The sequence below is a fragment of the Streptomyces sp. NPDC015346 genome (assembly GCF_043078785.1).
Lineage (GTDB): Bacteria > Actinomycetota > Actinomycetes > Streptomycetales > Streptomycetaceae > Streptomyces.
The window spans coordinates 738,088-792,154 of sequence record NZ_JBIBTW010000003.1; the positions used below are offsets into that span (position 1 = coordinate 738,088).

Here is a 54,067-nt window from a genome sequence, read left to right on the forward strand (position 1 = left end):
CCCTGTGCGCTCAATGAACGGGGCGGCGCCATCACGCCCGCGTTGTTGACGAGCACGTCCAGCCGGGGATGGTCGGTCCGCAACCGGTCGGCGAAGGCGCGCACGGAGTCGAGGTCCGCCAGGTCGAGGGGGCGTACCTCAAGACGCGCGCCCGGCTGCTCGGCGCTGATCCGCGCGGCCGCCCGGCGCCCCTTCTCCTCGTCACGTACCGCCAGAACGACGTGCCCGCCGGCGCGCGCGAGCGCCCGCGTGGTCGCGAGTCCCAGGCCGCTGTTGGCCCCCGTGACGACGAAGACCCGCCCGCTCTGGTCCTGGATCCGCTCGGCGGTCCAGCGCTCCGGAACCCGTCGCTCCCGCTCTTGCTCCTGATGCCGTGTCATGCGGCACAGGTTGCCCCGCATGGCACTTGGTGTCAAGGTGCTACCAAGTGTCATGCGGGGCATGGCGCGTTACGATGACCGGGTGACCACACCTCGACCGGACCTCACCATGGCCCAGCGCAAGCGTCAGCTCGTCTCCGACGAACTGACGCAGTCGGCGCTGCAGTTGCTCGCCCGGAAGGGCTTCGACACGGTCACCGTCGACGAGATCGTGAACGCCGCGGGCGTGTCCAAGCGGACGTTCTTCCGGTACTTCGCCTCCAAGGAGGACGTGGTCGTCCAGTTCCTGGCCGACATGGGCACCGGCATCCACGCCGAGCTGGCGGCCCGCCCCGCCGGAGAACGCCCCTCCGTGGCACTGCTGCACGCCGTCTCCGTCCCCCTCGCCGCGTGCGGCGACCACTCCGAGCGCGCCCTGCCCGTCGTCCAGCTGATCCTGCGCACTCCAGCCCTCCACGCGCGCTTCCTGGAGCGCCAGGCACAGTGGCGGGACGACCTGGCGGCGGAACTGGCCCGCCGTCTGGGGCGCGACCCCGTCGCCGACCTGTACCCCACCTTGGCGGCCGGGACGGCGCTGACCGCCTTCAACACCGTCCTGCGACGGTGGAGCGACAGCGACGGCGCCCAGAACCCGGCCGAACTGACGGACCAGGCCTTCACCATCGTCGCCCCGGCGCTGGACGCCGTATAGCGAAACCCGAGCCCTACCCGCCGCCACGCCTCCCTGCCTCTCCGGCGCTATTCCGCGACGGACGTACGGGCGTACAGCACCGAGCGGCCGGCCAGTCAGCAACAGCGTCCGGGAGCGACCGAGTACGGCGGCCGGCGCCTTCCTCCCGCTCGCGGCGGCCCGGGGCTCCCACAGGGAGCCCGTGCCGCGCGCCGGATACGCCAGTTGCGGAGGGTCCGGCGGCGTCACCCGCGTGAAGGGACCGGGAGCCACCGCCATGCCACCCCGAGGATTCACCCATGTCTGAATCAGTGGCCCGGCAGCCCACCCTGCGGCGATCATCTCCGACATGAACCCACAGACGATCACCGCGGCCGCATCGGGTACCTGGACCCTCGGCGACCTTTCAGTCCACCGGATCGGTCTCGGCGCGATGCGCCTGACGCAGAGCGGCGAGGCGTTCGCGGCCGACGCGGCCCCGAGGGACCGGGGCCGGGCGATCGGCGTGCTGCGCCGCGCCGTCGAGCTCGGCGTCAACCACATCGACACCGCCGCGTTCTACTTCTCCTCCCTCCGCTCGGCCAACGAGCTCATCAACCGGGCGCTGGGCGGCCCCTATCCGGACGATCTCGTCATCAGCACCAAGGTCGGACCGGGCCGTGACCCCTCGGGCGAGTGGCTGCCGCACGCCGGGCCGCGGGAGCTGCGCGGCCAGGTGGAGGAGAATCTCCGCCAGCTCGGCCGCGACCACCTCGACGTGGTGAACCTGCGCGTCCTCGGTACCGCCTCGATCGCCGAGCGCTTCGGCGCCCTCGCCCGGCTCCGCGACGCCGGGCTCATCCGCCACCTGGGCCTCTCCAACGTCACCCCCGACCACCTCGCGGAGGCCCAGGCCATCGCTCCTGTGGTCTGCGTCCAGAACCCGTACGGCATCGGCGTACGGCCCGAGCAGGACGCGTTCGTCCGTACCTGCGGCGAGCAGGGAGTGGCGTTCGTGCCGTTCTACGCCATCGCCGGCGCCGGTCGTGAGAGCGGCGCCACCGGAGTCGAGGACGAGGAGATACGGGCCGTCGCACAGGCACACGGGGCGAGCCCGGCGCAGGTGCGCCTCGCGTGGACGCTGCACCAGGGACCGCACGTCCTGGCGATCCCCGGCACCGGCGACCCGGACCACCTCGCCGCCAACGTGGCCGCCGGCGCGCTCCGCCTCTCGGAGGCCGAACTGGCGCTCCTGGACCGCCTGCACCACCGCCGTACGTGACTCCGGACGGCGAAAAGCCGGCCGCGCCCCCGACCACCCTGTCGTAGCCGAACACACGAACTCCGGACAAGATCGGACGAGGGAGTGTAGATCGGGGGACGCCCGGGAAAGACTGCAGCGGGCGCTCGAGGAGGGCGCCACGGCAGCTCGACCCTGGGCTGCTCGATGGATTGACGCAGAGGGACAAGCATGGCCAGAGGCACAGTGAAGTGGTTCAACTCCGAAAAGGGCTTCGGATTCATCGCCCAGGACGGAGGCGGCCCGGACGTCTTCGCCCACTACTCCAACATCTCCGGCAACGGATACCGGGAGCTGACGGAGGGCGAGACGGTCACCTTCGACATCACCCAGGGTCAGAAGGGCCCCCAGGCGGAGAACATCATCCGCGCCTGAGCCCGGCCACACATCTCGTCGAGACGGCGCCCGCACGACGCGGGCGCCGTCGGCGCATGCGGCCCCACGGGGACGCGACGCCGGTCCGGTCCCCGGACGTCGAACCGGCTCCAATCCCCTGGCAGTCGGGGACCCCGGGCGATACGATCATCGGGATGACGACTCATTCTGTTCACAGATTGGGGGTCCCGTCCGCGCAAGGTGAGTGCTGATGCTCACCGAGACCGCGAACGGAGATTCCCGCCTTTCCTTCTGGCAGCGCGTGCGCGAGTACGCCGTGCCGCCGTCCATGATCGAGGCCGCGACCGCCCGCCGTCGTGTCGGGGACTGGGCCGGTGCGTGCACCGCCGCAGGGTTCGACGTCGATCTCGACCTCCGCCGCCTGGGGCGTACCCATGGCCGGGAACTGGCGGCCCGGATCCGGACCGACCTCCGCCACCTGGCGCCCGACCTGCTGCGCTGGCACATGCCGAGGATCGCTCCCCATGGGCTCCTGCGCCCAGGACTGACCCTCTCTCTGGCTCGGTACGACGCCATGGGACCCGACGGGGCTGCTCCGAAACACCTCGTCGCGCGGACCGCACCGGCGTGGGCGGACGCGGGACAGCGAATCAGCCTCGCGCTGTGGGACGGATCCGCGTCCGAGCCCGGGAGCGACGCGTGCCGGCACCCTCGTCCCCGCCCCCACCGGAGGTTCCGCCTCGACCTGCACCGCCATCTGTGGGACGCCCGGAGGACGGACGAGCTGCGGATCCGGTCCGGGGCCGATCGCTCGCCCGCCGACGGGGCCCGCGCGCCGGAACCCGACCTGCTGACGTCGGTGCCGTCGAGGCACCGCTGCGCCGTCGACCGGTGGGCCGCCGAGGCGGGGATCCTGCTGCACGCCGACGGACGATCCACCTCCACCTCCACCTCCACCTTCACCGTGCGGGTGGGGGCCCGGCATCGGCTGGTCCTGGACCTGCTCGGGGACGTCGTGGCCCGCGCGTCCACGGACGGCGACGTCTCCGCGCTGCCGGTGCTGCCCGACGCGGCCACCTGGGTGCTTCCCGACCTGGAACTGCTCCGTGCCGGTGCGATCGAGGCCGACCGGCTGCACCCGCTGGTCGCCTCGGCCCTGGTGCCGGAGCATCAGCCGGAGTACGGTCCGGCCGGCCCGTCCCGCACCCCGGACCGGGCAGGATCGGTGCGCATCGTGGAGTGCCGGGGGGCCCGGCACCGGATCGGCCTGGTCGACGGGGTGCTGGCGCCCCTGGACCACGACCCGGCCGAGATCCGGCGGGAGGAACTGCTGGTCGCGCTGACCGGTACTCCGCTTCCCTGCCTGCGGGCGATCGACGAGGCGCACCGTCGACCGGACTGCCTCACCGGCGTCCGTGAACGCCTGGACCACGGCGACACCGCCGGTGCGCTGGCCGTCGTCGAGGCGCTCCTGGGCCCCGAGGCGCTCCTGCGCCCCGGCCCGCTGCGGGACGAACTGGAGACGGCCGCGGCGCGGCGCATCGTCCACGGGCTCTACCGGGCGGGCCTGATCGAACCCGGACCCGGCCGCATGGTCCCGGGGGACCGTCTCCGTACCCGTGACCACCGCGCGCACCCGCGGCAGGCGACCGATCGCTGACCGGCCACCGGTCTCGCCTTCCCCGTACGTCACCCACCTCACTCGCCACCGACCCAAAGGTGATCACTCATGCCCACACGCGTCCCGTCCGCCGCTCCCCCCACCCCTACCGTCCCGGTCCACGACTCCCAGCTCGACGTCGCCGGCGCGCTGCTGACCCTGCTGCGCGACGCCACCACCGAACCGCGCCCCGACACCCAACTGGAGGCGCTCACCCTGGCCGTGGCCGCCGACCTGCCCGTGGTCCTGTGGGGAGAGCCCGGGATCGGCAAGACCGCGGCCCTCACGCAGCTCGCCGAGTCCCTTGACCTCCCGCTGACGACCGTGATCGCCAGCGTGCACGAACCCTCCGACTTCTCCGGACTCCCCGTCATCGGTGACGATCCCGCGGAACAGGGCGTGCCGATGGCCCCGCCGGACTGGGCGGTGCGCCTCGTACGAGCCGGCCGAGGGCTGCTGTTCCTGGACGAGCTGTCCACCGCGCCGCCGGCCGTCCAGGCCGCCCTCCTCCGCCTCGTCCTCGAACGGCGCATCGGCGCCCTCCGACTGCCTCCCGGCGTACGGATCGTGGCCGCCGCCAATCCGCGGTCCTCGGCCGCCGACGGCTGGGAGCTGAGCCCGCCTCTGGCCAACCGCTTCGTCCATCTCCGGTGGACCCATGACCACGAGGTGGTGGTACGGGGCCTCGGCGGGACCTGGCCCCGGGCGACGCTGCCACGGCTCGACCCGGAGAAGCTGCCGGAGGCCGTGGCCTTCGCCCGCCGCGCCGTGTGCGCCCTGCTCTCCGCCCGCCCCGCGCTCGTCCACCGGATCCCCACCGACGAGGCGCGCCGGGGCGGTCCCTGGCCGTCTCCCCGGAGCTGGGACATGGCCCTCTGCCTGATCGCCTTCGCGACCGCGGCCGGCTCGTCAAGGGACGTACTGTCCCTGCTGGTCAGGGGAACGGTGGGGGACGGTCCGGGTCTTGAGCTGCTGGCCGGCCTGGACCGGATGGACCTCCCGGACCCCGAACTGCTGCTCGCCGACCCCGCGGCAGCCGTCCTGCCCCAGCGAGGCGATCTGCGCCAAGCCGTACTCGACGGTGTGGTCGAGGCGGTCCGTGGGCGCCCGGAGAAGACGCGTTGGGACGCGGCCTGGGCGCTGCTGGTGAGGGCGGCGGAGAGCGGAGCCCCGGACCTGGTGGTCGTACCCGCCACCACCCTCGCCGGGCTGCGCCAGGAGGACTGGGACGTTCCGGCGTCGATCGAGCGGCTCGCCGCAGTCGTGAACCTCTCCCGGCGAGCGGACCGCGCGGCGGACCGCGCGGCGGACCGCGCGGCGGACCGCGCCGCGGACCGAGCCGCGGACCGAGCCGCGGGCCGCGCGGCGGGCAGGGGCACGGTCGCCACGAAGGCCGGCCGATGAGGTCGGACGTCCAGGGGTCGCCGGCCGCGCCTCCGACGCTGGACCTCGGCAAGCTCTTCGCCGCCCGTCTGCAGGCCGCCCGCGCCCGGCCCTACCTGGCGACGGCTCTCTTCGCCCTGGCGACCGTCGAGTCGAGGCGGGTGCCGACGATGGCCGTCGACCGGCACTGGCGCTGCTACGTCTCACCGGCGTTCGTGGACCGGACGCCGGTGGAGGAGCTGGCCGGGGTGTGGGTGCACGAGGTGTCGCACCTGCTGCGCGACCACCACGGACGCAGCGACCGGGTCGCACGGGAGCGCGGTCTCACGGGCCCGGGGGAGCGGCTGCGGATGAACATCGCCGCGGACTGCGAGATCAACGACGACGTGTTCGGCGACGGTCTTGTCCGGCCCGAAGGCGCTGTCACCCCGGAGTCCTTGGGGCTGCCCGAGGGGGAGCTGATGGAGGACTACCTCCGCCAGTTCCGGCTCGGACCGCGTACGCAGGGCGTCGTATGGCTCGACTGCGGCAGTGGCGCCGACGGACTGGAACGGGAGTGGGAGCTGGGACCTGACGGCGCGCACGGACTCAGCGAGCAGGAACGGGACGCCGTCCGGTTCCGGGTGGCGCAGGGCATCAAGGGCCGTCCGGGGCACGCCCCGCGGGGGTGGCGGCGCTGGGCGGAGGAGGCCTTCCACCCACCCCAGGCGTGGCGGGAGTTGCTGGGAGCGGCGATCCGCTCCGCGGCCTCCGGCGCCGGTGCGGGCGACGACTACACCTACGGCCGGCCGTCACGGCGCTCCGCTGGAGTGCCCGGCGCCGTTCTGCCGAGTCTGCGGCGCACACCGCCTCGGGTCTCCGTGGTCATCGACACCTCCGGCTCGGTCAGTGACACGGAGCTGGGCAGCGCGCTCCTCGAGGTCGCCGCCATCTCCCGGGCTGTGGGCGGCCGCCGCGACCTCGTCACCGTACTGCCGTGCGACGCGGCGGCCCATGTGGTGCACCCGCTGTGCCGGGCCGAGGGAATACCGCTGGTGGGCGGTGGGGGTACGGATCTCCGCAAGGGCTTCGCCAAGGCGCTCCGGGCACGGCCCCGTCCCGATGTCATCGTGGTCCTGACCGACGGCCAGACACGCTGGCCGGCCACGCGACCACCGTGCCGGACGGTGGTGGGCCTGTTCCCTCGGCACGACGCAGTCCGGTCGTGGGACGAGGAGGATCCCGATGACGTTCCCCGACCGCCGGCGTGGGCGCGCGTGGTCGCCATCGGGTCCGGGCATGGGGGGCGGATCTGACGTCACCCGTCCACGGTGTCCACGGCGTCCAGGGCGTCGTCGGGCTGCGCCGCGTTCTCGGGTTCCCAGCGGAGGAGGTCCCCCGGCTGGCAGTCGAGCGCCTCGCAGAGGGCGGCGAGGGTCGCGAAACGCACCGCCTTGGCGCGGCCGTTCTTGAGCACCGCCAGGTTCGCCGGCGTGATCCCGACGCGTTCCGCGAGCTCGCCCACGGACATCTTCCGCCTGGCCAGCATCACGTCGATGTCGACCGCGATCGGCATCAGATCACCTCGTCCAGTTCGGCCTTCATCTGGGCCGCCTCGACGTCGCGCGCGACGGCCTGGGCGAGCAGCATCCGCAGGACGAGCACGATGAGCGCGACCCCCAGGATCGCCAGGACGCCCCCGCCCATCAGCAGGACGATGCCGGGCGGGACGGCTTCGCCCGGCGCCAGGAGGACCCCGAGCGTGAACAGCAGGAGGGCGGCCGCCACGAGGGCGCCGATCACGATGTGCACGTACCGGAAGGCGCCGTGCGAGAACACCGTTCCGCGGCGCACCATCGTCACCAGCCGCCACACGGAGACCAGGGTCACCTGGACGGTGAGGAGGCCCAGGACCGTGATCACGAGGATCGGAGTACGCAGATGCGCGAGATCCCCGTCGAGGTCCTCCAAGTCGTTGGCGAGGAGCGCCACCATCACCGTCTGCACGAACACCGACCCGGCGAGCAGCACCACGAGCACGGCGCGCAGCGCGAGCACTGTCATTTTCCCCATCGTCTCTCCCTCGATCGACTCACGATGGGAATCTATCGATATTCGATAGGTGAGGCAAGCGAGTGAGCGGCAACGGCGGTCCGCGCTCCGTCAGGAAAGGCTGGCTCCCTGCGAACGGAGTTCCCGCTGGACCGCGTTGGCCGGGATGTCCTGGGGGAGCTTCCCCTGGGCCGCCGCGAGAGCCGCGCAGACGCCCGCCGCCTGGCCCGTGGCCATCGAGATCGGCATGACGCGGTACGAGGAGTGGGCCACGTGGTCGCCGGAGATGCAGCGGCCCGCGACCAGCACCCGGTCCACGTCGCGCGGGAAGAGGCAGCGCAGGGGGATGTCGTACGACTCGCCGCGGGGGAGTCGCCTCAGCGTGGTGCCGCGGCCGCTCGGGTTGTGGATGTCCACCGGGTACGCGCCCCGGGCGACGGCGTCCTCGAACTTACGGGCGGTCAACACGTCGTCGCCCGTCAGCTGGTACTCGCCCACGATCCGGCGCGTCTCGCGGACACCGACCTGCACACCGCTCTGGACGACGTACGACTCGGTGAACCCGGGCACGCGCTCCCGCAGGAAGCGGGCGATCTGCGCCATCTGACGGTGAGCGGCGAACTCGGCGCGGGTGAGGTCCCAGACGCTCGTGCCCAGCACTTCCGTCACCCGCGTGGAGTTGACCGCGATCTCGCCCGGGTTCGGAGTGGCGAAGAAGAGGATGTCCTCCCGGGGCAGATCCAGTTCCCCGGCATCGGTGGCGGCGCGGACCAGGTCCCACAGCCCGTGCACGCCCTTCCACTGGTCCGGGTGGGCGCGGGCGTAGGCGGTGAACTGGTCGTGGTCGAAGCCGACCATGCGGAACATCAGCGTCATGGGCTGGGTCCAGCCGTCCTCCGGCCGGCCGAGGTCGTACGCGGCTCCGGCCGCCGCGGCGACGTCACCGTCCCCGGTGCAGTCGACGATCACGTCCGCGTCGATGACGACCGGCCCGGACTTGGTCTCGAACACCGCCCGCGCCCGGTCGGGAAGCATCTGGACGTCGGAGGCGAACGCGTGCAGCAGCGTGCGGACCTCGTGTGTCTCCAGCAGGTCGTAGAGCACCAGCTTGAACAGCTCCGCGTCGAAGGGCACCGTGTAACCGGTCTCGAGCGACGGCCGGATCGCCGCCCGTGCCCGCACCAGCTGCTCCAGCAACACCCACAGCACCCCGGCGACGACCGGTTCGCCCTCCCCGTGGTCCGGTGGCAGCAGCCGTGCGGCATCGCCGACGGCGGCCTGCTTGACCTCGTTGTGAAAACTCATCAGCGGCATCACCAGCGCCGCGGTGGCGTTTCCGCCGAGGAATCCGTACCGCTCGACCAGCACCACCTGGGCACCCGCGTTCGCGGCCCCCAACGCCGCCCCGATGCCGGCCGGCCCGCCACCGATCACCAGGACCTGCGTGGTGCCGGCGTGCAGTGCCTGACGCGGGGGCAGCTCCACGCTGTGGGGCACACGAGGCGGCATCAGATAGGTCACGGTTCCTCCGTGGAAGTCAGGGGCTCGTGTGACGCGCGCGGTTCATCCGGCCCGTGCGGCTCATGTCGTCAGCCGGTTCCGGACACGGCCGCCGGAGCGGTGCTGTGGTCGAGCGGCCGCGGAGCGGTGTAGTCGAGGAAGGTGAGCAGCCGATCGGCGGTCTCGGCCGCCCGCAGCTTCATCGATGCCGTACGGGTGGCGATATGAGCCACCCGCGTGGGCCGCTCGTCCCACAGGCGGTCCACTTCGGCCAGGAGCGGGCCGGTGGCCTCCCTGACCACCCCCCGCAGCGCGGGCGCGCCGATCTGCTGCGCGAAGTCGAAGACCTTCCCGGCGTACGGCAGGGGCAGCAGAGGGATCCCGGCGAGCGCGGCGAAGATCAGGAAGTGCAGTCTCATGCCGATGGCGAGGTCGAGCTGCTTCACGATGTCGAGCACCTGCTGCGGACGGTACGCGCCGTGCAGCACGTGGCTGCGATCGGCGTTGATCATGTGGGACACCACCGCGTGCGCGTGCCGGATGTCGTCGCGTTCCATCGGGACGAAGACGACATGGGCGTCCAGCCGGTGGGCGAGGAAGTCGCCCACGTTCGCGAGGAGGTGGTGGTAGCCCTCCTCGTCGAGGTGCTCGGCCGCGCGGCCGGGCTCGCGCACACTCATGCCCACGAGCCGGACGCCTGCCGGGACGGCTTCGGCGCGGAGCAGCTCGAGGCCGGTGTCCCCGGGTTCGAGGAGCAGCGCCGGGTCGGCGGTGACGGAGACGGGCCGGGCGAGACCGGCCTCCTCCAGGACCAGCTGGGACTCCTCGTCGCGGACCGTCACCTCGGCCGCGTCGGAGAGTGTCGTACGGATCCAGGCGCAGTCGGCCTCGTCGGTGAGGGGACCGGCGCCGACGGCGTAGACGAAGACGGGAACACCGAGATCCTGCGCGGTCCTGGCCAGCCGGAGGTAGCGGCGTGCCTCGGTGTTGTAGAGGATCCCGCCGCCGCCGAGCACGAGTGCGCTGAGCCGGCGCAGATGCTCGGAGATCCGGTCCCTGCACACGCCCTCCCAGCCGACCACCTCGACGTCCGGATGGGCCTGGCGGCTGTAGGCGGGGTTACGGGAGAACAGCAGCACCCGGACGTCGGGACGCCCGAGCCTGAGGCTGTCCAGCAGGGCGGTGAGGATCGCCTCGTCGCCCACATTGCAGCCGCCGTACGAGCCCAGCACGCCGACGGTCACGTCGCTTCGGTCGCCCATGATCGACCCCCTGGCCCTTCCCACGCCTCACCGTGCCCGCACCATTCGCGCGCCTCTCCACCAGTTGACCCCATGCGGGGTGTTTACGCCTCTCAAGGGAAAGTTTCCGGGCTGTCACCGACAGGGCCGGCCTCACCGGACCGCGTCCAGGAGGATCCGCGCCAGCTCGCGCGGCCGGGAGAACATCGGCCAGTGGCCGCTCTCCATCGCCACCTGCCGCCAGTGGCCCCCGGCCACCAGCTCGGCCACGGCGGCGCTCGGCTCGGCACGGTTGAGCAGGCACAGGACGTACGTCGCCGGAATCTCCGCGAGCGGGCGCGTCAGCACGGCCGGGTCGGTGAGCGAGGCGCCGGGATGCGGCGTCGAGTCGCGCATGATCCGTGCGATCTGCGCCTCGGTCAGCCCCTGCCCGTCGTAACCGGCGCGGCCGGGCGGTGGCCAGAAACCGCCGTTCTCGGCGATCGCCGCCGCGACCGCCCTACCTTCATCGGGCCAGGCCGCCAGGCACGAGGCCCCGTCGGCCGGGACGGGGCCGTCGATGAACACGGCACGGGCCGGTCGCTCGCCGGTCCTCGCCGCGGCCTGGGCGACCGGGCCGGCCGCATAGCTGTGCCCGACCAGGACGGGGTCGCGAAGGCCGAGCCGGTCGACCTCGCCGACGATGTCCTGGACATGGGTCCGCTGCCGAGCCGGCATGCCCCGCTTCTCGGCGAGTCCGGTGAGCGTCAGCGGATGAGCACCGTGGCCGGCGGCACGCAGCTCAGGCACCACCTCCTCCCAGGCCCATGAACCGAGCCAGGCACCCGCGACCAGCACGAAGTCGACCATGTCCGCACCGTACGGGCAGGAGCCGACAGCCGCGGTGACCACGGCGCCGGGCCGATCGTTGATCACCGCACCGGATCCCCGTCGGCGAGTGAGGACATCCTGTGAGTGGATACGTGACTGGCAAAGTGAGCGGCGATGCGAGGGGCGAGCAGCGCGGCGATCGCACCGACGAGCCGTCCGGCGGCCGGTGGGCGTACATCGGCTCGTTCACCTCGGGCGGCGGCCGCGGCATCACCGTCGCGGCCGTGGACCCGACGAGCGGGGCGCTGACGCCGCACACGGCCGTCGATCCCTTCCCGAACCCGTCGTGCCTCGCCCTCGCCCGGGACACCGGCGTGCTCTACGCGGTGAGCGACACGGAAGAGGGCGCGGCCGCCGCGTTCCGGCCCGGCGCCGACGGGAGCCTGACCGCTCTCGGCCCACTCGTCGAGGTGGACGCCGCCGGACCCGCGTACCTGAGCCTGGCGGGGAACAGACTGCTCACCGCGAACTACGGCTCGGGCAGCGTCAGCAGCCTGGAGGTGGCGGACGACGGCAGCCTGTCGGAGGCGCCCGCGCGCGTCTTCGCACACCAGGGATCCGGCCCCGATGCCGAGAGGCAGGAGGGGCCGCACGCCCACCAGGTGCTGCCCGATCCCAGCGGCCGGTGGGTGATCAGCGTGGACCTGGGCACCGATTCGGTACGGGTCTGTGCGCCGGACCCGGCCACCGGCGAGCTGCGGAGCCACGCCGAGACCACGCTGCGCGCCGGATCCGGGCCTCGCCATCTCGCCTTCCACCCGGACGGTGAGACGGTCTACGTCCTGCACGAGCTCGAACCACAGATGACGGTCTGCCACTGGGATCCGGCAGCCGGACGCCTCGACCCGCTCGCGGAGGTCGCGATCGACACCGACGGTGTGCCGGAGGACGTACGGGTCTACCCCTCGGTCGTCCGCGTCGCGCCCGACGGACGCTTCGTGTGGGCCGCCGTGCGGGGCAGCGACACGATCCTCACGTACTCCCTCGCCGACGGTGCCGACAAGCCACGGCTCACGGACGGCGTGTCGTGCGGTGGCAGCTGGCCGCGCGATCTCGTGACCGACCCCACGGGGCGCCGTCTGTACGTGGTCAACGAGTGGTCGGGGGACGTCACCTGGTTCGACGTCGACCCGCAGACCGGCGGGCTGCGCCCCGCGGGCGCCCTGCCGGTCCCGGCCGCCGCCTGCGTGGTCTTCTCCTGACTGACTGACTGACTGACCGACTGACCGACTGACGAGGCAGGGGCGGCGGCGGTGGCGTGTTCCGCCGCCCGTCGTCCGCCCGTCAGCTCAGCGACAGCGACCAGTCGAAGTCCGCGGGCCGTCCGCCGTCCCCGTCGCCGCTCAGCGCCGTGAGGAAGGCCGACGCGTCGAAGAGCTCGCCCGCCGACGCGGCTCCGGCGAACGCGGCTCCCGCCTCCACCTTTCCGTCGCCGATCCGTCCGTCGCCGATCCTGCCGTCGAGGATCCGGGACACCGCCTCCATGGCCAGGGGCGCGCTGATCGCGTAGATGTCCCGGCCCCGGGCCACGGCCCGCCGCTCCCGGTCGCCGGAGCGCACGACGACCTCCACCAGGAAGGTCTGGTCGGAGCGCCCGTGCTCGTCGACCGCCGCCGGGGGCGGCGTGTCCGCGGACACCAGATCGTCGACCGCGTCGGCCGTCATGAACGTCCGGATCTCTTCCGTACGCACATGACGCGGTACGGTCACGCTCTCCGCCATCGTGAACTCGCCGATCACGGGCCGGTCGCCGACCGGCTCGGGGAACGGCCAGCGGGACACGGGCTGTTCGCCGGTGAGGAACCGCAGCCGTCCCTTCGTGTAGAGACGGCGGCGGCCGTCCCGGCGCTCCCGGGAGACGCGGCCCGCCGCACGCGTGCCGGCCGTCGGATGCCAGCTGCTCAGCGCGTAGGCCACGAGCACCTCGTCGACCGCCTGCTGGTCGCCCACGGCCGCGGCGACAAGCAGATCGCTCAGGCCGCCGTAGAACGCCATCGCCGGCACGATGACGGTCCCCGCCTCGCGGGCGCGGTCGGTGAAACGGGCGAAGGTGTCCTCGATGGCCTCCAGCTCGGCGGCCACGTCCACGTACGGGATCCGGGCGCGCAGCGCCGCCTCGATCACCGGACCGGCCGTCGAGGCGAACGGGCCGGCGCAGTTGACGACCGCGGCCGCCCCCGACAGCGCGCGGTCGAGCGACGCGGGGTCGTCGATCGTCGCCGGCCGTACGTCGAGCCCGTGGTGTTCCTCGGAGAGCGCCCGAAGCCGGTCGGCATCGCGCCCCGAGAGGACCGGTGTCCACCCCCGGGCCCGCGACTCCGCCACCACGAAGCGCCCGGTGTGCCCGTAGGCGCCGTAGATCACGACCTCACGGTCCGGCCGCCGCGCCGGACCCTTTCGCGACGATGATTCGTTCATGCCGCCATCCTGTCGGCGGGGGGTGCGCGGCCGTGAGTGGCGGCAGTGCCATGGCTCGTACACTTTCGGACATGATCAGCGTCGCACTGGCGGTCACCGAAGGCGTCCCCCACTTCGAACTGGCGGCGGCCTCCGAGGTCTTCGGCGTCGACCGGTCCTACCTCGTCGACCCCTGGTACGACTTCACCGTCTGCGGCCCGGCCTCCGCACGGGTCGGCGACCGGTTCCGGCTCGAACCCGACCAGGGCCTCGACGGGATCGTCCACGCGGACACCGTGATCGTCCCCGCCTGCGCCGATCCCGACGAGGAACCGCCCGCCGACCTCGTCGAGGCCGTGCGCGCCGCGCATGAGGCGGGGGCCCGGGTGGCCTCGCTCTGCACGGGGGCGTTCGTGCTGGCCGCCGCGGGCCTGCTGGACGGGCGACGGGCCACGACGCACTGGTGGCACGCGGAGGCGCTGGCCGCCCGGTACCCCCGGGTGCGGGTCGACCCCGACGTCCTCTACGTCGACGACGGCAGCGTCCTGACCTCCGCGGGCAAGGCGGCGGCGATGGACCTGTGCCTCCACCTGGTCCGGCTCGACCACGGTTCGGCGGTCGCCAACGCGATCGCCCGCCGCCTCGTCGTACCGCCGCACCGGGCGGGCGGCCAGGCCCAGTTCGTCACCACTCCCGTACCGGAGCCGCGCGGCAACTCCCTCGACGCGCTGTTCGCCTGGGCGTTGGCGCGGCTCGACCGGCCATTGACGGTGGAGGACCTGGCCCGCCGGGCGAACATGAGCTCGCGCAACCTGGCGCGCCACTTCCACGCCGTCACCGGCACCACCCCGCTGCGCTGGCTCTCGACCCAGCGGATCCGACGGGCCCAGGAACTCCTGGAGACCACCGACGACGGCATGGAGGCGATCGCGATCGCCACCGGCATGGGCACCGCGGCCACCCTGCGCCGCCACTTCCACCGCACGCTCGGTGTCCCGCCGGACTCCTATCGCCGTACCTTCCGCAGGGCGCGCCAGGAGCGTCCCGCGGAGTACGTGTGACACGGAACCGGCCTACGCTGAGCCGTATGCGGCTGCTGCTGACCTCCGACACGCATGTGCCCGCCCGGGCGAAGAGCCTGCCCGACGCCCTCCTGGCCGGCATCGACGAGGCCGATGTCGTGATCCACGCCGGAGACTGGACCGACGAGGCGACGCTCGACCTGTTCCAGTCCAGGTCGCGCCGGCTGATCGGCGTCTTCGGCAACAACGACGGCCCGCCCCTGCGCCGACGGCTCCCCGAGGTCGCACGCGCGGAACTGGCCGGGCTGCGGTTCGGCGTCGTGCACGAGACCGGAGCGGCCGGCGGGCGTGAACGCCGGTGCGCCGCACGCTTCCCGGACCTCGACGTCCTCGTCTTCGGCCACAGCCACATCCCCTGGGACTCCGTCGCGCCCGGCGGCCTCAGGCTGCTCAATCCCGGCTCTCCGACGGACCGTAGGCGGCAGCCCTTCCGCACGTTCCTCACCCTGGACGTCTCGGACGGGGCGCTTCACGACGTGACCTTGCACAAGCTCCCGCCGAAGGGCTGATCCGACGCGACCGCTCCGCCCGACGCCGTGGACGCACGCACCGGTCAGGCCAGCAGGTTCACGGCGTGCTGGAACAGGCCCGGGAAACGGGCCGCGGCCGGGGCGATCAAGGGCGCCAGCGGGGGCTGATTACGGGCCCACAGCAGGGACCTCGTCAGCAGACGGTAGCTGCGGGACAGGCGGCACCACGCGCGTTCGTACGCCTGCGGGCGGCCCTCGCGCACACAGCGCACCAGCTCGGCGGCCGCCGTCAGGGCGAGGGTGAGACCCTCGCCCGTCAGCGCGTCGACGTACCCGGCGGCGTCCCCCACGAACAGAACGCGGCCGGCCACCCGGGAACGCGCCTGCTGGCGCAGCGGCCCCGCGCCACGGACCGGGGTCCCGTCCGCCGTACCGAGCCGGGACACCAGAAAGGGGAAACGGGCCAGCTGCGCCTCGTAAGGGGCCTGCCGGGAGGTGAGGACGGCGACGCCCACCTGCCGTGGACCCAGCGGGGTGACGTACGCCTCGCAGTCGGCCGACCAGTGCACCTCGACCAGGTCGCTCCACGGCTCGACCGCGTAGTGCCGGCGCAGTCCGTACCGCGGCTGCCGCCGGCCGGCCGACCGCATGGTCAGGCCGAGCGCGCGCCGGATCGGTGAGTGCAGTCCGTCGGCCGCCACGAGATAGCGGGCCGCCGTCCCGTCGGCGGTGACGTGCGTGTCGTACTGGCGCACGTGGCGCACGCGGCGCGGCACGACCGGAACGCCGAGCGCGGCGGCCCGGGCGGTGAGCGCCTCGTGCAGCAGGGTGCGGCGCGCGCCGAGGCCGTGCCCCTCGCGGAAGAGGGCCTCGGCCCGCCGGGAGCCGACGGCGTCCAGATAGCGGATGCCCCGAAGGGGCAGGCCGGCCACGTCCACGTCGAGGGCGCGCAAGGCGCTCACGGCGCCGGGCATCAAACCCTCTCCGCAGGCCTTGTCGACCGGCGCGGGACGGGGTTCGGCGACCACGACGTCGAGACCGCACCGCGCCGCGTGGATCGCCGTGGCCAGGCCCGCGGGTCCGCCGCCGACGACGAGGAGGTCGATCACGGGGCCGCGCCGGGGGAGGAGAGGGAGCGGGCCGGCGCCAGCGCGTCGTTCTCACAGCGGATACGTACGGTCAGCAACGCCGCGTTGAGGAGCGAGAAGCCCAGGGCGGTCACCCAGGCGGTGTGCACCAGGGGAAGGGCCAGGCCCTCGACGGCGACCGCCACGTAGTTGGGGTGGCGCAGGTACCGGTAGGGGCCGGAGGTGACCAGGGGGAGGCCGGGAACGATCAGGACGCGGGTGTGCCAGCGCGGGCCGAGGGTGCCGATGCACCACCAGCGCAGCCCTTGGGCGGCGAGCGCGAGGACCAGCGCCGGCCAGCCGAGCAGGGGCAGGAAGGGCCGGTCGGCCGCCCACGGCTCGATGAGGCAGCCGAGCAGGAGCGCGGTATGGAGGGCCACCATCGTCGGGTAGTGCCCGCTGCCGTGTTCGAGACCGCCACGGGCCCGGCTCCACGCGCCGTTGCGGCGGGCCACGGCCAGCTCCGCGAACCGCTCGGCGACCACCAGCAGGACCAGTACGGTGTACGGCGTCATCATTCGGCTCACCAGCCCAGCAGGACGAGTTCGGACGAGAAGCCCGGCCCGAAGGCCAGCATCAGGCCGATCGTTCCGGGCGGTGGCGCCCCGGTCCGCGTGTCGCGCAGGATCTGCAGCACCGAGGCGGACGAGAGGTTTCCCGCCGTCGCCAGGGCCCGGCGGCTGGGGGCGAGCGCGGAGTCCGGCAGGTCGAGTTCCTCGGCGAGCGTGTCGAGGATCCTGGGGCCGCCCGGGTGGCAGATCCACGCCGTGACGTCCCGCGGCTTCAGGTCGTGCCCGGCGAGGAACGACTCGATCTCCTCGGTCACATGCAGCCTGACCAGCTCGGGGAGCTCCCGGCCGAGCACCATGCGGAAGCCCCAGTCGCCGACGTCCCAGCCCAGCATGTCCTCGGTCCCGGGATACAGACGGCTGCGCGTGGCCACGACAGTCGGCCCGCGGTCACCGGCCCGGGGTGAGGCGGTTCCGGTTCCGGTTCCGGGCGAGGCGGTCCCCGGCGAGCCGACCGGGCCCGGGCCGGGATCGGTGCCCACGGCCACCAGCGCTGCGGCCCCGTCCCCGAACAGGCTGCCCGCCACCAGGTTCGCCGGCGACGTGTCCGCGCGCTGCAAGGTGAGCGAGCACAGCTCGGTGGCGAGGAGGAGCGCGACGCGGTCGGGCCGGCCGGAGAGAAAGTCGTGGACGCGGGCGAGGCCGGCCGCCCCGGCCGCGCAGCCGAGCCCGAACAGCGGCAGACGCTTGACGTCGGGCCGAAGGCCGACCCGCGCGGCCAGCCGGGCCTCCAGCGAAGGGGCCGCGATGCCCGTCACGGTCGTCGAGACGACCAGGTCGACCTCCTCCGCCCGTACCCCCGCCTCATCGAGAGCCCGCTCGACCGCCTCGGCACCCAGGGCGACGGCCAGTTCGACGAAGAGACGGTTGGTCTCGCCGAAGGTGCCGAGCCCGCGATAGCGGTCGAGGGGCAGGGCGAGATGACGCGTCTCCACCTCGGCCGCCGCGTGCATCCGGCGCAGAAGACCGCTGTCGGCCCCGGGCGGCAGGCAGGAGACGAGGGCGTCGGTGATCTCTTGCTGCATGTAGCGGTGCGGCGGGAAAGCCGTGCTCACCGCAAGGACGCGAGTCATTGCTCCAACATAGGGACAGCGGGACGTCGCGGCCCTGAACCGGGCCGCCACGGGCGCGCCGTCCCCTAGCGTGGGGCGATGCCCGCCACCACCGATGAAGGACCCCACGCGCGCCCGGCGCCGGCCGGGTTCCCGGACGCCGGACAGCCCGCACTCGTCGCTCTGCTGAAGGCGTGTCACCCGATGCCGGCGGCCGCTGTCACCGTCCTCACGGCGCTGCTGGCGGCCGCCGTGGGCCTTGGCCCGGGCGCCGGCGCCAAGGCGGTGGCCGCGGTCGCCGTGGGCCAGTTGTCGATCGGCTGGTGCAACGACCGGCTGGACGTGGGGCGCGACCGGGCGGCCGGACGCCGCGACAAACCGCTGGCCGCCGGCACTGTCCGGCCCGCGACGGTCGGAACGGCGGCGTGCGCGGCTCTGCTCGCCTGCGTCCCGCTGTCACTGGCCTGCGGGATCGTGGCCGGCGCGGTCCATCTCGGCTGCGTCGCCGCCGCCTGGGCCTACAACGTGTGGCTGAAACACACGATCGCCTCCTGGCTGCCGTACGCCGTCGCCTTCGGCCTGCTCCCGGCGTTCCTGACGCTGGCTCTCCCGGGCCATCCGTGGCCGCCCCTGTGGTTGTCCGCGGCGGCGGCCCTGCTGGCCACCGGTGCGCACTTCGCCAACGTCCTGCCCGACATCGAGGAGGACCTCAAGAGCGGTGTGCTCGGACTTCCGCAGCGACTCGGGCGGCGCCGGTCGATCGCGGCGGCCGCGATCCTGGCCTTCGCCTCCTGTGCGGTGCTGACCGTGGGTCCTGCGGGACCCGTGACCGTGGGAGGCGGGTCGCTGCTCGCGGCGACGCTCGCTCTCTGCCTTCTGGCGGTCGCGGGGCCGCCCGCCCTCGCCCGCGGGCGCCTGCCCTTCGTGGTCGTCCTCGCCATGGCGGGAGTAAACGCCACGCTGCTGGTCCTCGCCGGCCGCGGGCTCGCCCCGGGGCACGTCTGACACGGTGAACGCCGGCAGGCGACCCCCCGCCTCAGGGCACGCGGCCGAGCGCGCGGGCGGGGCCCATGCCCCTCCGCGCGTACGGGGAGAGGCACGGGCTCGTCGCCGACGGTGGGTCAGCGGCTGGGCTGGAAGTCCTCCAGGTGGGCCAGGACCTCGCGTACCTGCTCGACCGGACGGTCTCCCACCGGGCGCAGTACGACGGTGTCCGCGCCCGCGTCCCAGAGACCGCGCACCCGGTCGGCCGCGGTGGTGGCGGGGCCGGCGGCGAGGAAGACCTCGCCCGGGGGGACCCGAAGCCAGTCCGCGTACTCCTCGACGATCGGGGCCGTCGCCGCCGTGATCCGCGCCGGGTCGTCGCCGACGCACAGGTGGGTGAGGACGACCAGCTCGTGCGGCCGCGGCTCCGTGGCCGTCGCCCGGCCCTTTCCGATGTGCTCAAGCGCTGCGGTGACCGCCTGTGGCCCGTGCCCCTCGGCGACGACGGTTCCGTCGGCGGCCCGCCCCGACAGCTCCAGCGACCGGGGACGTACGACACCGGCGACGACCGGCGGGGCCTCGGCCGGCGGATGGACCAGCCGTACGCCGTCGATGCGCACGACCCGGCCCTCCACGTGCGCGGTCCGGCCGCGCAGCAGGGAGCGCACGGCCCCGATCGTCTCCTCAAGGAGCGCGAGCTTGTGCGGGGTCTCGGCTCCCACCTGCGCCATCCAGGGCGGTGCCCCGTGGCCGATCCCCGCGATGAGCCGACCGGGGAACACCCGTGCCAGCGTGGCCAGTTCCATGGCGAGCAGCGCCGGGTTCCGCAGGGGCGCCGGTGCGATCCCGATACCCACCCGCAGGCGCTCGGTCGCGCCCAGCGCGAGCGCCGCCGACGCGATCGACCCCGCCCATGCGAGATCCTCCACCACCCAGAGGTCGTCCGCGCCGGACGCCTCCACCGCCTTCGCGAACGCGGCGAGCTCCTCGGGCTCGCGATCCCGGTCGAACATCACGCCTATGCGGCGCCGTGAGGACGTACCGTCAGCTGACATGGCCTCATTCTCCCCCTGAGGGGACGGCTTGGTGACCGTCCCGGACAAGGCCGTCACCAGGCGGGACAACCGGTGCCCTGTCCCGGACGGCTGTGGGCCGTTGCCTCCCCCTCCCGCTTTCGCGAATCGTTCCACCGGCAGCCCGCGAGACCTGCTCCTCGGTGCCATCGAAGAGCGGCTCGCATCCACGAAGCGATGAAGGAGACTTGTATGCGCGCACGTCTGTTACTCGCCGGCATAGCCCTGAGCGCCACCGCGCTGATGGGCGGCGCCGCCACCGCACAGGCGGCTCCCACCCCCACCCAGGCCGGCGCGGAAGCGGCTGTGCCGGGGTACTGGAAGTACGACGGCCGCTACTCGGAGTCGACGTGCTACTCGCTGGCGTCGTCCTACGTCGGCCCCGCCTACTGCACCCCGTCCGGCAGCAAGTGGGCCCTCTACATCTGGGTCGAGTGACCCCATGAAGCAGGTCCGGCCCTTCCCTCCGTCGGGGAAGGGCCGGGCCTGGGGCGGTGGGCGAGGGGTGTTCTCGCGGTCCGCGCTCAGCCGGTGGCAGCGCCGAACCAGCGGGGCAGCCGGTCGAGCAGCTCCCGCTGATCCTCACCGACCCATGCCACGTGACCGTCCGGCCGCAGCAGCACCGCGGGCGCGTCCAGTTCCTCGCAGTCGTCGACGACATGATCGACCCGGTCCGCCCAACCCTTCACCGAGAGCCGCCCGGTCCGGTCGAGCAGCAGCCCGCGGCCGGCGCGCGTCAACTCGTAGAGGCGCCCCTGCTTCAGCTTCACGTCCCGCATCCGGCGGCCGAGCAGGTCGTGGCCCTCGCCGAAGTCGTAGCGGACCCCGACCGCGGTGATCATCTCGGTCACGTACCGGTTCACCTCCTCGAAGTCCATCAGCTTCGAGAACATCTCCCGCAGCGCGGTCGCACCCGGATCGGTGCCAAGGAGGGTGATCTGCGCGCGGGTGTTGTCCAGCACGCGGGCCGCCACCGGGTGCCGTTCGGAGTGGTAGCTGTCCAACAACCCCTCCGGCGCCCAGCCGTTGACCTCGGCGGCCAGCTTCCAGCCGAGGTTGAAGGCGTCCTGGATGCCGAGGTTGAGCCCCTGCCCGCCGGTCGGCGGGTGGATGTGCGCCGCGTCGCCGGCCAGCAGCACCCGCCCGACCCGGTAGCGCTCGGCCTGCCGGGTGGCGTCGCCGAACCGGGAGAGCCAGCGTGGCGCGTGCACCCCGAAGTCGGTGCCCGCGAAGGCCCGAAGCTGCCGCTTGAACTCCTCCAGGGTCGGCGCGGCCGTACGGTCCTCGGCCACGCCGTCGGCGGGCACGACGATGCGGTACGACCCGTCCCGGTTGGGCTGGGCGCCGAACCGCAGTTGCGTCTTACGGACCTCCGCGACGGCGGCGGCGATCTCCTCCGCCGACTCGGTCACCTCCATGTCGCCCAGCAGCGTCTCGACTTTGGCCGGCTCGCCGGGGAAGCCGACACCGAGCAGCTTGCGCACCACACTGCGGCCGCCGTCGCACCCGACGAGATAGCGCGAGCGCAGGCGTGTGCCCTCCGCCGGCTCGACGGTCACCCCGTCCGCGTCCTGGCTCAGCCCGACCACTTCGCAGCCGCGCCGGATCTCGGTCCCGAGCTCGAGGGCACGCTCGTGGAGCAGCCGCTCGGTGACCGGCTGGGGCGTGGCGAGGCCGTACGGATGGGCCGTGTCGAGCCGCTCCGGCCACGGCTTGGCGATGCCGCCGAAGAGCCCGCCGACCTGGAACTTCTCACTGACCGCGAGGAACCGGTCCAGCTGTCCGCGCTGGTCCATCATCTCGACGCTGCGGACGTGCAGGCCCTGCCCGCGGGACTGCTCGGTCGGTGCGGTCAACTTCTCCAGCACGACCACGCGCACTCCGGCCAGGCGCAGCTCGGCGGCCAGCATCAGCCCGGTCGGTCCGCCGCCGACAACGATCACATCAATCATCAACACGCCCATTTCCGCAGGTCCTGGCTTCGACGGCCGATTCTGCGGCACCCCGGGGGCCTTGCCGCAAGCCCGGGGGTGCGCTATAAGTTGAGAGTGGCAAGGAGTCGGTGACCTCCTTGCCTTTCTCTTTTGCCGTGGTTGCCGTGGTTGCCGTGTCTACTGTGTTCGCCGTCGCGCCCGCAGGCGCGGGAAGCTGTCCCGCGACGATCGCGGCGAGGGCGAGAGCGAACCCCACGAGCTGGCCCGGCCCGAAGGTCTGGCCGAGCAGGACGGCGCCGAGAACGGCGGCGAAACGGGAACTGGGCGCGAGACTCTTCGAGCGCACCAGTCGGCGGGTGCGGCTGACACCCGCCGGTGCGGCGTTCCTCCCCGCCGCCCGTCAGTGCCTCGACGCCGCCGAACGCGCGGCCGCCGAGGTCGCCGCCGCCGTCGGCGAGGTACGCGGACGGCTCGCCGTCGGCCTGATCCCCACCGTCGCCGCGGTCGACATCCCCGGTGCGCTGCGCGACTTCCGCCGCCGCTACCCGTACGTACGTGTCAGCCTGCGGGTCGGCGCGAGCGAGGAACTCGTCGAACAGGTCAGGGAAGGAGCTGTCGAAGTGGCGTTCCTCGGGCTGCCGACCACCTCGCGACCGCACGGTGTCGCCGCCCGCGAACTCACCCATGACCGCCTCGTCGCCGTGGTCGCGCCGGACCATCCGCTCGCCGCGGAAACGACGGTCGACCTTCGGAGACTCGCTTCCGAGATGTTCGTGGACCTTCCGGCCGGGACAGCCGGACGCGTCCAGTCCGACCAGGCCTTCTCGGCCGCCGGGCTCAGCCGGGACGTCGCCTTCGAAGTCACCAACGCCGACTTCCTGGCCCGCCTCGTCGGAGAGGGCCTCGGCATCGCCATGCTCCCGTCCGCCTACGTACGCCGGCTCACCGGCGTCACCACGGTCGAGGTCACCGACGCGCCGGCCCGCGTCGAGTACGTCCTCTGGAGCCACGCCGGCCCCACACCCGCGGCCGGCGCCTTCCTCGCCCTCCTCGACATCCCGGCCACCCCCGGCACACCCGCACCACCTAGCGCACTCCCTCGCCCCGTGGGGCCGGAGCCAACGTGAAGGAGTGGCCCGCCGGGTCGGCGAACGTCCGTTCCTCCAGGCGGCGCCCCTCACGTGCGGAGGGTACGAAGGGCTGTGCCGCGGCCGTCATCGGCCTGGCGCCCAGGGCGACCGCCTCGCGTTCGGCCTCGTCCAGGTCCTCGGGGGCGACCAGGAACCGGACATGCGCCTGCTGGGCGTCGTCGGGTCGCGGCCAACTGGGTGGCGCGTACCCGTGGTCCCGGCGGATCGCGAGGAGGACTCCGTCGGCGCCGCTGAGCACCACGAAATCGGGATCCCCGCCGGCCTCGACGTCGGCGCCGAGCAGGGAGGCGTAGAACTGCGCGAGTCGCTCGGGCTCGGCGCAGTCCAGTACGAGCACACTCGTCTTCGCTACGGTCATACCTCCCCGTCTGCCCCGAGCCCGCCCCTCCACGCGCCACCCCGGCGGCGGACCGCCGAACCCGGGCGCCGAGGGCCGTAAAGTCGTGATCATGACGATCAGCTCCACCACACACGTCCGCGTGGCCCGGCCCTCGCGGGACCTCGTCGCCGCCGAACGGTTCTACGTGGACGGCCTCGGGCTCCACGTCCTCTGGCGGACCACCGAGCGCACCCCGGGCGAGCACGACCTGTTGATGGTCGGCCCGCCCGGTGGGACATGGCACTTCGAACTGACCCATGACCCCGAGCACCCGCTGGAACCGACCCCCACCGTCGAGGACCTGTTCGTCGTCTACCTGGGCGCCCCCGTGGAGGACGCCCTGGTCGACCGGCTGCTGGCCCACGGCGGCACCCGCGTTCCCGCGCACAACCCGTACTGGGACAAGTACGGCGTGACAGTCGTCGATCCGGACGGCTATCGCCTCGTCCTGTGCGGCCGTACCTGGGGCTAGGAGCGTCCTGCCCCCTCTGCGGGCGGTGGTGTCACTTGCCCGACGGGCCGCTCGGAGACCCGTTGACGAAGTAGACGGAGCGTGGACCGGGTCCGGACGAGACGATCTCGGACACACCCGGTCCCTACCGGCGCGATCTACGATGCTCGGATCAGCCCGCACACGCGACCGAGGGAAGACCATGCGTCAAGTGGCCCCCCTGGGAGCCTTCGGCCGGATCGCCGGCCAGTCGGCCTTCTCCCGGACGGCGAAGCGGCTCGTGGAGGGGAGCGGCGCGATTCCCGAGGACGAGCGGGCGGCGATCGGCGCGTATCTGAGGAACGCTCCCGTGATCATCGCCCTCATGGGCTACTCGGAGGACGTCCTGGAGGGAAGGTTCTCGGTCACCGGCGGCTCCGCCGTCCTGAGCGACGGCACCTGGTTCTGGCGGCGCGACGCGGCGGAGTACGTCGAGAGGTACGGCACCGCCCTCCCGGAGGACTTCCTCCGGAACGGCCGCGCGGCGCGATGGACCCCGGCCCGCCTGACGAGGGACGAAGTCCTGGACATCGACGACTACTTCATGTGGCTGCGCTCTCAGGGCGCTTGAGGGAGCGTGCCGGGGCCGCGTGGGCGACGCCCCGGCACGCTGCGCGGACAGGCGGTGTTACGGCTTCGGCAGGACGCAGCCCGCGCGGTTCAGGTCGATCACGTTCCCGGGGCCGACGCAGGGAACGATCGTGTACGTCTGCTGGGCGTAGTTGATGCCCTGGCGGACCGTCACGGTGCCGTCCTCGGCGACTTCGCACGGGTTGTTCACGGTGCAGCTCTCACCGCTCTCGTTGCCCGTGTTGTTGACGGCGACGACCTTGCCGGTGGCCGTGTCGATCACGGGCGAGCCGGAGGTGCCGCCGATGGTGTCGCACGACGAGGTGTAGCGGACCGAGTCCTTCCACGTCCACTGGCCCTCCTTCAGGCGGTGGACGAAACCGTCGATCGCGCAGCTGTAGATCCGCTTCCAGTACCCGGAGACGACCTTGATCGCCGAACCGGCGGTCGGGCGGGAGCCGTCGAGGGTCAGGGCGCTGATCCCGTACTGGCTCTGGATCTGCGCGTACGACTTGGTGAGCCGGTAGATCGCGATGTCCGTGTCGGTCATCGTGGCGTACGAGATCTTGTCGGCCCGCAGGGTTCCGACCTTGGAGCCGGACGAGTTGAGCAGGGAGAACGAGCGGGTGGACCGCTGGTCCTTGACGACCTCCCCGGCCGCCGGGAAGCCGCTCTCCAGGCAGTGCCCGTTGGAGAGGACGAGCGCGGGGTCGCTCGGGAGCGAGCTGGGCGTGCGTACGACGGAGCCCGAGCAGTTGCTGAGCGCGACCGTTCCCGCGAAGTCGACGGCGACGGCCGGGGCTTGCGCGACAGTGTCCTGGGGTACGGAGGCCACGGCCGGGGCTGCCGCCGCTCCTGTCAGGAGCAGGGCGAGCAGGACGCCGGCGAGAGGCTTCTTCATGTGGGGTTCCCCTCTGATGACTGTGCGACCGAAGGGTGCTTCGGTTGTCATGTGCATTCTTGGAAGGGCGGTCCCCGCTGACAAGAGGGCATCGCACGGCTCCGACCCTGGTAGAGGGCCAGGTTCGTGGCTCCTGGACTCCCGGAATCGCCGCCCAAAAAAATTCGCGAGGAGATGTCGAGAACGCGTGGCCGGCTCCGTCCCCGTGGTGAAGGCGACCACAATGGGTCGCACCAGGACCGAGGAGAGCACGATGGCCAAGTACCTGCTGCTGAAGCACTACCGCGGCGCCCCGACGCCGGTCAACGACGTACCCATGGACCAGTGGACGCCGGAGGAGATCTCGGCCCACATGCGGTACATGCACGACTTCGCGGCCCGGCTCGAGAAGACCGGCGAGTTCGTCGACGGCCAGGCGCTCGCCCCCGAGGGGGCGTGGGTGCGGTACGACGGCGAGGGTCGCCCGCCCGTCACCGACGGACCGTTCGCCGAGACCAAGGACCTCATCGCCGGCTGGATGGTGATCGACGTCGACAGCTACGAGCGCGCCGTCGAGCTCGCCGGAGAACTGTCGGCCGCCCCCGGGGCGGGCGGGAAGCCGATCCACGAGTGGCTCGAGGTACGCCCGTTCCTGTCCGCGCCGCCCACCATCACGGAGTGACCCCACCCATGGACGAGGCCCTGCTCCGCGGCCTCACACCGAGCGTGCTCGGGATCCTCGTCCGCCGCGGAGCCGACTTCGCGGCGGCCGAGGACGCCGTACAGGACGCGCTGGTCGAGGCGGTCCGCGTCTGGCCTGTCGACCGGCCCCGCGACCCGAAGGGCTGGCTGGTCACCGTGGCCTGGCGCAAGTTCCTCGACGCGACCCGCGCGGACGCCGCCCGCCGCCGGCGTGAGGACCTCGTCGAGGAGGAACCGGCGCCCGGGCCCGCGCCCGCGGTGGACGACACGCTCCAGCTCTACTTCCTGTGCGCCCACCCCTCGCTGACCCCGTCGTCCGCGGTCGCGCTCACCCTGCGCGCCGTCGGCGGGCTGACCACCCGCCAGATCGCCCAGGCGTACCTGGTGCCCGAGGCGACCATGGCGCAGAGGATCAGCCGGGCCAAACGCACCGTCTCGGGCGTACGGTTCGACCGGCCCGGCGACGTCGCCACCGTGCTGCGCGTCCTCTACCTGGTCTTCAACGAGGGCTACTCCGGCGACGTCGACCTCGCCGCCGAGGCGATCCGGCTCACCCGGCAGCTCGCGGCCGTGATCGACCACCCCGAGGTGGCGGGGCTGCTCGCCCTCATGCTGCTGCACCATGCCCGGCGCGCCGCCCGGACCGCGCCCGACGGCAGCCTGGTGCCGCTCGGCGAACAGGACCGCGGCCGGTGGGACACGAAGACGATCGCCGAGGGCGTCCGGATCCTGCAGGCGGCCCTCGCCCGCGACCGGCTCGGCGAGTACCAGGCCCAGGCGGCCATCGCCGCCCTCCACGCCGACGCGCCCACCGCGGAGGAGACCGACTGGACGCAAATTGTCGAGTGGTACGACGAGCTCGCGCGCCTGACCGACAGCCCGGTCGTCCGGCTCAACCGCGCGGTGGCCGTCGGCGAGGCCGACGGCCCACACGCCGGTCTGGCGGCGCTCGCGGCCCTCGACGACTCCCTGCCCCGCCACGCCGCGGTGGCGGCGTACCTCCACGAGCGCGCCGGCGACCGCGCGACGGCGGCCCGCCTGTACGCCGAGGCGGCCCAGAAGGCGCCCAACCTCGCCGAGCGCGCCCACCTGACCCGCCAGGCCGCGCGCCTGAACGCCCGCCGACGCCGCTGACAGGACCGCGCGGCCAGGGGTCAGGGCGGCGCTCGTCGCTCGGTGACCGCGAGACCACGGCGACTACCGGGGATCGCTGCGACGGCGGAGACGGCGGCGTCAGCGGAGACGGCGGCGACAGCGGGGTGACCACGTCAGCGGGGGAAGTGGCTCAGCGACCGTGCGGCGGGACGAGCCCCGCCTCGTACGCGGCGATGGCGGCCTCCACTCGGTTGCGCGCTCCCAACTTCCCCAGGACGGCGCTGACATGTGCCTTCACCGTGCCCTCGACCAGGTGCAGCCGGCTCGCGATCTCCGCGTTGGACAGGCCCACGCCGAGACCGGCCAGCACCTCGCGCTCTCGGTCCGTCAGGCGTTCCAGCGACCGGTGCGGGTGGGCCGCCCGGTGCGCGCGCAGGCCGGCGATGACCCGGCCGGCGACTCGTGGGGACAGGTAGGCCCCGCCGGCCCCCACCGCCCGTACCCCGTTGAGCAGTTCCCTCGGGTCGTCCGCCTTCAGCAGGAAGCCGTCGGCGCCCGCCTCCAGGGCCCGGGTGATGTACTCGTCCTGGCCGAAGGTCGTCAGCATGATCACACCGACGCCCGCCAACTCCCCCTGGAACCGCGTGACCGCCGTCAACCCGTCCAGGCCCGGCATCTGGATGTCCAGCAGCACCACGTCCGGCCGGTGCCGGCGGGCCAGCGCGACGGCCTCATGCCCGTCGCCCGCCTCGGCGACCACCTCGACCTGCGGGTCCCTGGCCAGGATGGCGCGTACACCCGCCCGGACCATCGCCTCGTCGTCGGCCACGAGGACGCGGACCGGTCGGCTGTTCAGTGTCGTCTCTTCCACCCGGGGAGCCTACGACCGCTGCACCACCCCGCCCACGGCCCGCCCCGGAGATCCGTCCCAGGTAGGGGGCGCCCCCTGACGAAAGGCAGCACACCGCTGCCCTTCGCCCGATGGGAACGGGCGTCGCGGACTCCTAGCGTCGTCGCTGTACGGGATCCACAGGGGGGAAGGGCGGCGGCCCTCCCTCATCCGGACCCGACGCACCGACCGACAGCGAAGGAACTGGCGTGATCAGCCTCCGAGGACTGACCAAACGCTACGGCGACACCCTCGCCGTGGACGACCTGACGTTCGACATCCAGGCCGGCCGCGTGACCGGCTTCCTCGGCCCCAACGGGGCCGGGAAGTCCACCACGATGCGCATGATCCTGGGCCTGGACCACCCCACGCGCGGGCGGGCCCTGATCGCCGGCCGCCCCTACGCCGACCTGCGCCGGCCGCTGCGGGCGGTCGGCGCGATGCTGGACGCCCGGGCCGTCCACCCGGCCCGTTCCGGACGTACGCACCTGGTCGCCCAGGCCCGGGCCAACGGCATACCGGTACGCCGTGTGGACGAGGTGCTGGAGACGGTGGGGCTGACCAAGGCGGCCCGCCGGCCGGCCGGCACGTACTCGCTCGGCATGAGCGGGCGCCTCGGGGTGGCGGGCGCCCTGCTCGGCGATCCGCCCGTGCTGATTCTGGACGAGCCGGTGAACGGCCTCGACCCGGACGGCGTGCGGTGGATCCGCCGGCTCGTACGCGACCAGGCGGCGGAGGGGCGCACCGTCTTCCTCTCCAGCCACCTGATGAGCGAGATGCAACTGACGGCCGACCACCTCGTCGTCATCGGACGCGGGCGCCTGCTGAGCGACACCTCCATGACGGAGTTCCTCGCCGCCGCCTCTCCCGCCTCGGCGCGCGTCCACGTGCCCGACCCCGAGGAACGGGCGACGCTCGTCCGCCGTCTGACGGGGATTCATGGCGTGAAGGTCGAGACCTCCACGTCCGGCGAACTCACCGTGCAGGGCACGACCGCCGCCGAGGTCGGCGACCTCGCCCACGCCTGCGGCGTACGGCTGCACGGGCTGAGCGATGTCCGGGTCTCGCTGGAACAGGCGTACATGGACCTCACCGCGCGGAGTGTCGAGTACGCGACCGGCGGCACCGACGCCGAGAACGAAGGGGGACGGCAGTGACCACGACGGCACACGACGGCAAGCGGGGGAATACGGCCGCGTCGCGGGACCTGAACGACGATCAGGGCCGGGGTACGCGTGGCGGCTTCGCCGGGGCCGTCGCCTCGGAATGGACCAAGCTGTGGTCCGTCCGCGCCTCCTACCTCTGTCTCCTGGCGGGCCTCGCCGTCACCGGGGTGTTCACCTTCTACTACGCCTCGATCGCCCGCCTCAACGACCTTCCGGTCCAGCCGGCCGGCAACGCGGCGGCCGCCTCCGCCGTCCTCACCCAGTTCGCCGTCGTCGTCCTGGCCACGGTCGCCGTGACGTCCGAGTACTCGACGGGGAGCGTGCGGGCCTCCCTGTTGTGGGTCCCCCGGCGGCACCGGGTCCAGGCGGCGAAGGCGCTCGTGGTGGCCGCGGTCGCGTTCGTCGCCGGCACCGCGTACGCGGTCATGGGCACGGCGGTGGCCTGGGGGCCCTTCGGCGGACGGGCCTCGTTCGACGCGGGCACGACCCTCGGGCAGGTCCTGGCCGTGGGGACGTACCAGGCGCTCGTCGCCGTGCTGACCGTCGGAGTGGCGTTCGCGACGCGGCATCCGGCCGGTGCGCTGTCCTTCCTCGTCACCCTGCTGTGGGCGCTGCCGAGCGTCCTCCTGGGGCTCGGCGGCGCGACGCTCGCCGCCGTCAACGACCGTCTGCCGCACGGGGCGGGCGACCATTTCATGCGCGTCGGCGCCGACGCTCCGTACACGTCCCTCACGGCGGTCCTGATCCTGGCGGCGTGGGCCGCGGCGGCACATGTCGTCGGCCTGTACGTGCTGCGCCGCCGGGACGCCTGACCCCACGGCGGTCCCGGCCCGCTGCCCCGGCCCGGATGCCCCCGGCGCTCCACCGCGTCGTCGGGCGTCCGGGCCCGCCGTGCCGTCCTGCAGAATCGACCGGGACAGCTGAGGCCATCCATCGGAAGGACGCTCGACACACCATGCGGCACCCGCGCATACCCCCCGTCAGATCCGTGCTCGGTCACGTCCCAGGAGACGTGGCCCTGTGGGTCGTCCTCGCCGTCATCACCGGCTACGGATTCCGGGAGGCGGGCGCGGCCTCACCGGTCGTGGACCTGCTGCTCCCGCTGGCCGTCCTGGCGGTGGCCGTGCCGCTCTCCCGCCACCGGCCCGGGGCCGCCGTCATCCTCGTCAACGGACTGTGCGCGGGAGGCCTGGCCGACACCACGACCCCCGCCAACGCCCAGGTGCTGTCGCTGGCCGCGCTGAGCTGTCTGCTGGGCGTCCGGGTCGCCGCGGCCCGTGCCCCGCTGCTGGTGCTCGCCGTGTGTCTGGCGGTCGATGTGGTGACCTGCGCCGTGCTGGGGGTGCAGGCCGTGTGGTGGTTCTACGCGCTGACCGTGCTGCCCGCCGCCCTGCTGCTGCCGTGGCTGGCCGGCCGGTACTGGCGCGGCCGACGCGAACTCGTACGAGAGGGCTGGCGGCTGGCCCGGAGCCTGGAGGAGCGGCAGCACCTGGTCGCGGAGCGGGCCCGGCTGACCGAACGCGCGGACATCGCGGCCGACATGCACGACTCCCTCGGCCATGTCCTGAGCCTGGTCGCCCTGCGCGCCGGGGCGCTGGAGCTCTCTCCCGACCTGACCGACCGCGACCGTGCCGACCTCGCCGAGCTGCGTGGCACGATCGCGGACGCCGTCGAGCAGCTCCGGCAGACGGTCGCCGTCCTGCATGAACCCGGGGGAGCACCTGGGGGAGCGCCTGGCGGTGTGGGTACGGGTGGGGGCCTGCCCGTCAAGGACACGGTCGAGGACCTCCTCGGCCGGGCGGTCGCCTCGGGGGTGCCGGTGCGGTGGGAGAGGCGCGGGGCGGTGCCCACGCTGACCCCGCTGGTCGAGCGCGGGATGTACCGGGTGGTGCAGGAGGCCCTGACCAACGCCGTGAAGCACGCGCCGGGCGGCGCGGTCCACGTGCGGATCACGCACGAGTCCGACCGTACGCGCGTCAGTGTCGTGAACGAGGCTCCGTCGACGGGCCGGCCGGCGAACCCGGCCGCGGAGCCGGTGGCCGACGCCGCCGGCCGGGGACTGACGGGGCTTCGGGAACGGATGACGGTCCTCGGGGGCTCCCTGCGGACCGGCCGGTCGGAAGGCGGGTTCCACGTCACCGCCGTCCTCCCGCACAAGGCCCCCGCCCGCCCCACACCACCGGCACCGGGGACGCGCGACGGTGCCGGGCGACCGACCGCGAACGTCCCCCGGACCACCCGGGGCACGGACACCGATACCGATACCGATACCACCCCCGAGTCCAGCAGGCGTCTCGCCCAGGTACGGCGCGCCGCACGCCGCCGTTCCGTTGCCGCCTTCGCGGCGCCCGTTGTCGCGGCCGCCTTCTTCCTGCCCGCCGCCCTGCTCCTTGCCTGGCAACTCACGACGAGCGTGCTGCCACCGTCCCGGTTCGACGAGTTGGAGACAGGCCGGTCCCGCGACGAACTCGCCCGCCTGCTACCGGCCCGCGCCTTCCCGTACCCGCCCGACCACGCCCGCTCCGCACCCCGGCCACCCGGCAGCACCTGCGCGTTCTACCGCTCCGGCAGCGATCTGCTGCACCCGGTCGACCTCTACCGCCTCTGCTGGTCCGACAACCGGCTGGTGGCCAAGGAGACGGTGCCCGCGAGCCGGCCCTGACCCGGTCCTGCCCGTACCCCCCATGACGTCGCCCTTGAAAAATGAGGTGCTTCGCACGGCATCGGTCGGGTAGCGTGCGGGCCATGTCGAGCCCTGAGGCAGCCAAGGTGGGGGCTTTCGGTCACGCCGTCAGCCCCCAGAACCACTGAGTTCCTACAGAACCACTGAGTTCCTAGCCCCGCCGTCGTCCCGCCGCGTGCCCGCGGCCGGACGCGCGCGCCCATGGGTGCTGACCGCGGTGACGAGACGTCTCTTCTCGTACCTCTCCTCACCTCGGAGCCACTCGATGCCTCTCGCGCTCTACCTGCTCGCCCTGGCGGTCTTCGCCATGGGCACCTCGGAGTTCATGCTCGCCGGCCTCCTGCCCGACATCGCGTCGGACCTCGACGTGCCCGTCGGGACAGCAGGCCTGCTCACCTCGGCCTTCGCGGTCGGAATGATCGTCGGCGCCCCGCTCGTGGCCGCGTCGGCCCGCAACTGGCCGGTACGAACCAGCCTCCTCGGGTTCATTCTCGTGTTCGTGGCGGCCCACGCCGTGGGCGCCGCCACCTCGAGCTTCCCGGTTCTCGTCGTGACCCGGGTGATCGCGGCGCTCGCCAACGCGGGGTTCCTCGCCGTGGCGCTCACGACCGCCGGCACGCTGGTCGCTCCCGACAGGAAGGGACGCGCGCTCGCCGTGCTGCTGTCGGGCATGACGGTGGCCACGATCGCCGGAGTGCCGGGAGGATCGGTGCTGGGCACGTTCCTCGGGTGGCGCGCCACGTTCTGGGCCGTCGCCGCTCTCTGCGTCCCCGCGGCCGTCGGCATCCTCAAAGGAATCCCGGCGCGCCCCGTGCGGGAGGACGAGCCGGACCGACCGGCCCTCCGAGCGGAGCTCGCGCGCCTGGGGAGCCCGCGGCTGATGCTTGTGATGCTGCTCGGCGCGCTCGTGAACGCGGCGACCTTCGCCGGCTTCACCTTCCTCGCCCCCCTCGTGACCGACACCGCCGGCCTCGCCGAGCAGTGGATCCCCCTCGTCCTCGTGCTCTTCGGCGTCGGCTCCTTCGTCGGCGTCACCCTCGCCGGGCGGTTCTCCGACCGACGCCCCGGCCTGGTCGTCACCGTCGGCGGTCCCCTCCTGCTCTTCGGCTGGTTCGCCATGGCCGTGCTGGCCGAGAAGCCGGTCGCTCTGCTCCTCCTCGTGTTCGCGCAGGGCGCCCTGTCGTTCGCGCTGGGCAGCACACTGATCACACGAATCCTCTACGAGGCGGCGGGAGCCCCCACCATGGCGGGGGCGTACGCCACCGCCGCCCTCAACATCGGCGCCGCGGTCGGACCACTCCTCGCCGCGGCCACCCTCGGCACCGCGGTCGGGAACCACGGGCCGCTCTGGACCAGTGGACTCCTCGTCGCCGTCGCCCTGCTCGTCGCGTTGCCCCTGCGCGGTGTGATCGCGGATGAGCCGGAGCGGCGAGATGGTGCCGCACTGACAGGGATCCGGTGACCTGCCGACCCGTCAGGAGGTGGGGCAGGCGGACCACAGGCCCGCACCGGCCTGGCGGGCGGCCGCCTCTGCCGCGGTCATCGTCTTCCAGTACTTGTCGTCGGGCTCGAACAGCACACTCCTCGCGTGACCGCTGCGCACCAGGGACTCGTTGACGAAGACACCCTGCTCATTCCACACGTAGAGCAGATAGCGGTCGTTGCGGTCCTTGAGCCGGACGTCGGTCTCCGTCCGCAGCGTGCTGCCCGGTGGCAGCAGCTCGCGGGTACGGGCCGTCGCCTCGCGGAAGTAGCACTCGCCGCGCTCGGGGGTGTCGATCTCGAGCAGGCGCACGCGGACGACGTCACCGGCGGGGACGACCCGGCCCGTGCCTCGCACTTCGATCGTGTCGCCGTCGACGACGCGGACCACGACGGGGCCGGGCGGGGCGGCCTGCGCCGGGGCGGTGGGGACCAGGACGCCGAGGCTCAGGAGCGCGGTGGCCGAGGCCAGGACGGCGGTCCGCCTGCGGGAGGAAGGCTGCCTGGAAGGTCGCGTGGAGCGTCGCATGTCCACCCCTCTCAGCGGGGTTCTTCCGCCTTCAGTACAGCACCGGGGAGGTGGTCACGCGACCGCGCTGAGCGTGTCCGCGAGGCGGTGGCGGGTGGCGCGGGCGGCGGGGAGCACGGCGAGGGCGACCGCGCCCGCGACGGCCGCCGCCGTCAGGGCCACGAGGTGCGGAAGGGAGGGAGCCTGGGCGATGCCCGCGCCGATTCCGGTGGCTCGGGCCTCGTGATCGATCAGCCAGTGCGCGAGGGGGACGCCGAGAGCCGCGCCGGCCAGGGCGGCGGCCAGGGCCGTGCAGCCCACGGCGGTGACGGTGACCGTGGTGATCTGGCGCGGGGAGAGGCCGATGGCCTTCAGCGCGAGCAGGTCGCGCTCGCCGTCCCGCACGCTGCCGCCGATCGTCGTGGACAGTTCGGTGAGGCCGATCAGGGCCAGGACCGCGATCAGTCCGGCGACGAGGCCGCGCAGCGCGGAGAGATGGTCGGCGGGGCTGGTGACCTCGTGGATGTCGAGCCGGCCGCGCGAGGCGTCGGCGAGGTCGGCGCTCACCGTACGAGGGTCCGCACCGGGCCGCAGTTGCAATTGGTAGAGGCTGGGGCGCAGGCCGGGGTCGTTCTCGCGCAGGGTGTCGAGCGAGGTGGAGATGACACGGCCGCCGTTCTCCGGTTCGATGCTGCGGCCCACGATGTGCAGCACCTGGGGCCGGCCGCCGGCGGTCAGCCGTACCCAGTCGCCGACCTGGGCGCCGAGCAGGTCGAGCAGGCCCTGCCCCGCGACGGCCTCGTCGGGACCCTGGGCCGCGCGGCCTTCGGCGATGGAGTACGGGTAGGGCCGCTCGCGGGTACCGAGGCCGCGCAGCGCGATGGTGCCGGTCTGGCCGGGCACCAGCGCGGCGACCTCCAGACCGGGGTGGGCCGCCCGGACGTCCGGGTGCGCCGCGAGGAGCGCCGCCGCCTCGCGGTCGCCGAGCGTGCCGTCGGGGCGGGCCGTCAGCGCGGCGGCGAGACCGACCTGCTCGGGGCGGCTGTCGAACCGCTCGATGGTCGTCCACGCGCCGAGCGCCACGGTGATCAGCAGCAGGGGCAGCGCGAGGCGCACGACGGCGGCCGGGGCACGGCGCCCCCGCCCGAAGGCCCGGTGCCAGCCGAGGACCAGGGCGGGCGGTACGCGCAGCCCGAGCGCCCTGCGGGCGGCGCCGGAGAGACCTCCGCCCCGGGCCGCGGCCGGCGGCAGCACCGGTACGGGTGGCACGCGGCCCGCCCGCCACGCGGCCAGGCAGGTGGCCGCCCCGATGAACAGCACGGCCGCGACGGGGACGAGCAGGAGGGCCGGGAGGTGGCCCGGCAGACCCTGCCAGACCTGGACCGCGTCGCCGAGCCGGCCGGGCAGGCGGCCGCCCAGGGTCCGGACGAGCGAGGCGGCCAGGGCGGCTCCGAGGACGGCGAAGGCGAGGTGCTGGACGAGGAAGATCCGTACGACCTGGCCGGGTGTGAAGCCGACGGCTTTCAGGACGGAGATGTCCCGCAGGTGGCCGCGCACCCGTGTGCTGATGGCGCCGAACACCGCGAGCGCGGCGGCGATGAGGGCGCCGAGGCCGAAGAGGCCGAGGACCTGGCCGAGCAGTCTGGTGTCGCCCTGCGCCTCGGCGCGGGCCTGCCGCCAGGTGGAGATGTCGTCGACGGCGCCCGCGCCGAGCATGGTGACGGCGCGCTGCACGGTGTAGTCGGTGTCGCCGGGATCGGTGAGCCGCAGCCCGACGACCTGGCCCGCCGTACCGTCCCGGGGCACGGCGCGCGGGAGCGCCCACACGGTGCCGGGGCGTTCGCCGGGGCGGTAGCGGCGCTCGGCGGTCTCGGCGACGCCCCGGACGGTGAGCGTGCGCCCGGCGACGGTGAGCCGGTCGCCCGGCTCGGCCCACAGGGCGCGGGCCAGGCCCGCTTCGAGGACGACGCCGTCGGGTGCGGCCGGGTCGAGCCAGCGGCCCGACGTCATCAGCGGGCGGCCCGTGGCGGGCAGACCGGTGTCGGTGGCGCGCAGCTCCACTCCGGCGCGGGCGCCGCGCGAGGCGACGGTGGTGGTGGCGGTGCGGTACGGGCCGGAGACGGCGGCGACACCGTCGAGGGAGGCGAGCCGTCCGGTGTCGGCGGCGGATCCGGTGTGGATCCAGACGTGCGCGCCGTGGGACCGGGTGAAGACCCGCTGCCACGGATTGGTGGCGTAGCCGAACAGGGCGGTGGCGAGCAGCAGCGAGGCGACGATGCCGGCGGTGGCGGCGACGAGGAAGAGCGCCTCGCCCCGGTGCGTGCGCAGATCGGCGTGCGCCCAGCGCAGCATGGCCCGCACGGTCAGCCCTTCAGGTCGTGCGTCGGGCCGTGGATCGGGCGGTGGGCCGGGCCGTGCCCGCGGTCGGGCGTCACGTCGTTCGCGGGGGCGTCTGTCGGGTCATTCGCCGTGGCGTCCGCCGGGTCGTCCGTCGGGTCGTCCGTCGGGCCGGGTGTGAGGTCGTTCAGCGCGAGGACGCCGGACAGGCCGGTGCCGCGCGACGGCGTACCGCCCAGTGCGGCGTCGTCGGCTATGCGGCCGTCGAAGAAGCTGATCACCCGGTCCGCCGCGCTGGCCAGCCGCGCGTCGTGAGTGACGAGGACGATGGTCTGCCCGCGCTGGTGGAAGCGGGTCAGCAGCCGCATCACCTCGCGGGTGCCCTTGCTGTCGAGACTGCCGGCCGGTTCGTCGGCGAGGAGCAGGCGCGGATGGTTGACCAGCGCGCGGGCGAGGGCGACGCGCTGCTGCTCACCACCGGACAGTTCGCCGGGCATGCTGCGGGCCTTGCCGTCGAGGCCCAGCTCGGCGAGGAGCTTCTCCCGCTCGGCGCGGGCCTGCCGGGCGGAGGCGCCGGCCAGCAGGGCGGGCAGCTCGACGTTGTCGGCGACGGTGAGGTTGGAGACGAGGTTGAAGAACTGGAAGACGATGCCGATGCGGCGGCGCCGCTCGACGGCCCAGCGCGCCTCGCTGTAGCCGTCGGTGCGTTCTCCGTCGAGCCACAGGGAGCCGCTGTCGGGGCGCTGGAGGCCGCCGAGCAGGTGCAGCAGGGTGGACTTCCCGGCGCCCGAGGGGCCGGTGACGGCGACGAACTCGCCGTGTCGCACGGCCAGGTCGACGCCGCGTACGGCATGGGCGGGGGCGCCCTCGCCGTGGTGGGTCTTGACGAGGCCCTCGGCGCGCAGCAGCGGCTCGGCCGATTCGGCGGGGATAGTGGATAGGGCGGATATGGGGGAGGCGTCGTCCGTCACCGCAGGTCCTCCAGTTCCTCCTGGCAGCGCTCCAGCCAGTCGAGGTCGGCCTGCAGATGCAGCATGGCGCCCTCGATCAGCAGGTGAGCGATGCGGTTGTCCCGGTCTTCGGTGGCGGCCAGCTTGGACAGGTTGCGCATGGTGTTGAGGTACTCGCGTCGCTGCTTGTTGATGAGGGCGATCTGGTCGGCGAGTCCGGTCCTCGGGGCGAGGGCGAGCTTCATGAAGAACTCGTCCCGGACCCTCGGTTCGTCGGCCGTCTCCTCGAACCAGGCGCGCAGCGCTTCCCGCCCGGCGTCGGTGAGGCGGTAGATCTTCTTGTTGGGCCGGCTCTCCTGGGCGATCTCCTCGCCCTCGATGAGGCCGGACTTCTCCAGCCGGCCGAGCGTCACATAGATCTGGCCGACGTTGGTGGGAGGGTACGCGGCGCCCAGCAGTTGCTCAAGGTCCTGCTTGAGCTCGTAGCCGTGGGCGGGCCCCCGGGCCAGGAGAGCGAGGAGGGGAAGGCGCACTCGTGCTGTCCTCCTCCACGGGCTCCCGATGTGATGTGGGCTCTAGTATCGCCCATGCCTAACGGGTATACATGCCCGAGACGCGAGACGCCGATGTCCTGCGCCGGTGCACAGGGAGGAACCTATGCGGTGGATACGTGCCGCGGGTAGGGGTCTCCTGGTGGCCATGGTCGTTCTGACCGGATATGTGGCATCCGGGACCGCCCCGGCGGCCGGGGAACGCCAGGGCGGGCGGGGTCCGATGACCCTCGCCACGGCCGGCGACCTCACGGGCTATCTCGGCCGCGTGCTCGACGGGTGGAACCAGGCGCATCCGGCCGAGCGCGTCACTCTGGTCGAACTGCCGGACTCGGCGGACGAGACCCGCGCCCAGATGATCACCGACCTGCGGTCGGGTGCGGGCCGGTTCGACATCCTCAACATCGACGTGGCCTGGACGACGGAGTTCGCCGCCGCCGGGTGGATCGCACCCGTGGACCGGACCCGGATCCCGCTCGACGGCTTCCTCCGGCCGGTCGTGGACACGGCGACGTACGAGGGAAGGCTGTACGCCGTCCCGTACGTCACCAACGCCGGGATGCTCTTCTACCGCAAGGACGTGCTCGACCGCGAGGGCGAACGGCCGCCGCGGACCTGGGCGGAGCTGGAACGGCAGGCGCGCACGATCGCGCCACGGCACGGACTCGCGGGGTACGCGGGGCAGTTCCTGCCGTACGAGGGGCTGACCGTCAACGCCGCCGAGGCCGTGTACTCGGCGGGCGGCACGATCCTCGGCGACGAGGGCGAGCGGGTGACGGTGGACTCGCCGGCGGCCCGCGCGGGGGTCGGGTTCCTCGCCCGGGGCGTACGCGACGGCTGGATCCCCCGCGAGGCGCTGACGTACACGGAGGAGGAGTCGCGCCGGGCGTTCCAGGGCGGCCGGCTGCTCTTCCTGCGTAACTGGCCGTACGCCTACGCGGGCGCCTCAGGCGCGGACTCCAAGGTGGCGGGGAGGTTCGGTGCCGTGCCGCTGCCCGGCCCGGACGGGCCGGGCACGAGCGTCCTCGGCGGGTCGAACCTCGCGGTGAGCAGCCATGCCCGGCATCCGGACTCGGCGCGCGACCTCATCGCGTACCTCACGAGCGAGCGGGTGCAGCGGCGCGTGCTGACCGAGGGCGCCCTGCCGCCGGTGCGGGCCGCGCTCTACCGGGACCCGGCGCTGGTGCGGCGCTTCCCCTACCTGCCCGCGCTGCGCGCCAGTGTGCTCGCCGCGGCCCCGCGGCCCAAGAGCCCGCGGTACGAGCAGGTCAGCCTGGCCGTGCAGGCCGTGATGCACGACGCCATGGCCCAGCACCAGACGCCCGAGGCGGCCGTGCGGCGGCTGGCCGGCGAACTCGCGGCCATCGCCCGCCGCCGCTGACCCGATCCGGTCGTCTCTTTCCGGATGTCGGGCTCCTAGTTATCTGTTAGGTGTCCCCGAGGTGTCCCGTCGCGTCCAAGCCGTGACACGTACCGGGACATAACACCCCAACTTTCGCAGGTTTCTGCACGCTCGTTGACACCCCCTCGTCATACCTACTTAACATGCATGCATAACCGCTATCCGCTCTGGATCGCGCGCACCCTTCACGAAGAAACAGGTCAACGGGTGATGCTCACAGCTCCGGCCGGCGACGGCCTCTCGCAGCGCCTCACACACCGCTCCACCCACCCCTGGTGGCGCGACGCGGTGATCTACCAGGTGTACGTCCGCAGCTTCCTGGACAGCACCGGGGACGGCATCGGCGACCTCGCCGGGGTCCGCGCCGGATTCCCGTACCTGAAGAAACTCGGCGTCGACGGCGTCTGGCTGAGCCCCTTCTACCCGTCACCGCAGGCCGACCACGGCTACGACGTCGCCGACTACTGCGACGTGGACCCCGTCTACGGCGACCTGGAGGAGTTCGGCCGGCTCGTCGCCGACGCCCACCGGCTCGGCATCAAGGTCCTCCTCGACATCGTCCCCAACCACTGCTCCAGCGAGCACGCCTGGTTCCGCGAGGCGCTCACGGCCGGTCCCGGCAGCGAGGCCCGCGCCCGCTTCCACTTCGCCGACGGCCGAGGCCCGGGCGGGAACGAGCCGCCCAACAACTGGCACGCCATGTTCGGCGGACCTGCCTGGAGCCGGGTGACCGAGGAGGACGGCACACCCGGCCAGTGGTACCTGCACATGTTCACCCCCGAGCAGCCCGACCTGAACTGGCGCAACCCCGAGGTGGGCGACCACTTCGAGCACGTCCTGCGGTTCTGGCTGGACCGGGGCGTGGACGGCTTCCGCATCGACGTGGCCGCCGGCCTCTTCAAGCACCCGGAACTCCCCGACTCCGCCGACCCCGAGGCCGACGCCCGCACCCGCGACTCGGTCAACCCGCTGGCCTGGAACCAGCCCGAGGTGCACGACGTGTGGCGGCACTGGCGATCGGTCTGCGAGGAGTACACGGCCCGCGACGGGCGCGAGCGGCTGCTCGTCGGCGAGGTCTCCGTACCGACCGCCCGCGAACACGCGCTGTACGTACGCCCCGACGAGCTCCACCAGGCCTTCTTCTTCGACCTGCTCGGCGCGCCCTGGGACGCCGGCACCTTCCGCACCGTGATCGACGAGGCGCTGCGGGACATCGCCGGCACCGGCTCCACCGTCACCTGGGTGCTCAACAACCACGACCAGGTCCGCACCGTCACCCGGTACGGCGAGTCCGGCACCGAGGGCAGCGGCCTGGGAGCCGCCCGGGCGCGGGCCGCCGCCCTGCTGATGCTGGCGCTCCCCGGCGCCGCGTACATCTACCAGGGCGAGGAGCTGGGCCTGCCCGAGGTCGTGGACCTGCCCGACGAGGTGCTCACCGACCCCATCTTCCGGCGCACCGGCAGCCGGGCCCGCATCCGCGACGGCTGCCGCGTACCGCTGCCGTGGTCGGGCCACGCCTCGCCGTTCGGCTTCAGCACCGGCGCCGAGAGCGCCAAGCCGTGGCTGCCGCAGCCCGGCTGGTTCGCCGAGCACGCCACCGACCGGGCGCTCGCCGACACGCGCTCGTTCTGGCACCTGTACCGCGAAGGCCTGCAACTGCGCCGAGGGCTGCCGCAGTTGGGCGAAGGCACTCTGCGCTGGCTGGAGGCACCGCCCGGTGTCCTGGCCTTCGAACGCGGCGAAGGTCTGGTCTGCGCCGTGAACTTCACCGCCGCGTCGGTGCCCGCACCGGTCGCCGGCGCCCCGCTGCTGTCCAGCGGCCCCTGCCCGGCCGGCGTACTCCCCGGATCCACCGCCGCCTGGTGGACCAGCGACCACACCACCCCCTGACCACACCACCCCCTGACCACACGGCCCGCACCACCAGCCGCCGCATCACCAGCGACCGCACGGCCCACACCACCCGTGACCACACCACCTCGGAGGTATGACCATGAACGCACGACGACGGACGACGATGGCGTGCTGCTCGGCGCTCACCCTGGCACTCGCGGCCACCGCCTGCGGCGGCGACCCGGTGAGCGCGGGCGGTGGCGGCAAGGAACTCAGCGGCCAGACCCTGAACGTGGCCGGTGTCTGGTCCGGCGCCGAACAGAAGAACTTCCAGAAGGTGCTGGACGCCTTCACCGAGAAGACCGGGGCCCAGACCCGCTTCACCTCGACCGGTGACAACGTCTCGACGGTCGTCGGCAGCAAGATCGAGGGCGGCAACGCCCCCGACGTGGTGATGGTCCCCCAGGTCGGCGTGCTCCAGCAGTTCGCCGAGAAGGGCTGGCTCACGCCGCTCTCCGACAAGACCGCCGGCGCCGTCGCCGCCAACTACGCGCCCGTGTGGAAGGAGTACGGCTCCGTCGACGGCAAGCTGTACGGCCTCTACTTCAAGGCGGCCCACAAGTCGACCGTCTGGTACAGCCCGGAGGCGTTCGAACAGGCCGGCGTCACACCGCCGAAGACGTACGAGGAGATGCTCAGGAGCGGACAGGCCGTCTCCGACTCCGGCCTGGCCGCCTTCGCGGTCGCCGGTGAGGACGGCTGGACGCTCACCGACTGGTTCGAGAACATCTACCTCTCCCAGGCCGGCCCCGAGAAGTACGACCAGCTCGCCCGGCACGAGATCAGCTGGACCGACCCCAGCGTGGTCAAGGCGCTGACCACGCTCGGCACGCTGTTCTCCGACAAGAAGCTGATAGCCGGCGGCCAGAAGGGCGCCCTGGGCACCGACTTCCCCGGCTCCGTCGAGAAGGTCTTCGGCCCCGAACCGGAGGCGGCGATGGTGTACGAGGGCGACTTCGTCGCCGGCATCGCCAAGGACCAGTTCGGCAGGAAGATCGGCCAGGACGCCACCTTCTTCCCCTTCCCGGCGGTGGCGGGCGGCAAGGCCCCCGTCGTCAGCGGCGGTGACGCGGCCGTCGTCCTGAAGGACGGCAAGAACCCGAAGGCCGCGACGGCGTTCCTGGAGTACCTGGCGACACCCGAGGCGGCCGCCGTGTGGGCCGGGGCCGGCGGGTTCCTTTCCCCCAACAAGAAGCTGGACCTGGCCTCCTACGGAGACGACACCCTGCGCGAGACCGCCAAGTCGCTGATCAACGCCGGGGACTCGGTGCGCTTCGACATGTCGGACCAGGCCCCCGCCTCCTTCGGCGGCACCAAGGGCGTCGGCGAGTGGAAGCTGCTCCAGGACTTCCTGCGCGACCCGTCGAACCCGGCCGGGACCGCGGCCGCGCTGGAAGCCGCCGCGGCCAAGGCCTACAAGGGCTGACGGACATGACCACCCTCACCCCTCCCGTGGGGGCCGCGAGTCCCCGGCGGCGCGCCCAGCGCCGCCGGCGGACCATCGCCGTCGCCTTCGTCCTGCCCGCGCTGCTGCTCCTCGGCGCGCTGGTCGTCTACCCCGTCCTCTTCTCCGTCGGCCGCAGCTTCTTCGACGCGTCCGGGAGCCGGTTCGTCGGCGGGGAGAACTACGCGGAGATGTTCCGCGACCCGGCCACGCTGACCGCGATCCGCAACAGCGCCATCTGGGTCGTCGTCGCACCGACCCTGCTGACCGGGCTCGGGCTCGTCCTCGCCGTCCTGGTGGAGAAGGTCCGCTGGGCCACCGCGTTCAAGCTGTTGCTGTTCATGCCGATGGCCGTCTCCTTCCTCGCGGCGGGCATCATCTTCCGCCTCGCCTACGAGGAGGACCCCGACAAGGGCGTTCTCAACGCCGCCGTGGTGGGCGTCCACGACGTCTTCACGGGCACGTCCTCGTATCCGACCGCACGCGCCCGGGACGACCAGGGCCTGCGCAAGGCCCCGGACGGGTCGTACGGCACGGCCGAGGCCGTCTCGCCGGGCCGGACCGTCAACCTCGGACTGGTGGGGGTGTCGCCCAAGGACATGCCGGCCGAGGCGAAGCCGGCGTCGACGGCATCGACGGCATCGACGGCGAAGCCCGGCGCGGACGAGGTGCGCGGCGCCGTCTATCTGGACTTCACACCCGGCGGCGGGGGACGGCCGGGCGTGATCGACCCGGCGGAACGCGGCCTGCCGGGCCTGACGGTGGAGGCCGTACGGGACGGCAGGGCGGTCGCCACCTCGACGACGGCGGCGGACGGCTCGTACCACTTCGCGGGCCTCGCGGACGGCTCGTACACCGTGCGGCTGCCCGCCGCGAACTTCGCGCCGCCCTACGAGGGCGTGTCCTGGCTCGGTCCGGCCCTCGTCACCCCGGCGATCATCGGCGCGTACCTGTGGATCTGGACCGGCTTCGCCATGGTGCTCATCGGCGCCGGCCTGTCCTCGCTGCCGCGCGACGCGCTGGAGGCGGCCAGGATGGACGGCGCGAGCGAATGGCAGGTGTTCCGCAGGATCACCGTGCCGCTCCTCGCACCCGTGCTGACGGTCGTCTTCGTGACCCTGGTGATCAACGTGATGAAGGTCTTCGACCTCATCTACATCATCGCGCCCGGGCCGGTGCAGGAGGACGCCACCGTACTGGCCACCCAGATGTGGCTCGTCTCCTTCGGCGGCGGCAACGACCAGGGGCTCGGCAGCGCGCTCGGGGTGCTGCTCCTGCTGCTCGTGATCCCCGCCATGGTGTTCAACGTCCGCCGCTTCCGCAGGAGTCAGTCATGAGCGCGACCGCCACCCCGGCCCCGTCGAAGAGCCCGGCGCCGCCGCCCGGTCCGAGCACAACCGTTACGCCCACACCCCGCCGCAATCCGGGCGGCCGACTCCGCCGGTGGCTGGGCAACGGCCTGGTCCAGGCGTTCCTCGCGGTCGTCGGCCTGGTCTGGGTCACCCCGGTCGCGGGTCTCCTGCTGTCCTCGCTGCGCTCGGCCGACGACAGCGCGTCGAGTGGCTGGTGGACCGCCCTGAGCGCTCCCGGTCAGCTGTCGCTCGACAACTACACGGCGCTCCTGGCCAACGCCGGCATCACGCGGGCCTTCTGGAACACGGTGCTCATCTCCGTGCCGACGACCGTCCTCGTCGTCGGCCTCGCCGCACTCGCGGGCTACGCCTTCGCCTGGCTGGAGTTCCCCGGCCGGGACTGGATCTTCCTGGCCGTGGTGGCCCTGCTGGTGGTCCCGGTGCAGGTCGGTCTGCTGCCGGTCGCCAAACTCTTCGGACAGCTGGGCCTGTTCGGCACGATCCCGGGCGTGGTGCTCTTCCATGTCGCGTACGGGCTGCCGTTCGCCGTCTTCCTGCTGCGCAACTACTTCGCCGACATCCCGCGCGAGATGCTGGAGGCCGCACGGATGGACGGGGGCGGCGAGTGGCGGATCTTCACGCGGCTCGTGCTGCCGGTGGGCCGCCCGGCCATCGCGAGCCTGGCGATCTTCCAGTTCCTCTGGGTGTGGAACGACATGCTGGTGGCGCTGCTCTTCGCGGACAGCTCCTCGCAACCGTTGACGGTGGAACTCCAGTCGCAGGTACGGCAGTTCGGCAGCAACATCGACGTGCTCGCGCCCGGCGCCTTTCTCTCCCTGATCGTCCCGGTCGTGGTCTTCTTCGCCTTCCAGCGGCACTTCGTGCAGGGGGTGATGGCCGGATCGGTCAAGTGAGGTCAGGTTTGGCACCTGGATAAGCGGCAAGCCGAACCGACAGGCGCGCCGTGAAAGCAGGATTCGATCCAGGAAGGCAGCCATGTCGACGCTGACCACAGTTCTCATCATCGCGGCGGTGGTCGCGGTGTTGCTGGCGGCCGGTGTCCTGCTCCGGGCCCGTTCGGGTCCGGGCAGCGGCACACGCTCCCTCAAGCGGCGCTTCGGCCCCGAGTACGACCGCACCCTCGAACGCCACGGCGGAGACACCGAGGCCGCCCACCACGACCTGCGCGAACGGGTCGAGCGGCATGGCCACATCCGGTTGCTGCCGCTGGAGCCCGCCGTCCGCGAGCAGTACGTCGCCCAGTGGACCACGCTCCAGGAACGCTTCGTGGACGCCCCTCGGCAGGCCGTCGCCGACGCCGAGCGACTTCTCGCGCGGATCGCGGCGACCCGGGGCTTCCCCGCCGCCGACCGGTACGACGAGCAGCTCGCCGCCCTGTCGGTGCACCACCCGCACCATGTGGACGGCCTGCGCAGGGCACGCGGGGCCGCACACTCCTCGTCCGCGTCCACCGACCAACTGCGCCAGGCCCTGCTCCAAGCGCGCGGTCTGTTCGAGGCCCTGACGACGGCCGCCCCGGCGCACGGTGTCACGGCGCGACCGCGCAAGGCGTCCGGGCACGGGCGCGGGCAGCTGCTCAAGCCGAAGGGGAGTGGTGCGTGATGGCGCGCGAGAACCGGCCAGGAGGCGCCTCACGGCAGGAGCCCGAGGCTCCCGCGTACCCGGCCCCGACGGGCACCGGCGACGGATCGCCCCGTAAGGCCGCACCCGTGCCGGCCGAGAACGTCGGCCGCCCGGTGCCGCCGCCCCCGCCCCCGCCGCCGGTCACGGGTGCCACCGGCACCCCGGTGACACCACTGGCCACGTCCCCCATGTCCGCCGCGTCGTCCGAGGACCGCAGCGCCACGGGCCGGAACGGAGGGAGTCGTTCCGACGCTCCCGCCGTGACCCCCGTCGCGCCGCGCGGACGGAGCGCGGCGGATCCGCTCGGGCGGGACGGCCGCGGTGACGCGAACGACGGGCGGCACGCGGACGGTACGGGCCCCGGGGCCGGCCCCGGTGGCGACGGAAGGCCCGAGCGGTTGCTGGGAGACGCCGACCGCGCCCGCCTGGGAGAGCGCCTGCACCACGCGCTCGCCGGGTTCGTGGACTCGCCGCGCGACTCGGTCGCCGAGGCGGCCGAGGTGCTCGACGAGGTGGAGAGGGAGCTCATCGCCTCCCTCCAGGACCGCCGCACCGCGCTGCGGGCGGGCTGGCAGGGGGACGGCGACTCGGGGGACCGGGGCGCCGACACCGAACAGCTCCGGCTCACCCTGCGTACCTACCGCGAGGTGACGGAACGGCTGCTCGGCACCTGACCCCGGCGCCCCTCCCCCCCCGGCGCCCCTCCGCCCGGCACGGCGGAGGGGCGCCGGCGCGCTCCTAGGCACCCGCGCCGAAGCTCCACGCGTCGATGTCGCGATAACGGATCGGCCCCGGGCCGCGGCCGAAGTTGCTGCCGACCAGGTGGAGGCGCTCGGCCCGCCACGGGCTGCCGGCGAACGCGCTGAGCCCGGCGGCGGCCTTCACGGCGCTGGAGTGATCGTCGCGGCGGGATCGGGCCAGGGTGAGATGGGGACGCAGCGGCCGGTCCTCGAAGGCGACACCGCACTCCTTGATCGCGGCGCGGACCTCGGTGGCGAGGAGGTGCAGCCCTTCGAGATCGCCCTCGATCCCGCTCCACAACACCCGCTCGTCGAAACACCCGGCGCCGCGCAGCGCCAACTCCAGGGGCCGGTGCCTGTCCGCGATCTGTGCGAGCGGTGAGCGCAGGAGCGGCACGGTCGTGGAGGGCACCTCGCCGAGGAACGCCAGGGTGATGTGCCAGTCCTCGATACGGTTCCAGCGCATGCGCGGGTACGCCTCGTCATACGGCCGCAGTGCGCGCGCCAGTTCTTCCTTCGCCTCGTCGGGCGGAGCGAGCGCTATGAACACGCGGACGGTCGGGACCTCGATCTGTTCGTTCACAAGGAATTCGTACACCAAGGGTCCCGGGGCGGTTCCGACCAGCCTCCTCGCCCGGGGCCGGTCGCCGTCAGGGGTTCTTTTTAATCAACCAGCCCTTCCCGCCTCTTGGTTGTACCCTCCACCGTGATCGTCTCCCGGCGGGACGCTCGCTGACGCGCCGGGAACCACCACGAACAGGGGAGTACCTTGCCCGAGACCTCGTCCGCCGCCGCCGTGACCCCCCTCCCGCCGCCGGCCGCGCAGGCAGAGCGCTTGATCGAGCTCGGGGTGCACGAGCTCGCGGGGATTCCCGCCGACGAGCTGCGTGCCTTCGCCGCGAACGCCGGCAGCGAAGGCGGTGAGGCCCTTCTCGCCCTCCATCCGGACCGCGCCCCGGCCTCCGCCCTCGCGCCGCTGCTCCGCCGCGAGGGCAAGGCCGGCTTCGTCGTCGTCGACATGCCCGACGTCGACGACTTCGGCCCCGACGGCATCGAGCTGCCCGACGCCCCCTACTACCTCGTCACCGGCCTCGACCGCGGCGACCACATGGCCAACTGGAGCCCCGAAGAGGCCCTGCCCGCCCTCACCAAGGAGAACCGCTCCCCGCTGCTGCTCACCGAGGGCATCCACTGGGTGCTCCAGCAGCCGGCGGTCCTCGAACGCAACCACTGCTTCATGACCATCGGCTCCCGGCTGCGCAAGGCAAACGGCACGCTGGACGCCCGTACCCCGGCGATCTGGATCAGCAACGGCACCGGACGGGACGGCCGCGAACGGCGCAACGCCCCGAAGGTCGGCTGGTGCTGGTGGGGCAACCGCCACACCTGGCTCGGCTTCGGCTCCGCCACAGGCCGCACACCCTAGTTCACGGAAGCCGCGCCGACCGCCCCGCTACAGTCCCGGGCCCCAGTCACGACGAGATGACCGACGTCGAAACCGCGGTGCGCCGTGCCGTCGGTGGCCGAGATCCGTAGACCGGTGCGACGGGCGAGGGGGAGGCGGGGTTGGTGAGCTTGCGGTTGCTGATCCGCCAGTGGTCCTGGTTGGTCAGGGTGACGGCACTGGCGGCACCGTTGCCGTCGATCACGGGCAGGGCGCCGGTGCCGTAGCTGGTCAGGGAGATGGGGACTGCGGAGGTGCCACTGCCCCTCGGGGCCAGAGAGCCGGTGCAGGTGCTCCCCGCGGCGGAGGCTGGCGCGTCGGCGAGGGCGACGGTACCGGATCCGGTAACAAACTGACGTACCGTCATAGAAGGGGTGGAGCGACACCTTCCGCAGGAGGAATGCATGACGAAGAGTTACAGGGCGAGAGCGATGGCGTCGCTGCTGGGGGCCGTCGCCGCGTCCCTGCTGGCGACAGCGCCCGCACAGGCCGCCGACGATCCCGGTCTCGCTCTGAGCAATCTCGAGCTGCGCCCGCTCTCCGACCGGGCCGAACTGCAGACCCGGGTCGCCAGACTCAATGCCGACCTGCCGAACGTCGAAGTGAATTCGATCCTGCGGCAGGCGGACCGTCAGGGCACATGGAGTGACAGCGTCTGCAACGGTGCGGCCACCGAAGGCACCTCGGTCCCGGAGAACTTCTCCCGCAGCTTCTGCTTCGACCGCGACGACAACGGCGACGAGGACTCCGAGTGGTGGCCGCAGGGTGTGACCAGCGTCGCCGACGCCGAGGAGGACCAGACCTGGGGCGATCCTGAGCCCGGCTGGGATCCCGCGGATCACCAGCCCATGATGGTGACCTGGTACAACAAGGACGACTGGAACGACGACGAGAAGCCGGACGACACGGACATCGACGGGCTTCACACCGAACGCAAGGGCGTCCGCGTCTCCTTCATCGATTCCCGCACCGGGAAGTACGCCCACGTCCTGCTCGTGTACCCGGTCATCGACGGCTCGGACCACGCCAGCTATATGAGCGTGCGCACTTCGCAGAGATACTCGACGGGCGAATACACGTACGGTTCGCTGCATGCCGGCGGAATCGTCTGGTACGGCCATTACCTGTACGTGGCGGACACCCACCGTGGATTCCGCGTCTTCGACCTGCGTAACCTCATCGACCTCGGAGCCCTGCCCGCCGACACATGGGGTACGTCCACGACCGCCATCGGCAGGCATGACGGCGTCTACCACGCCCACGGTTACCGCTACATCCTCCCGCAGAGCGACGGATGGACCTTCTCCGCCTGCGACACGGCCGAGCCCCCGCGCGGCACCGCGTGCGACACGCAGGCCGCCGACACGACCTGCACGGCCACGGAGGTCACCCCGAAGACCAGCTTCGCCGGTCTCGACCGCAGCGCGACCGTACGGCACGTCACCACGGGCGAATGGTGCGACAAGGCGCAGGCCACGGACGCGTACACCACCGGCCGGGTCATCCGTTGGCCGATGAGCGCCGACGGGGGAACACCGGCGCTGGACAGCGACGGACACTGGGTGGCTGACGCCGCCTACCGCATTCCGTACAACCCCGCGTATTCCGACAACGGCGGAATCCAGGGCGCCGCGGTCATCGGCGGTACGTACTACCTCAGCCAGAGCCGAGGATCGTCGAACGGCAAGGTGATCGTCGCCAGGCCCGACACCACCACCGGGCGACTCGTCGAAACGTTCAGGCGCCGGGCCTCCGCGATCGGGGTCGAAGACTTCTCCGTCTGGCCCGGATCACCGCATCAGCTCTGGACGGTGACCGAGCACCCCGGCCGGCGCATGCTGTTCAGCGTCACCCCGTGAGCCGGCCGCCGACAGTCGGCCGCCGGTCCCGGAGCCCGGCGGCCGTGCGGGGAGACTTCAGTACGTGTGGCCCACGTGCGCGAGGGCTTGTTTCAGCAGCACCCCGTGCCCACCCGGCATCTCGTTCTGCACGGCGGGTGAGGCCGCTTCCCGCGGACTGAACCAGACCAGGTCCAGCGCGTCCTGCCGTGGGCGGCAGTCGCCGGCCACCGGCACGATGTACGCGAGAGACACCGCGTGCTGGCGCGGGTCGTGGTAGGCGGTGACGCCCGCCGTGGGGAAGTACTCGGCGACCGTGAAGGGCTGCAGGGAGGCGGGGACGCGGGGCAGGGCCACCGGGCCGAGATCCTTCTCCAGGTGGCGCAGCAGCGCGTCACGGACCCGCTCGTGGTGCATGACACGCCCGGACACCAGGGCGCGGCTGATGGTTCCGTCCGCGCCGATCCGCAGGAGCAGTCCGATGCTGGTGACTTCACCGCTGTCGTCCACGCGCACGGGCACGGCCTCGACGTACAGGATCGGCATCCGGTCCCTGGCCGTGTTCAGCTCGTCCGTGGTCAGCCAGCCGGGTGTGGTCTCGGTCATGTCAGACATCGCTTGATCATACTTTCAAGACCGGGCCCGCGCCCAGACCGCGTGTCTGCCAGCCGGGTGGCACGAAGGACCGGCGTGCGTACGGGCTACATGCCTCGGCGGATGTCGATGTTGCCGTACCGGGTGCGGGCGCGGATCTTGACCGTGTCCTCGGTCTTCTCCGGGGTCTCCGACGCGGTCAGGGTGTTGCGCACCTGGCCGGCGCCCGAGCTGACGTCGAGCCAGGCGGCCGTGCCCTCGCGGACGCCGACCTCGATGGCACCGTAGGAGGTCTCCAACTGGACGGTGCCTCGGGCCACCTCGCCCACCCGGAGGGTGCCGTGGGCGGTGGTGGCGGTGACCGAGTCCTCGGCGCGCCGGATCTCGATGTCGCCGTTGGCTCCGCTGACCCGCAGCTCGCCGGTCGCGGCGCCGACGGTCGTGGTGCCGTGCGAGTTCTTCAGGACGGCGGGGCCGTCGAGCAGGCCGACGCGCAGGCTGCCGGAGCTGGTGGTGATCTCGGCCGCGCCCTCGACGCGGTCCACGGTGATCGAACCGTGCGACGCGGTCAGCTTCAGCGGTCCGGTCGCATCGAGGCGGACGTCGCCGGAGGAGGTCTTCACGCGGACCTCCCCGAGCAGGCCCTCGCCGAGCACCTGGACCCAGGCGCCGCTCATGTCGACGTGAGAGCCCGTGGGCAGGTCGACCGTCACGTCGACGGTGCCGGTGCGCCCGAGGCCGAGCAGATTGGGCTTGGGCGTCCTGACGGTCAGTACACCGCTCGAGAAGGTGATCTCGGTCTGCTCGGCCGCCCGCACGTCCTGGTCCTTCTTCGGATCGCGGGGCCGCGCCTCGACGACGGTGTCGAGGCGGTCGCCCGCGGTGAACTGGAGGGAACCGGCCTCCACGCGTGCGGTGACCGAGATCGGTGCGGGAGTGTCGAAAGAAGGCATGGCTGTCCCGTCCTCTTGGGTCTACAGGGCGTCCCCACTGGTGGGACGTGGTGTGGGTGAGTGAAGTGGTGGGGGAGCGGCTAGCGCACCCAGCCCGTGAAGCTCTGCCCGACGGCCTGGGCCTTCTCCGCCGTGCGCGGGCGCCCGCCGCCTTCGACCGCGGCCGACACCGCGCGCACCAGCCACGCGTTGACCGACAGCCCCTCGCGGGCCGCGGCCTCCTCGGCACGGGCCTTCAGGTGGGCCGGCAGACGCAGATTGACCCTGGCAGTACCACCCTCGTCGCCCTCCGCCGGAGCAGGCGCCTGGAGCGGTTCGAGGGCCGTCGCGGCTTCCGGTTCCGCGGCGGCGGGCGCCGTCACCACGAAGTCGGGGTCGAGCCCGCGCAGCCGTACGTCGACCGAACCGGGAGCGAGATCCCGGGTGATCTCGGCCGTCGCGGCCGAGAGCACATTGAGCATGGTCAGCCGGGCCGCCGACTCCAGCGGAGCGGTGAGTCTCTCCGCCAGCTGCCGGGCTTCGTCACCGCCGGCCTCGGCGGCCACCGCGAGCTCGCGGCGGAGGGTGTCGACATACGGGGTGAGGTCCATGGCGCCATCATGGCACCACGATGGCGCAACCTGCAAGCCCGAATGGCGCCAAGCGCAGCATCCGTGTCGGGTGACGGAAGGGCTTACTGAAAGTTTCTGCAACAACCTTGTTGAAAGGGGGAGTTGGTGCCAGTGTGGTCGCGTCTTGATCGGACCCTCAACGGGAGGCGCAGTGCGCAACGCGAGACGACTTCTCCTCAGATTCGGCGCCATGGCGAGCTCAGCACTCACGATCGCGGGAATCGGCCTCATAGCAGCCCCTCCGGCCGCGGCCGTCGACTACTACTACGAACTTCCCTACCCGTCGGGTGAGTCCTACCTCGTCACCCAAGGCCCCGAGGGCACGTACTCGCACACCGGCCCGTACAACGAGTACGCCTGGGACTTCGGGCTTCCGGCGAACTACGAGGTCTCCGCCGCGCAGGGCGGCACGGTTCTCGTCTCCGACTGGTCGCCGTACTGGCAGAACGGCATCGAGGTCATCATCCGCCACTCGAACGGCCAATGCACCCACTACGCCCACCTCAACCGGGCGATCTACAACGCGGGTGACTGGGTCCCGCAGGGCCGGATCATCGGCTGGTCGGGAGCCACCGGCGCGGCGAACGGCGCGCACCTGCACTTCCAGGTCATCAACTGCAGCACCCGCGTCGGTATCCGGGCCACGCTGCAGGGCTGGACGCCGCCCACCGGATCACGGCCGGTGAGCGTCAACACCCGGGCCTGATACGGGTCTTACCGCCCCCGCCACACCCGGCGCGACGAGCGACCGGTGTGGCGGGGGCGGCCCGGTGGTCCTGGCTCGTGGTGGTCAGTGGAGCCGACGGGTGTAGGCGACCTTGTCGACCAGACGCTCCTCCTCGCCGGGCGGGGTGAAGTACAGCTCGAAGGTGTGGTGGCCTTCGGGGTCGATGGTGATCACGGTCCGCATGGGAATGCTCCGGCCGGCGTGACCGAGAATGCCGGGGTCGGTGAACTCGCCCGGGATGGACAGCACGGTCGGACGGCCCTCGACCGGTCCGCCCCGGTACGTCATCGCCTGCGGGGTGACGTTGTCGAACGTGGTCCACTCGTAACGCCGGTCGATGTTGGAGAAGCCGAGAACGCCGAGCCGGTGGTACGGCCGCCCCCCGAGGGTGCCCTGGGTGGTCTCCTGCAGGTAGCGGCCGCCGGTCCGGTCGAGCCATCGGGTCTTGACGACGATGTCGCGCGAGACGACGGGCCGGCCGTTCTCACCGAGGATGTAGTTGGTCTTGGTGGCCTGCCAGGTTCCCTCCAGCGGGTCCAACAGGCGGTGGTACGGGCCGGGCTGGAGGACGTCGTCGGCGGCGACCCTCCCCGAGGCCACGACCGGAGCACCGCCCGCGGAGGCGGACCCGGTCAGACCGGTCAGGCTGGTGAGACTCGTCAGGCAGAGCGCGGCCGCCAGCGCGAGCGCCGGCCACCTCGGCTTGGGCGGTTGCTCGGGAGGTGTCACAGGTTCCTCCCGAAGTGCGCGGCGACGGCGTCGACGGCGACGGTCACCTGGGGTTCCTGGTCGTAGAAGTCGAACTGCGTGCCCTGCGTCCACAGGATGTCCTTGGGGCCGGCCAGTCCGGCGTGGAAGCGGCGTGCTCCCTCCGGTATGGCGGCGTCCTCGCTGTGCACGATGAGGGTGGGCTGGGTGATCCGCGGGGCGAGTGCGATGGAGTCGTACGTGAGCCAGTCCGGCCAGGACATGACGGCGAAGCGGTTCGGCCAGGCGGGCACGGCGCCGCGGGCGGGGTTGAGATAGAAGTCGATCTCGTACGGCATGGCCGCGCGCGCGTCGGTCGTGCTCACCACCGGCACGTAGTCGACCTCGCTGGTCTCGTCGTACCGGGAGCGGGCCTCCCGGCCGGTCTTGATCTTCTCGGCGACCGCGTCGGCGCCCCCGTACGCGACTTCGCAGATCGCCTCGTCGTGCAGCCAGGGGGCGACGAGCGCGAGCCCCTTGATCCGTGGGTCGTGCGCCGCGTTGTCGGACATGTACATCGCGGCCGCGCAGATGCCGAGGGCGCCGAGCCGGTCGCCGTCGACGGCCGGGTGACCGGCCAGGAAGGTCAGCGCGTGGTGGATGTCGCGGACCTTGCGCGCCGGGGACTCCGTGTCGCGGGGCTCGCCCCCGGACGCTCCGAAGCCGGTGAAGTCGAACGACAGGGCGGCGTAGCCGCGTTCGGCCAGGCGCTGGGCGTAGCGGTCCGCCATCAGCTCCTTGACGCTGGTCCAGGTGCCGGCCACCACCACGCCGGGGGCCGCGGCCGGCCGGTCGGTGCCGCCTGGC

Annotated in this window: 54 protein-coding genes and 2 pseudogenes (2 of these 56 running past the window's edge); 30 read left to right on the forward strand and 26 right to left on the reverse strand. The window is 72.6% G+C overall.

Annotation, left to right across the window (positions count from 1 at the left end):
• A protein-coding gene (locus ACF06X_RS14120; RefSeq protein ID WP_392287512.1) for an oxidoreductase crosses the window boundary here: on the reverse strand, nt 1-380 show its start. The gene continues 586 nt to the left of window position 1, outside the view; 380 of the gene's 966 nt are visible here — the first part of the coding sequence; it begins with the start codon at nt 378-380; its stop codon lies beyond the left edge, outside the window.
• Between the two features lie 61 nt (nt 381-441).
• On the opposite strand from ACF06X_RS14120, the gene ACF06X_RS14125 reads away from it, so the two are divergent.
• The 6 genes from ACF06X_RS14125 to ACF06X_RS14150 all read left to right on the forward strand — a co-directional run bounded on the left by ACF06X_RS14125 (nt 442) and on the right by ACF06X_RS14150 (nt 7,003).
• On the forward strand, nt 442-1,071 hold the full coding sequence (locus ACF06X_RS14125) for a TetR family transcriptional regulator (protein ID WP_392287513.1): 630 nt from the start codon (nt 442-444) through the stop codon (nt 1,069-1,071).
• Between the two features lie 328 nt (nt 1,072-1,399).
• Nucleotides 1,400-2,311 carry an aldo/keto reductase gene (locus ACF06X_RS14130; RefSeq protein ID WP_392287514.1) on the forward strand — a complete coding sequence of 304 codons (912 nt, stop codon included), beginning with the start codon at nt 1,400-1,402 and terminating at the stop codon, nt 2,309-2,311.
• 189 nt (nt 2,312-2,500) lie between these two features.
• Nucleotides 2,501-2,704, forward strand: a complete 204-nt coding sequence (locus ACF06X_RS14135) for a cold-shock protein (protein ID WP_392287515.1) — start codon at nt 2,501-2,503, stop codon at nt 2,702-2,704.
• Nucleotides 2,705-2,915: 211 nt separating this feature from the next.
• Nucleotides 2,916-4,325 (forward strand): hypothetical protein, encoded by a 1,410-nt coding sequence (locus ACF06X_RS14140; protein WP_392287516.1) that lies wholly within the window; start codon nt 2,916-2,918, stop codon nt 4,323-4,325.
• A gap of 69 nt (nt 4,326-4,394) precedes the next feature.
• Nucleotides 4,395-5,729: an AAA family ATPase gene (locus tag ACF06X_RS14145; RefSeq protein WP_392287517.1), complete on the forward strand. Its 1,335-nt coding sequence runs from the start codon at nt 4,395-4,397 to the stop codon at nt 5,727-5,729.
• On the forward strand, nt 5,726-7,003 hold the full coding sequence (locus ACF06X_RS14150) for a VWA-like domain-containing protein (RefSeq protein ID WP_392287518.1): 1,278 nt from the start codon (nt 5,726-5,728) through the stop codon (nt 7,001-7,003). The genes ACF06X_RS14145 and ACF06X_RS14150 overlap by 4 nt, the downstream gene beginning before the upstream one ends.
• Nucleotides 7,004-7,005: 2 nt before the next feature.
• Here the strand turns inward: ACF06X_RS14150 and ACF06X_RS14155 are convergent, their stop codons facing one another.
• The 5 genes from ACF06X_RS14155 to ACF06X_RS14175 form a co-directional block, all read right to left on the reverse strand.
• Nucleotides 7,006-7,263: a helix-turn-helix domain-containing protein gene (locus ACF06X_RS14155; protein ID WP_392287519.1), complete on the reverse strand. Its 258-nt coding sequence runs from the start codon at nt 7,261-7,263 to the stop codon at nt 7,006-7,008.
• On the reverse strand, nt 7,263-7,760 hold the full coding sequence (locus tag ACF06X_RS14160; RefSeq protein ID WP_392287520.1) for a DUF2975 domain-containing protein: 498 nt from the start codon (nt 7,758-7,760) through the stop codon (nt 7,263-7,265). Before ACF06X_RS14160 ends, ACF06X_RS14155 begins: the two co-directional genes overlap by 1 nt.
• Nucleotides 7,761-7,850: 90 nt before the next feature.
• On the reverse strand, nt 7,851-9,260 hold the full coding sequence (locus tag ACF06X_RS14165) for an FAD-dependent oxidoreductase (protein WP_392287521.1): 1,410 nt from the start codon (nt 9,258-9,260) through the stop codon (nt 7,851-7,853).
• A 68-nt stretch (nt 9,261-9,328) separates the two neighbouring features.
• Nucleotides 9,329-10,501, reverse strand: coding sequence for a polysaccharide pyruvyl transferase family protein (locus ACF06X_RS14170; RefSeq protein ID WP_392287522.1), 1,173 nt, complete (start codon nt 10,499-10,501; stop codon nt 9,329-9,331).
• A 132-nt stretch (nt 10,502-10,633) separates the two neighbouring features.
• A complete protein-coding gene (locus ACF06X_RS14175; protein ID WP_392287523.1) occupies nt 10,634-11,329 on the reverse strand; it encodes an alpha/beta fold hydrolase in 696 nt (231 codons plus the stop codon).
• 125 nt (nt 11,330-11,454) lie between these two features.
• On the opposite strand from ACF06X_RS14175, the gene ACF06X_RS14180 reads away from it, so the two are divergent.
• Complete coding sequence (locus ACF06X_RS14180; RefSeq protein ID WP_392287524.1) at nt 11,455-12,552, forward strand: lactonase family protein; 1,098 nt, start codon at nt 11,455-11,457, stop codon at nt 12,550-12,552.
• Between the two features lie 82 nt (nt 12,553-12,634).
• Here the strand turns inward: ACF06X_RS14180 and ACF06X_RS14185 are convergent, their stop codons facing one another.
• Nucleotides 12,635-13,768 (reverse strand): saccharopine dehydrogenase family protein, encoded by a 1,134-nt coding sequence (locus ACF06X_RS14185; protein ID WP_392287525.1) that lies wholly within the window; start codon nt 13,766-13,768, stop codon nt 12,635-12,637.
• A 71-nt stretch (nt 13,769-13,839) separates the two neighbouring features.
• Here ACF06X_RS14185 and ACF06X_RS14190 point away from each other — a divergent pair, with 71 nt between their 5' ends.
• Both ACF06X_RS14190 and ACF06X_RS14195 read left to right on the forward strand, forming a co-directional pair.
• Nucleotides 13,840-14,808, forward strand: a complete 969-nt coding sequence (locus ACF06X_RS14190; protein WP_392287526.1) for a helix-turn-helix domain-containing protein — start codon at nt 13,840-13,842, stop codon at nt 14,806-14,808.
• A gap of 26 nt (nt 14,809-14,834) precedes the next feature.
• Nucleotides 14,835-15,338, forward strand: coding sequence for a metallophosphoesterase family protein (locus ACF06X_RS14195; RefSeq protein ID WP_392287527.1), 504 nt, complete (start codon nt 14,835-14,837; stop codon nt 15,336-15,338).
• A 44-nt stretch (nt 15,339-15,382) separates the two neighbouring features.
• Here ACF06X_RS14195 and ACF06X_RS14200 read toward each other — a convergent pair whose 3' ends face one another.
• From ACF06X_RS14200 to ACF06X_RS14210, 3 genes are read right to left on the reverse strand one after another with little or no spacing between them, the layout of a single operon-like run.
• A complete protein-coding gene (locus ACF06X_RS14200; RefSeq protein WP_392287528.1) occupies nt 15,383-16,408 on the reverse strand; it encodes an NAD(P)/FAD-dependent oxidoreductase in 1,026 nt (341 codons plus the stop codon).
• Entirely contained in the window at nt 16,405-16,941 is a 537-nt protein-coding gene (locus tag ACF06X_RS14205) for an isoprenylcysteine carboxyl methyltransferase family protein (RefSeq protein WP_392287706.1), read from the reverse strand. The genes ACF06X_RS14200 and ACF06X_RS14205 overlap by 4 nt, the downstream gene beginning before the upstream one ends.
• Nucleotides 16,942-16,949: 8 nt before the next feature.
• Nucleotides 16,950-18,068, reverse strand: coding sequence for a type III polyketide synthase (locus ACF06X_RS14210; protein WP_392287529.1), 1,119 nt, complete (start codon nt 18,066-18,068; stop codon nt 16,950-16,952).
• Nucleotides 18,069-18,146: 78 nt separating this feature from the next.
• On the opposite strand from ACF06X_RS14210, the gene ACF06X_RS14215 reads away from it, so the two are divergent.
• Nucleotides 18,147-19,052, forward strand: coding sequence for a UbiA family prenyltransferase (locus tag ACF06X_RS14215; protein ID WP_392287530.1), 906 nt, complete (start codon nt 18,147-18,149; stop codon nt 19,050-19,052).
• A gap of 116 nt (nt 19,053-19,168) precedes the next feature.
• Here the strand turns inward: ACF06X_RS14215 and ACF06X_RS14220 are convergent, their stop codons facing one another.
• Nucleotides 19,169-20,086 (reverse strand): LLM class flavin-dependent oxidoreductase, encoded by a 918-nt coding sequence (locus tag ACF06X_RS14220; RefSeq protein ID WP_392287531.1) that lies wholly within the window; start codon nt 20,084-20,086, stop codon nt 19,169-19,171.
• Between the two features lie 210 nt (nt 20,087-20,296).
• Here ACF06X_RS14220 and ACF06X_RS14225 point away from each other — a divergent pair, with 210 nt between their 5' ends.
• Nucleotides 20,297-20,542 carry a hypothetical protein gene (locus ACF06X_RS14225; protein ID WP_392287532.1) on the forward strand — a complete coding sequence of 82 codons (246 nt, stop codon included), beginning with the start codon at nt 20,297-20,299 and terminating at the stop codon, nt 20,540-20,542.
• 86 nt (nt 20,543-20,628) lie between these two features.
• Here ACF06X_RS14225 and rox read toward each other — a convergent pair whose 3' ends face one another.
• A complete protein-coding gene (gene rox / locus ACF06X_RS14230; RefSeq protein ID WP_392287533.1) occupies nt 20,629-22,056 on the reverse strand; it encodes a rifampin monooxygenase in 1,428 nt (475 codons plus the stop codon).
• Between the two features lie 293 nt (nt 22,057-22,349).
• On the opposite strand from rox, the pseudogene ACF06X_RS14235 reads away from it, so the two are divergent.
• Nucleotides 22,350-23,165 (forward strand): annotated as a pseudogene (locus ACF06X_RS14235) (LysR substrate-binding domain-containing protein); the annotation flags it as partial.
• On the opposite strand, the gene ACF06X_RS14240 reads toward ACF06X_RS14235, so the two are convergent.
• Nucleotides 23,125-23,547: a VOC family protein gene (locus tag ACF06X_RS14240; RefSeq protein ID WP_392287534.1), complete on the reverse strand. Its 423-nt coding sequence runs from the start codon at nt 23,545-23,547 to the stop codon at nt 23,125-23,127. The pseudogene ACF06X_RS14235 and the gene ACF06X_RS14240 overlap by 41 nt on opposite strands.
• Nucleotides 23,548-23,638: 91 nt before the next feature.
• Here ACF06X_RS14240 and ACF06X_RS14245 point away from each other — a divergent pair, with 91 nt between their 5' ends.
• Together ACF06X_RS14245 and ACF06X_RS14250 are read left to right on the forward strand one after the other, a co-directional pair.
• Nucleotides 23,639-24,040: a VOC family protein gene (locus ACF06X_RS14245; protein ID WP_392287535.1), complete on the forward strand. Its 402-nt coding sequence runs from the start codon at nt 23,639-23,641 to the stop codon at nt 24,038-24,040.
• A gap of 190 nt (nt 24,041-24,230) precedes the next feature.
• Complete coding sequence (locus tag ACF06X_RS14250) at nt 24,231-24,629, forward strand: hypothetical protein (RefSeq protein ID WP_392287536.1); 399 nt, start codon at nt 24,231-24,233, stop codon at nt 24,627-24,629.
• 57 nt (nt 24,630-24,686) lie between these two features.
• Here ACF06X_RS14250 and ACF06X_RS14255 read toward each other — a convergent pair whose 3' ends face one another.
• On the reverse strand, nt 24,687-25,529 hold the full coding sequence (locus tag ACF06X_RS14255) for a serine protease (protein ID WP_392287537.1): 843 nt from the start codon (nt 25,527-25,529) through the stop codon (nt 24,687-24,689).
• A 253-nt stretch (nt 25,530-25,782) separates the two neighbouring features.
• Here ACF06X_RS14255 and ACF06X_RS14260 point away from each other — a divergent pair, with 253 nt between their 5' ends.
• Both ACF06X_RS14260 and ACF06X_RS14265 read left to right on the forward strand, forming a co-directional pair.
• Nucleotides 25,783-26,190: a YciI family protein gene (locus ACF06X_RS14260; protein WP_392287707.1), complete on the forward strand. Its 408-nt coding sequence runs from the start codon at nt 25,783-25,785 to the stop codon at nt 26,188-26,190.
• Between the two features lie 8 nt (nt 26,191-26,198).
• Entirely contained in the window at nt 26,199-27,344 is a 1,146-nt protein-coding gene (locus ACF06X_RS14265) for an RNA polymerase sigma factor (protein ID WP_392287708.1), read from the forward strand.
• A 151-nt stretch (nt 27,345-27,495) separates the two neighbouring features.
• On the opposite strand, the gene ACF06X_RS14270 is transcribed toward ACF06X_RS14265, so the two are convergent.
• The gene (locus tag ACF06X_RS14270) at nt 27,496-28,116 is read right to left on the reverse strand and encodes a response regulator (RefSeq protein WP_392287709.1); all 621 of its coding nucleotides are present in this window, start codon (nt 28,114-28,116) and stop codon (nt 27,496-27,498) included.
• A 287-nt stretch (nt 28,117-28,403) separates the two neighbouring features.
• Here ACF06X_RS14270 and ACF06X_RS14275 point away from each other — a divergent pair, with 287 nt between their 5' ends.
• From ACF06X_RS14275 to ACF06X_RS14290, 4 genes are all read left to right on the forward strand, one after another.
• Nucleotides 28,404-29,351: an ABC transporter ATP-binding protein gene (locus ACF06X_RS14275; RefSeq protein ID WP_392287538.1), complete on the forward strand. Its 948-nt coding sequence runs from the start codon at nt 28,404-28,406 to the stop codon at nt 29,349-29,351.
• A gap of 50 nt (nt 29,352-29,401) precedes the next feature.
• A complete protein-coding gene (locus ACF06X_RS14280) occupies nt 29,402-30,172 on the forward strand; it encodes an ABC transporter permease (RefSeq protein ID WP_392287710.1) in 771 nt (256 codons plus the stop codon).
• 143 nt (nt 30,173-30,315) lie between these two features.
• Nucleotides 30,316-32,022, forward strand: coding sequence for a sensor histidine kinase (locus ACF06X_RS14285; protein ID WP_392287539.1), 1,707 nt, complete (start codon nt 30,316-30,318; stop codon nt 32,020-32,022).
• Between the two features lie 286 nt (nt 32,023-32,308).
• On the forward strand, nt 32,309-33,505 hold the full coding sequence (locus tag ACF06X_RS14290; protein ID WP_392287540.1) for a Cmx/CmrA family chloramphenicol efflux MFS transporter: 1,197 nt from the start codon (nt 32,309-32,311) through the stop codon (nt 33,503-33,505).
• Between the two features lie 12 nt (nt 33,506-33,517).
• Here the strand turns inward: ACF06X_RS14290 and ACF06X_RS14295 are convergent, their stop codons facing one another.
• The 4 genes and pseudogenes from ACF06X_RS14295 to ACF06X_RS14310 all read right to left on the reverse strand — a co-directional run bounded on the left by ACF06X_RS14295 (nt 33,518) and on the right by ACF06X_RS14310 (nt 37,853).
• Nucleotides 33,518-34,054 (reverse strand): thermonuclease family protein, encoded by a 537-nt coding sequence (locus ACF06X_RS14295; RefSeq protein WP_392287541.1) that lies wholly within the window; start codon nt 34,052-34,054, stop codon nt 33,518-33,520.
• Between the two features lie 54 nt (nt 34,055-34,108).
• On the reverse strand, nt 34,109-36,394 hold the full coding sequence (locus ACF06X_RS14300; protein WP_392287542.1) for an FtsX-like permease family protein: 2,286 nt from the start codon (nt 36,392-36,394) through the stop codon (nt 34,109-34,111).
• A gap of 158 nt (nt 36,395-36,552) precedes the next feature.
• Nucleotides 36,553-37,320: pseudogene (locus ACF06X_RS14305) on the reverse strand (ABC transporter ATP-binding protein); the annotation flags it as partial.
• A 17-nt stretch (nt 37,321-37,337) separates the two neighbouring features.
• Nucleotides 37,338-37,853 (reverse strand): PadR family transcriptional regulator, encoded by a 516-nt coding sequence (locus tag ACF06X_RS14310; RefSeq protein ID WP_392287543.1) that lies wholly within the window; start codon nt 37,851-37,853, stop codon nt 37,338-37,340.
• A gap of 124 nt (nt 37,854-37,977) precedes the next feature.
• Here ACF06X_RS14310 and ACF06X_RS14315 point away from each other — a divergent pair, with 124 nt between their 5' ends.
• The 7 genes from ACF06X_RS14315 to ACF06X_RS14345 all read left to right on the forward strand — a co-directional run bounded on the left by ACF06X_RS14315 (nt 37,978) and on the right by ACF06X_RS14345 (nt 46,280).
• Nucleotides 37,978-39,252 (forward strand): ABC transporter substrate-binding protein, encoded by a 1,275-nt coding sequence (locus tag ACF06X_RS14315; protein WP_392287544.1) that lies wholly within the window; start codon nt 37,978-37,980, stop codon nt 39,250-39,252.
• Between the two features lie 231 nt (nt 39,253-39,483).
• On the forward strand, nt 39,484-41,163 hold the full coding sequence (locus ACF06X_RS14320; protein WP_392287545.1) for a glycoside hydrolase family 13 protein: 1,680 nt from the start codon (nt 39,484-39,486) through the stop codon (nt 41,161-41,163).
• 103 nt (nt 41,164-41,266) lie between these two features.
• A complete protein-coding gene (locus tag ACF06X_RS14325) occupies nt 41,267-42,592 on the forward strand; it encodes an ABC transporter substrate-binding protein (protein ID WP_392287546.1) in 1,326 nt (441 codons plus the stop codon).
• Between the two features lie 5 nt (nt 42,593-42,597).
• Nucleotides 42,598-43,947, forward strand: coding sequence for an ABC transporter permease subunit (locus ACF06X_RS14330; RefSeq protein ID WP_392287547.1), 1,350 nt, complete (start codon nt 42,598-42,600; stop codon nt 43,945-43,947).
• Nucleotides 43,944-44,876, forward strand: coding sequence for a carbohydrate ABC transporter permease (locus ACF06X_RS14335; RefSeq protein WP_392287548.1), 933 nt, complete (start codon nt 43,944-43,946; stop codon nt 44,874-44,876). Before ACF06X_RS14330 ends, ACF06X_RS14335 begins: the two co-directional genes overlap by 4 nt.
• Before the next feature lie 82 nt (nt 44,877-44,958).
• A complete protein-coding gene (locus tag ACF06X_RS14340; protein WP_392287549.1) occupies nt 44,959-45,585 on the forward strand; it encodes a hypothetical protein in 627 nt (208 codons plus the stop codon).
• On the forward strand, nt 45,585-46,280 hold the full coding sequence (locus tag ACF06X_RS14345; RefSeq protein WP_392287550.1) for a hypothetical protein: 696 nt from the start codon (nt 45,585-45,587) through the stop codon (nt 46,278-46,280). Before ACF06X_RS14340 ends, ACF06X_RS14345 begins: the two co-directional genes overlap by 1 nt.
• A gap of 64 nt (nt 46,281-46,344) precedes the next feature.
• Here the strand turns inward: ACF06X_RS14345 and thpR are convergent, their stop codons facing one another.
• Nucleotides 46,345-46,929: an RNA 2',3'-cyclic phosphodiesterase gene (thpR, locus tag ACF06X_RS14350; RefSeq protein ID WP_392287551.1), complete on the reverse strand. Its 585-nt coding sequence runs from the start codon at nt 46,927-46,929 to the stop codon at nt 46,345-46,347.
• Between the two features lie 186 nt (nt 46,930-47,115).
• Here thpR and ACF06X_RS14355 point away from each other — a divergent pair, with 186 nt between their 5' ends.
• Complete coding sequence (locus ACF06X_RS14355; RefSeq protein WP_392287552.1) at nt 47,116-47,772, forward strand: DUF5701 family protein; 657 nt, start codon at nt 47,116-47,118, stop codon at nt 47,770-47,772.
• A gap of 46 nt (nt 47,773-47,818) precedes the next feature.
• Here the strand turns inward: ACF06X_RS14355 and ACF06X_RS14360 are convergent, their stop codons facing one another.
• Complete coding sequence (locus ACF06X_RS14360; protein ID WP_392287553.1) at nt 47,819-48,157, reverse strand: hypothetical protein; 339 nt, start codon at nt 48,155-48,157, stop codon at nt 47,819-47,821.
• A gap of 37 nt (nt 48,158-48,194) precedes the next feature.
• Between ACF06X_RS14360 and ACF06X_RS14365 the strand changes: the two genes are divergently transcribed.
• Nucleotides 48,195-49,649 carry a hypothetical protein gene (locus ACF06X_RS14365; protein ID WP_392287554.1) on the forward strand — a complete coding sequence of 485 codons (1,455 nt, stop codon included), beginning with the start codon at nt 48,195-48,197 and terminating at the stop codon, nt 49,647-49,649.
• A gap of 57 nt (nt 49,650-49,706) precedes the next feature.
• On the opposite strand, the gene ACF06X_RS14370 is transcribed toward ACF06X_RS14365, so the two are convergent.
• From ACF06X_RS14370 to ACF06X_RS14380, 3 genes are all read right to left on the reverse strand, one after another.
• Nucleotides 49,707-50,243, reverse strand: coding sequence for an NUDIX hydrolase family protein (locus ACF06X_RS14370; protein ID WP_392287555.1), 537 nt, complete (start codon nt 50,241-50,243; stop codon nt 49,707-49,709).
• Between the two features lie 86 nt (nt 50,244-50,329).
• Nucleotides 50,330-51,175 carry a DUF4097 domain-containing protein gene (locus tag ACF06X_RS14375; RefSeq protein ID WP_392287556.1) on the reverse strand — a complete coding sequence of 282 codons (846 nt, stop codon included), beginning with the start codon at nt 51,173-51,175 and terminating at the stop codon, nt 50,330-50,332.
• An 80-nt stretch (nt 51,176-51,255) separates the two neighbouring features.
• The gene (locus ACF06X_RS14380) at nt 51,256-51,765 is read right to left on the reverse strand and encodes a toxin-antitoxin system HicB family antitoxin (protein WP_392287557.1); all 510 of its coding nucleotides are present in this window, start codon (nt 51,763-51,765) and stop codon (nt 51,256-51,258) included.
• Nucleotides 51,766-51,976: 211 nt separating this feature from the next.
• Between ACF06X_RS14380 and ACF06X_RS14385 the strand changes: the two genes are divergently transcribed.
• Nucleotides 51,977-52,492: a M23 family metallopeptidase gene (locus ACF06X_RS14385; protein ID WP_392287558.1), complete on the forward strand. Its 516-nt coding sequence runs from the start codon at nt 51,977-51,979 to the stop codon at nt 52,490-52,492.
• A gap of 84 nt (nt 52,493-52,576) precedes the next feature.
• On the opposite strand, the gene ACF06X_RS14390 is transcribed toward ACF06X_RS14385, so the two are convergent.
• A complete protein-coding gene (locus tag ACF06X_RS14390; RefSeq protein WP_392287559.1) occupies nt 52,577-53,242 on the reverse strand; it encodes a DUF1579 family protein in 666 nt (221 codons plus the stop codon).
• A protein-coding gene (locus tag ACF06X_RS14395; protein WP_392287560.1) for an alpha/beta hydrolase crosses the window boundary here: on the reverse strand, nt 53,239-54,067 show its 3' portion. The gene runs 65 nt beyond the window's last position; 829 of the gene's 894 nt are visible here — the last part of the coding sequence; its start codon lies beyond the right edge, outside the window; it ends in the stop codon at nt 53,239-53,241. Before ACF06X_RS14395 ends, ACF06X_RS14390 begins: the two co-directional genes overlap by 4 nt.

Excerpts from the sequence above, each read along its gene's own strand:
- ACF06X_RS14135 (WP_392287515.1), top strand. The coding sequence starts at position 2,501 with ATGGCCAGAGGCACAGTGAAGTGGTTCAACTCCGAAAAGGGCTTCGGA.
- ACF06X_RS14385 (WP_392287558.1), top strand. The coding sequence starts at position 51,977 with ATGGCGAGCTCAGCACTCACGATCGCGGGAATCGGCCTCATAGCAGCC.
- ACF06X_RS14315 (WP_392287544.1), top strand. The coding sequence starts at position 37,978 with ATGCGGTGGATACGTGCCGCGGGTAGGGGTCTCCTGGTGGCCATGGTC.
- ACF06X_RS14225 (WP_392287532.1), top strand. The coding sequence starts at position 20,297 with ATGCGCGCACGTCTGTTACTCGCCGGCATAGCCCTGAGCGCCACCGCG.
- ACF06X_RS14345 (WP_392287550.1), top strand. The coding sequence starts at position 45,585 with ATGGCGCGCGAGAACCGGCCAGGAGGCGCCTCACGGCAGGAGCCCGAG.
- ACF06X_RS14265 (WP_392287708.1), top strand. The coding sequence starts at position 26,199 with ATGGACGAGGCCCTGCTCCGCGGCCTCACACCGAGCGTGCTCGGGATC.
- ACF06X_RS14360 (WP_392287553.1), bottom strand. The coding sequence starts at position 48,157 with ATGACGGTACGTCAGTTTGTTACCGGATCCGGTACCGTCGCCCTCGCC.
- ACF06X_RS14240 (WP_392287534.1), bottom strand. The coding sequence starts at position 23,547 with ATGACCGTAGCGAAGACGAGTGTGCTCGTACTGGACTGCGCCGAGCCC.
- ACF06X_RS14260 (WP_392287707.1), top strand. The coding sequence starts at position 25,783 with ATGGCCAAGTACCTGCTGCTGAAGCACTACCGCGGCGCCCCGACGCCG.
- ACF06X_RS14270 (WP_392287709.1), bottom strand. The coding sequence starts at position 28,116 with ATGGTCCGGGCGGGTGTACGCGCCATCCTGGCCAGGGACCCGCAGGTC.
- ACF06X_RS14330 (WP_392287547.1), top strand. The coding sequence starts at position 42,598 with ATGACCACCCTCACCCCTCCCGTGGGGGCCGCGAGTCCCCGGCGGCGC.
- ACF06X_RS14155 (WP_392287519.1), bottom strand. The coding sequence starts at position 7,263 with ATGCCGATCGCGGTCGACATCGACGTGATGCTGGCCAGGCGGAAGATG.
- ACF06X_RS14140 (WP_392287516.1), top strand. The coding sequence starts at position 2,916 with ATGCTCACCGAGACCGCGAACGGAGATTCCCGCCTTTCCTTCTGGCAG.
- ACF06X_RS14215 (WP_392287530.1), top strand. The coding sequence starts at position 18,147 with ATGCCCGCCACCACCGATGAAGGACCCCACGCGCGCCCGGCGCCGGCC.
- ACF06X_RS14205 (WP_392287706.1), bottom strand. The coding sequence starts at position 16,941 with ATGACGCCGTACACCGTACTGGTCCTGCTGGTGGTCGCCGAGCGGTTC.
- ACF06X_RS14245 (WP_392287535.1), top strand. The coding sequence starts at position 23,639 with ATGACGATCAGCTCCACCACACACGTCCGCGTGGCCCGGCCCTCGCGG.
- ACF06X_RS14220 (WP_392287531.1), bottom strand. The coding sequence starts at position 20,086 with ATGTCAGCTGACGGTACGTCCTCACGGCGCCGCATAGGCGTGATGTTC.
- ACF06X_RS14290 (WP_392287540.1), top strand. The coding sequence starts at position 32,309 with ATGCCTCTCGCGCTCTACCTGCTCGCCCTGGCGGTCTTCGCCATGGGC.
- ACF06X_RS14150 (WP_392287518.1), top strand. The coding sequence starts at position 5,726 with ATGAGGTCGGACGTCCAGGGGTCGCCGGCCGCGCCTCCGACGCTGGAC.
- ACF06X_RS14160 (WP_392287520.1), bottom strand. The coding sequence starts at position 7,760 with ATGGGGAAAATGACAGTGCTCGCGCTGCGCGCCGTGCTCGTGGTGCTG.
- ACF06X_RS14175 (WP_392287523.1), bottom strand. The coding sequence starts at position 11,329 with ATGGTCGACTTCGTGCTGGTCGCGGGTGCCTGGCTCGGTTCATGGGCC.
- ACF06X_RS14210 (WP_392287529.1), bottom strand. The coding sequence starts at position 18,068 with ATGACTCGCGTCCTTGCGGTGAGCACGGCTTTCCCGCCGCACCGCTAC.
- ACF06X_RS14380 (WP_392287557.1), bottom strand. The coding sequence starts at position 51,765 with ATGGACCTCACCCCGTATGTCGACACCCTCCGCCGCGAGCTCGCGGTG.
- ACF06X_RS14295 (WP_392287541.1), bottom strand. The coding sequence starts at position 34,054 with ATGCGACGCTCCACGCGACCTTCCAGGCAGCCTTCCTCCCGCAGGCGG.
- ACF06X_RS14370 (WP_392287555.1), bottom strand. The coding sequence starts at position 50,243 with ATGTCTGACATGACCGAGACCACACCCGGCTGGCTGACCACGGACGAG.
- ACF06X_RS14195 (WP_392287527.1), top strand. The coding sequence starts at position 14,835 with ATGCGGCTGCTGCTGACCTCCGACACGCATGTGCCCGCCCGGGCGAAG.
- ACF06X_RS14325 (WP_392287546.1), top strand. The coding sequence starts at position 41,267 with ATGAACGCACGACGACGGACGACGATGGCGTGCTGCTCGGCGCTCACC.
- ACF06X_RS14185 (WP_392287525.1), bottom strand. The coding sequence starts at position 13,768 with ATGAACGAATCATCGTCGCGAAAGGGTCCGGCGCGGCGGCCGGACCGT.
- ACF06X_RS14320 (WP_392287545.1), top strand. The coding sequence starts at position 39,484 with ATGCTCACAGCTCCGGCCGGCGACGGCCTCTCGCAGCGCCTCACACAC.
- ACF06X_RS14145 (WP_392287517.1), top strand. The coding sequence starts at position 4,395 with ATGCCCACACGCGTCCCGTCCGCCGCTCCCCCCACCCCTACCGTCCCG.
- ACF06X_RS14190 (WP_392287526.1), top strand. The coding sequence starts at position 13,840 with ATGATCAGCGTCGCACTGGCGGTCACCGAAGGCGTCCCCCACTTCGAA.
- ACF06X_RS14335 (WP_392287548.1), top strand. The coding sequence starts at position 43,944 with ATGAGCGCGACCGCCACCCCGGCCCCGTCGAAGAGCCCGGCGCCGCCG.
- ACF06X_RS14365 (WP_392287554.1), top strand. The coding sequence starts at position 48,195 with ATGACGAAGAGTTACAGGGCGAGAGCGATGGCGTCGCTGCTGGGGGCC.
- ACF06X_RS14130 (WP_392287514.1), top strand. The coding sequence starts at position 1,400 with ATGAACCCACAGACGATCACCGCGGCCGCATCGGGTACCTGGACCCTC.
- ACF06X_RS14340 (WP_392287549.1), top strand. The coding sequence starts at position 44,959 with ATGTCGACGCTGACCACAGTTCTCATCATCGCGGCGGTGGTCGCGGTG.
- ACF06X_RS14170 (WP_392287522.1), bottom strand. The coding sequence starts at position 10,501 with ATGGGCGACCGAAGCGACGTGACCGTCGGCGTGCTGGGCTCGTACGGC.
- ACF06X_RS14375 (WP_392287556.1), bottom strand. The coding sequence starts at position 51,175 with ATGCCTTCTTTCGACACTCCCGCACCGATCTCGGTCACCGCACGCGTG.
- ACF06X_RS14125 (WP_392287513.1), top strand. The coding sequence starts at position 442 with ATGGCGCGTTACGATGACCGGGTGACCACACCTCGACCGGACCTCACC.
- ACF06X_RS14255 (WP_392287537.1), bottom strand. The coding sequence starts at position 25,529 with ATGAAGAAGCCTCTCGCCGGCGTCCTGCTCGCCCTGCTCCTGACAGGA.
- ACF06X_RS14285 (WP_392287539.1), top strand. The coding sequence starts at position 30,316 with ATGCGGCACCCGCGCATACCCCCCGTCAGATCCGTGCTCGGTCACGTC.
- rox (WP_392287533.1), bottom strand. The coding sequence starts at position 22,056 with ATGATTGATGTGATCGTTGTCGGCGGCGGACCGACCGGGCTGATGCTG.